The organism is Ruegeria sp. YTSA075, from assembly GCF_059610245.1.
In genome coordinates, this window is the sequence record NZ_JBXWNG010000012.1 from 1 (window position 1) to 53,979 (window position 53,979).

Annotated in this window: 57 protein-coding genes and 2 pseudogenes (1 of these 59 only partly in view); 29 read left to right on the plus strand and 30 right to left on the minus strand. The window is 57.8% G+C overall.

Annotation, left to right across the window (positions count from 1 at the left end):
* Positions 1-359: 359 nt before the first annotated feature.
* Positions 360-749 carry a winged helix-turn-helix transcriptional regulator gene (locus AC2FGE_RS17350; RefSeq protein WP_496820509.1) on the minus strand — a complete coding sequence of 130 codons (390 nt, stop codon included), beginning with the start codon at positions 747-749 and terminating at the stop codon, positions 360-362.
* 101 nt (positions 750-850) lie between these two features.
* Between AC2FGE_RS17350 and AC2FGE_RS17355 the strand changes: the two genes are divergently transcribed.
* Positions 851-1,696, plus strand: a complete 846-nt coding sequence (locus AC2FGE_RS17355) for an SDR family oxidoreductase (RefSeq protein ID WP_496820510.1) — start codon at positions 851-853, stop codon at positions 1,694-1,696.
* 289 nt (positions 1,697-1,985) lie between these two features.
* Positions 1,986-2,618, plus strand: a complete 633-nt coding sequence (locus AC2FGE_RS17360) for a tyrosine-type recombinase/integrase (RefSeq protein ID WP_496820512.1) — start codon at positions 1,986-1,988, stop codon at positions 2,616-2,618.
* 458 nt (positions 2,619-3,076) lie between these two features.
* Here the strand turns inward: AC2FGE_RS17360 and AC2FGE_RS17365 are convergent, their stop codons facing one another.
* The 4 genes from AC2FGE_RS17365 to AC2FGE_RS17380 all read right to left on the minus strand — a co-directional run bounded on the left by AC2FGE_RS17365 (position 3,077) and on the right by AC2FGE_RS17380 (position 6,204).
* Positions 3,077-3,580 (minus strand): anthrone oxygenase family protein, encoded by a 504-nt coding sequence (locus AC2FGE_RS17365; RefSeq protein WP_496820513.1) that lies wholly within the window; start codon positions 3,578-3,580, stop codon positions 3,077-3,079.
* Positions 3,581-3,645: 65 nt separating this feature from the next.
* Positions 3,646-4,473, minus strand: a complete 828-nt coding sequence (locus tag AC2FGE_RS17370) for a Rossmann-fold NAD(P)-binding domain-containing protein (protein WP_496820514.1) — start codon at positions 4,471-4,473, stop codon at positions 3,646-3,648.
* Positions 4,474-4,683: 210 nt separating this feature from the next.
* Positions 4,684-5,298: an isochorismatase family protein gene (locus AC2FGE_RS17375; protein WP_496820515.1), complete on the minus strand. Its 615-nt coding sequence runs from the start codon at positions 5,296-5,298 to the stop codon at positions 4,684-4,686.
* Positions 5,299-5,337: 39 nt separating this feature from the next.
* Positions 5,338-6,204, minus strand: a complete 867-nt coding sequence (locus AC2FGE_RS17380) for a pirin family protein (protein WP_496820516.1) — start codon at positions 6,202-6,204, stop codon at positions 5,338-5,340.
* A gap of 107 nt (positions 6,205-6,311) precedes the next feature.
* Between AC2FGE_RS17380 and AC2FGE_RS17385 the strand changes: the two genes are divergently transcribed.
* The 5 genes from AC2FGE_RS17385 to nadC all read left to right on the plus strand — a co-directional run bounded on the left by AC2FGE_RS17385 (position 6,312) and on the right by nadC (position 12,421).
* On the plus strand, positions 6,312-7,232 hold the full coding sequence (locus AC2FGE_RS17385) for a LysR substrate-binding domain-containing protein (protein WP_496820517.1): 921 nt from the start codon (positions 6,312-6,314) through the stop codon (positions 7,230-7,232).
* Between the two features lie 808 nt (positions 7,233-8,040).
* Positions 8,041-8,955, plus strand: a complete 915-nt coding sequence (locus AC2FGE_RS17390) for an NUDIX hydrolase (RefSeq protein ID WP_496820518.1) — start codon at positions 8,041-8,043, stop codon at positions 8,953-8,955.
* A gap of 77 nt (positions 8,956-9,032) precedes the next feature.
* The gene (gene nadA, locus AC2FGE_RS17395) at positions 9,033-10,004 is read left to right on the plus strand and encodes a quinolinate synthase NadA (RefSeq protein WP_496820520.1); all 972 of its coding nucleotides are present in this window, start codon (positions 9,033-9,035) and stop codon (positions 10,002-10,004) included.
* Positions 10,001-11,539: an L-aspartate oxidase gene (locus AC2FGE_RS17400; protein ID WP_496820522.1), complete on the plus strand. Its 1,539-nt coding sequence runs from the start codon at positions 10,001-10,003 to the stop codon at positions 11,537-11,539. The genes nadA and AC2FGE_RS17400 overlap by 4 nt, the downstream gene beginning before the upstream one ends.
* 3 nt (positions 11,540-11,542) lie before the next feature.
* Complete coding sequence (nadC, locus tag AC2FGE_RS17405; protein ID WP_496820523.1) at positions 11,543-12,421, plus strand: carboxylating nicotinate-nucleotide diphosphorylase; 879 nt, start codon at positions 11,543-11,545, stop codon at positions 12,419-12,421.
* A gap of 691 nt (positions 12,422-13,112) precedes the next feature.
* Here the strand turns inward: nadC and AC2FGE_RS17410 are convergent.
* From AC2FGE_RS17410 to AC2FGE_RS17430, 5 genes are read right to left on the minus strand one after another with little or no spacing between them, the layout of a single operon-like run.
* The gene (locus AC2FGE_RS17410) at positions 13,113-13,487 is read right to left on the minus strand and encodes a nuclear transport factor 2 family protein (protein WP_496820524.1); all 375 of its coding nucleotides are present in this window, start codon (positions 13,485-13,487) and stop codon (positions 13,113-13,115) included.
* Positions 13,484-14,380 (minus strand): alpha/beta hydrolase, encoded by an 897-nt coding sequence (locus tag AC2FGE_RS17415; RefSeq protein ID WP_496820525.1) that lies wholly within the window; start codon positions 14,378-14,380, stop codon positions 13,484-13,486. The genes AC2FGE_RS17410 and AC2FGE_RS17415 overlap by 4 nt, the downstream gene beginning before the upstream one ends.
* Positions 14,377-14,859 (minus strand): flavin reductase family protein, encoded by a 483-nt coding sequence (locus AC2FGE_RS17420; RefSeq protein WP_496820526.1) that lies wholly within the window; start codon positions 14,857-14,859, stop codon positions 14,377-14,379. The genes AC2FGE_RS17415 and AC2FGE_RS17420 overlap by 4 nt, the downstream gene beginning before the upstream one ends.
* Positions 14,859-15,536 (minus strand): glutathione S-transferase family protein, encoded by a 678-nt coding sequence (locus AC2FGE_RS17425; RefSeq protein WP_496820527.1) that lies wholly within the window; start codon positions 15,534-15,536, stop codon positions 14,859-14,861. Before AC2FGE_RS17425 ends, AC2FGE_RS17420 begins: the two co-directional genes overlap by 1 nt.
* Entirely contained in the window at positions 15,529-16,719 is a 1,191-nt protein-coding gene (locus tag AC2FGE_RS17430) for an LLM class flavin-dependent oxidoreductase (RefSeq protein WP_496820529.1), read from the minus strand. The genes AC2FGE_RS17425 and AC2FGE_RS17430 overlap by 8 nt, the downstream gene beginning before the upstream one ends.
* Positions 16,720-16,821: 102 nt before the next feature.
* Between AC2FGE_RS17430 and AC2FGE_RS17435 the strand changes: the two genes are divergently transcribed.
* Positions 16,822-17,439, plus strand: a complete 618-nt coding sequence (locus AC2FGE_RS17435) for a helix-turn-helix domain-containing protein (protein WP_496820530.1) — start codon at positions 16,822-16,824, stop codon at positions 17,437-17,439.
* Between the two features lie 70 nt (positions 17,440-17,509).
* On the opposite strand, the pseudogene AC2FGE_RS17440 reads toward AC2FGE_RS17435, so the two are convergent.
* Together AC2FGE_RS17440 and AC2FGE_RS17445 are read right to left on the minus strand one after the other, a co-directional pair.
* Positions 17,510-17,937, minus strand: a pseudogene (locus AC2FGE_RS17440) (transposase); the annotation flags it as partial.
* A 1-nt stretch (position 17,938) separates the two neighbouring features.
* A pseudogene (locus AC2FGE_RS17445) lies at positions 17,939-18,568 on the minus strand (IS6 family transposase); the annotation flags it as partial.
* Positions 18,569-18,792: 224 nt separating this feature from the next.
* Here AC2FGE_RS17445 and AC2FGE_RS17450 point away from each other — a divergent pair.
* Complete coding sequence (locus AC2FGE_RS17450; protein WP_496820531.1) at positions 18,793-19,206, plus strand: hypothetical protein; 414 nt, start codon at positions 18,793-18,795, stop codon at positions 19,204-19,206.
* A gap of 229 nt (positions 19,207-19,435) precedes the next feature.
* Here the strand turns inward: AC2FGE_RS17450 and AC2FGE_RS17455 are convergent, their stop codons facing one another.
* The 4 genes from AC2FGE_RS17455 to panB all read right to left on the minus strand — a co-directional run bounded on the left by AC2FGE_RS17455 (position 19,436) and on the right by panB (position 23,133).
* Positions 19,436-19,852 (minus strand): VOC family protein, encoded by a 417-nt coding sequence (locus AC2FGE_RS17455; RefSeq protein WP_496820532.1) that lies wholly within the window; start codon positions 19,850-19,852, stop codon positions 19,436-19,438.
* Between the two features lie 39 nt (positions 19,853-19,891).
* Positions 19,892-21,370 carry a glycerol kinase GlpK gene (gene glpK / locus AC2FGE_RS17460; RefSeq protein ID WP_496820533.1) on the minus strand — a complete coding sequence of 493 codons (1,479 nt, stop codon included), beginning with the start codon at positions 21,368-21,370 and terminating at the stop codon, positions 19,892-19,894.
* A gap of 72 nt (positions 21,371-21,442) precedes the next feature.
* Positions 21,443-22,297, minus strand: coding sequence for a pantoate--beta-alanine ligase (panC, locus tag AC2FGE_RS17465; protein WP_496820534.1), 855 nt, complete (start codon positions 22,295-22,297; stop codon positions 21,443-21,445).
* Complete coding sequence (gene panB / locus AC2FGE_RS17470; protein WP_496820535.1) at positions 22,294-23,133, minus strand: 3-methyl-2-oxobutanoate hydroxymethyltransferase; 840 nt, start codon at positions 23,131-23,133, stop codon at positions 22,294-22,296. The genes panC and panB overlap by 4 nt, the downstream gene beginning before the upstream one ends.
* 170 nt (positions 23,134-23,303) lie before the next feature.
* On the opposite strand from panB, the gene AC2FGE_RS17475 reads away from it, so the two are divergent.
* Genes AC2FGE_RS17475 through AC2FGE_RS17500 form a run of 6 tightly spaced genes read left to right on the plus strand, consistent with a single transcriptional unit; the run spans position 23,304 to position 30,715 of the window.
* A complete protein-coding gene (locus tag AC2FGE_RS17475) occupies positions 23,304-24,791 on the plus strand; it encodes an ABC transporter substrate-binding protein (protein ID WP_496820536.1) in 1,488 nt (495 codons plus the stop codon).
* Between the two features lie 22 nt (positions 24,792-24,813).
* Positions 24,814-25,833, plus strand: coding sequence for a hypothetical protein (locus AC2FGE_RS17480; protein WP_496820538.1), 1,020 nt, complete (start codon positions 24,814-24,816; stop codon positions 25,831-25,833).
* Positions 25,834-25,873: 40 nt separating this feature from the next.
* Positions 25,874-26,821 (plus strand): ABC transporter permease, encoded by a 948-nt coding sequence (locus AC2FGE_RS17485; protein WP_496820539.1) that lies wholly within the window; start codon positions 25,874-25,876, stop codon positions 26,819-26,821.
* Entirely contained in the window at positions 26,818-27,633 is an 816-nt protein-coding gene (locus AC2FGE_RS17490) for an ABC transporter permease (protein ID WP_496820540.1), read from the plus strand. Before AC2FGE_RS17485 ends, AC2FGE_RS17490 begins: the two co-directional genes overlap by 4 nt.
* Entirely contained in the window at positions 27,630-29,228 is a 1,599-nt protein-coding gene (locus AC2FGE_RS17495) for an ABC transporter ATP-binding protein (protein ID WP_496820541.1), read from the plus strand. Before AC2FGE_RS17490 ends, AC2FGE_RS17495 begins: the two co-directional genes overlap by 4 nt.
* 35 nt (positions 29,229-29,263) lie before the next feature.
* Positions 29,264-30,715: an aldehyde dehydrogenase family protein gene (locus AC2FGE_RS17500; protein WP_496820542.1), complete on the plus strand. Its 1,452-nt coding sequence runs from the start codon at positions 29,264-29,266 to the stop codon at positions 30,713-30,715.
* Here AC2FGE_RS17500 and pncB read toward each other — a convergent pair.
* Positions 30,712-32,004 carry a nicotinate phosphoribosyltransferase gene (pncB, locus tag AC2FGE_RS17505; RefSeq protein ID WP_496820543.1) on the minus strand — a complete coding sequence of 431 codons (1,293 nt, stop codon included), beginning with the start codon at positions 32,002-32,004 and terminating at the stop codon, positions 30,712-30,714. The two genes, AC2FGE_RS17500 and pncB, sit on opposite strands and share 4 nt — an antisense overlap.
* A 166-nt stretch (positions 32,005-32,170) precedes the next feature.
* On the opposite strand from pncB, the gene AC2FGE_RS17510 reads away from it, so the two are divergent.
* Positions 32,171-32,704, plus strand: coding sequence for a hypothetical protein (locus tag AC2FGE_RS17510; RefSeq protein ID WP_496820544.1), 534 nt, complete (start codon positions 32,171-32,173; stop codon positions 32,702-32,704).
* Here AC2FGE_RS17510 and pncA read toward each other — a convergent pair.
* On the minus strand, positions 32,701-33,294 hold the full coding sequence (pncA, locus tag AC2FGE_RS17515; RefSeq protein WP_496820545.1) for a bifunctional nicotinamidase/pyrazinamidase: 594 nt from the start codon (positions 33,292-33,294) through the stop codon (positions 32,701-32,703). The two genes, AC2FGE_RS17510 and pncA, sit on opposite strands and share 4 nt — an antisense overlap.
* Positions 33,295-33,390: 96 nt before the next feature.
* On the opposite strand from pncA, the gene trhO reads away from it, so the two are divergent.
* Both trhO and AC2FGE_RS17525 read left to right on the plus strand, forming a co-directional pair.
* Entirely contained in the window at positions 33,391-34,296 is a 906-nt protein-coding gene (trhO, locus tag AC2FGE_RS17520) for an oxygen-dependent tRNA uridine(34) hydroxylase TrhO (protein WP_496820546.1), read from the plus strand.
* A gap of 65 nt (positions 34,297-34,361) precedes the next feature.
* A complete protein-coding gene (locus AC2FGE_RS17525) occupies positions 34,362-34,874 on the plus strand; it encodes a potassium channel family protein (protein ID WP_496820547.1) in 513 nt (170 codons plus the stop codon).
* A 3-nt stretch (positions 34,875-34,877) separates the two neighbouring features.
* On the opposite strand, the gene AC2FGE_RS17530 is transcribed toward AC2FGE_RS17525, so the two are convergent.
* Positions 34,878-35,207, minus strand: a complete 330-nt coding sequence (locus AC2FGE_RS17530) for a hypothetical protein (RefSeq protein WP_496820548.1) — start codon at positions 35,205-35,207, stop codon at positions 34,878-34,880.
* Positions 35,208-35,538: 331 nt separating this feature from the next.
* On the opposite strand from AC2FGE_RS17530, the gene AC2FGE_RS17535 reads away from it, so the two are divergent.
* Together AC2FGE_RS17535 and AC2FGE_RS17540 are read left to right on the plus strand one after the other, a co-directional pair.
* Complete coding sequence (locus tag AC2FGE_RS17535) at positions 35,539-37,980, plus strand: GcvT family protein (RefSeq protein ID WP_496820549.1); 2,442 nt, start codon at positions 35,539-35,541, stop codon at positions 37,978-37,980.
* Positions 37,977-39,329: an MmgE/PrpD family protein gene (locus tag AC2FGE_RS17540; RefSeq protein WP_496820550.1), complete on the plus strand. Its 1,353-nt coding sequence runs from the start codon at positions 37,977-37,979 to the stop codon at positions 39,327-39,329. Before AC2FGE_RS17535 ends, AC2FGE_RS17540 begins: the two co-directional genes overlap by 4 nt.
* 52 nt (positions 39,330-39,381) lie before the next feature.
* Here the strand turns inward: AC2FGE_RS17540 and AC2FGE_RS17545 are convergent, their stop codons facing one another.
* Genes AC2FGE_RS17545 through AC2FGE_RS17565 form a run of 5 tightly spaced genes read right to left on the minus strand, consistent with a single transcriptional unit; the run spans position 39,382 to position 44,012 of the window.
* Positions 39,382-41,517, minus strand: coding sequence for a hypothetical protein (locus tag AC2FGE_RS17545; RefSeq protein ID WP_496820551.1), 2,136 nt, complete (start codon positions 41,515-41,517; stop codon positions 39,382-39,384).
* The gene (gene motA / locus AC2FGE_RS17550) at positions 41,514-42,383 is read right to left on the minus strand and encodes a flagellar motor stator protein MotA (RefSeq protein ID WP_496820552.1); all 870 of its coding nucleotides are present in this window, start codon (positions 42,381-42,383) and stop codon (positions 41,514-41,516) included. The genes AC2FGE_RS17545 and motA overlap by 4 nt, the downstream gene beginning before the upstream one ends.
* 46 nt (positions 42,384-42,429) lie before the next feature.
* Positions 42,430-43,014 carry a MotE family protein gene (locus AC2FGE_RS17555; RefSeq protein WP_496820553.1) on the minus strand — a complete coding sequence of 195 codons (585 nt, stop codon included), beginning with the start codon at positions 43,012-43,014 and terminating at the stop codon, positions 42,430-42,432.
* Entirely contained in the window at positions 43,014-43,505 is a 492-nt protein-coding gene (locus tag AC2FGE_RS17560) for a hypothetical protein (RefSeq protein ID WP_496820555.1), read from the minus strand. Before AC2FGE_RS17560 ends, AC2FGE_RS17555 begins: the two co-directional genes overlap by 1 nt.
* Positions 43,506-43,514: 9 nt before the next feature.
* Positions 43,515-44,012 carry a flagellar basal body-associated FliL family protein gene (locus tag AC2FGE_RS17565; protein ID WP_496820556.1) on the minus strand — a complete coding sequence of 166 codons (498 nt, stop codon included), beginning with the start codon at positions 44,010-44,012 and terminating at the stop codon, positions 43,515-43,517.
* Positions 44,013-44,131: 119 nt separating this feature from the next.
* Between AC2FGE_RS17565 and fliF the strand changes: the two genes are divergently transcribed.
* From fliF to fliP, 4 genes are read left to right on the plus strand one after another with little or no spacing between them, the layout of a single operon-like run.
* On the plus strand, positions 44,132-45,718 hold the full coding sequence (gene fliF / locus AC2FGE_RS17570; RefSeq protein ID WP_496820557.1) for a flagellar basal-body MS-ring/collar protein FliF: 1,587 nt from the start codon (positions 44,132-44,134) through the stop codon (positions 45,716-45,718).
* Positions 45,718-46,314 (plus strand): FliH/SctL family protein, encoded by a 597-nt coding sequence (locus tag AC2FGE_RS17575; RefSeq protein ID WP_496820559.1) that lies wholly within the window; start codon positions 45,718-45,720, stop codon positions 46,312-46,314. Before fliF ends, AC2FGE_RS17575 begins: the two co-directional genes overlap by 1 nt.
* Positions 46,307-46,594 (plus strand): FliM/FliN family flagellar motor switch protein, encoded by a 288-nt coding sequence (locus AC2FGE_RS17580; protein ID WP_496820560.1) that lies wholly within the window; start codon positions 46,307-46,309, stop codon positions 46,592-46,594. The genes AC2FGE_RS17575 and AC2FGE_RS17580 overlap by 8 nt, the downstream gene beginning before the upstream one ends.
* Positions 46,594-47,325, plus strand: coding sequence for a flagellar type III secretion system pore protein FliP (gene fliP / locus AC2FGE_RS17585; protein WP_496820561.1), 732 nt, complete (start codon positions 46,594-46,596; stop codon positions 47,323-47,325). The genes AC2FGE_RS17580 and fliP overlap by 1 nt, the downstream gene beginning before the upstream one ends.
* 92 nt (positions 47,326-47,417) lie before the next feature.
* On the opposite strand, the gene AC2FGE_RS17590 is transcribed toward fliP, so the two are convergent.
* Both AC2FGE_RS17590 and AC2FGE_RS17595 read right to left on the minus strand, forming a co-directional pair.
* Positions 47,418-48,026, minus strand: coding sequence for an MlaC/ttg2D family ABC transporter substrate-binding protein (locus AC2FGE_RS17590; protein WP_496820562.1), 609 nt, complete (start codon positions 48,024-48,026; stop codon positions 47,418-47,420).
* Positions 48,016-48,831, minus strand: coding sequence for an MlaA family lipoprotein (locus tag AC2FGE_RS17595; protein ID WP_480551044.1), 816 nt, complete (start codon positions 48,829-48,831; stop codon positions 48,016-48,018). Before AC2FGE_RS17595 ends, AC2FGE_RS17590 begins: the two co-directional genes overlap by 11 nt.
* Positions 48,832-49,121: 290 nt before the next feature.
* Between AC2FGE_RS17595 and AC2FGE_RS17600 the strand changes: the two genes are divergently transcribed.
* The 4 genes from AC2FGE_RS17600 to AC2FGE_RS17615 are packed head-to-tail and all read left to right on the plus strand — an operon-like array spanning position 49,122 to position 51,864.
* Positions 49,122-49,577 (plus strand): RidA family protein, encoded by a 456-nt coding sequence (locus AC2FGE_RS17600; protein ID WP_170533863.1) that lies wholly within the window; start codon positions 49,122-49,124, stop codon positions 49,575-49,577.
* Positions 49,574-50,341, plus strand: a complete 768-nt coding sequence (locus AC2FGE_RS17605) for a glycerophosphodiester phosphodiesterase family protein (RefSeq protein ID WP_496820564.1) — start codon at positions 49,574-49,576, stop codon at positions 50,339-50,341. Before AC2FGE_RS17600 ends, AC2FGE_RS17605 begins: the two co-directional genes overlap by 4 nt.
* A 45-nt stretch (positions 50,342-50,386) precedes the next feature.
* Positions 50,387-51,574: a GNAT family N-acetyltransferase gene (locus AC2FGE_RS17610; RefSeq protein ID WP_496820565.1), complete on the plus strand. Its 1,188-nt coding sequence runs from the start codon at positions 50,387-50,389 to the stop codon at positions 51,572-51,574.
* Positions 51,571-51,864, plus strand: a complete 294-nt coding sequence (locus AC2FGE_RS17615) for a 4a-hydroxytetrahydrobiopterin dehydratase (RefSeq protein WP_496820566.1) — start codon at positions 51,571-51,573, stop codon at positions 51,862-51,864. Before AC2FGE_RS17610 ends, AC2FGE_RS17615 begins: the two co-directional genes overlap by 4 nt.
* Here the strand turns inward: AC2FGE_RS17615 and AC2FGE_RS17620 are convergent.
* The 4 genes from AC2FGE_RS17620 to AC2FGE_RS17635 all read right to left on the minus strand — a co-directional run bounded on the left by AC2FGE_RS17620 (position 51,861) and on the right by AC2FGE_RS17635 (position 53,387).
* Positions 51,861-52,172, minus strand: a complete 312-nt coding sequence (locus AC2FGE_RS17620) for a hypothetical protein (RefSeq protein ID WP_496820568.1) — start codon at positions 52,170-52,172, stop codon at positions 51,861-51,863. The two genes, AC2FGE_RS17615 and AC2FGE_RS17620, sit on opposite strands and share 4 nt — an antisense overlap.
* 24 nt (positions 52,173-52,196) lie before the next feature.
* A complete protein-coding gene (locus AC2FGE_RS17625) occupies positions 52,197-52,541 on the minus strand; it encodes an EF-hand domain-containing protein (protein WP_496820570.1) in 345 nt (114 codons plus the stop codon).
* Between the two features lie 11 nt (positions 52,542-52,552).
* Complete coding sequence (locus tag AC2FGE_RS17630) at positions 52,553-52,798, minus strand: glycine zipper 2TM domain-containing protein (RefSeq protein WP_496820571.1); 246 nt, start codon at positions 52,796-52,798, stop codon at positions 52,553-52,555.
* Positions 52,799-52,901: 103 nt separating this feature from the next.
* Positions 52,902-53,387, minus strand: a complete 486-nt coding sequence (locus AC2FGE_RS17635; RefSeq protein WP_496820572.1) for a peroxiredoxin — start codon at positions 53,385-53,387, stop codon at positions 52,902-52,904.
* A 99-nt stretch (positions 53,388-53,486) separates the two neighbouring features.
* Here AC2FGE_RS17635 and AC2FGE_RS17640 point away from each other — a divergent pair, with 99 nt between their 5' ends.
* Positions 53,487-53,979 carry the beginning of an NAD(P)/FAD-dependent oxidoreductase gene (locus AC2FGE_RS17640; protein ID WP_496820573.1) on the plus strand. The gene runs 719 nt beyond the window's last position, so the window shows 493 of its 1,212 coding nt (coding positions 1-493); the start codon lies at positions 53,487-53,489; the stop codon falls past the right edge of the window.

Here is a 53,979-nt window from a genome sequence, read left to right on the forward strand (position 1 = left end):
GGCGGAAATATGTCAAAGTTGGCTATGGGCTCTTTCCACCAGTCGGCGCCAACCGCAGAGAAAGAGGCGAAGAGCCCGACTCGGCCATTGTGATTTTGTGCTGCATGCGCTCGCAGCACGAAAGTCGCTGCAAGTGCTTAGTTCGGGACGCTGCCATGCAGCGGCGAAACGAGCCATTCATGCCAACCGCAGCATGTACGCGGCGGGCAAGGATCAAGTCGCGGGACTTTGCTGCCATTGCCATTTCTGATCTAAAAGGCCGCTTTTTGCGGGTCGCGACAGCCGCGAAAATCAGCATAGGCGGCGCTATCATTTACGGCGCATATGATTGCCGCCTGTTTGATCTCCATAGCGTCCGACTATTCTGCCGCGATCTCTTCCCGCGTCGACAGGATGTTGCTGGTGTTGTCTTCGATCCAGTCTGCGAGCACGCGCACATGTTGCGCGACCTCTTCTCCCATCGGGGTCAGGCTGTATTCAACATGGGGCGGCACGACCTTGAAGTCCTGCCGATGCACGAAGCCATCCGCTTCCAATGTCTGAAGCGTCTGTGTCAGCATCCGGTCGCTGACCCCGCCGATCGTCCGCCTGAGCGCAGCAAAGCGGATCGTCCTTCCCTGAAGCGCAATCAGCGTCAGAACAGCCCAGCGGCCTGTGACATGCTTGAGGATACTGCGCGACGGGCATTGCTGCGCTTGCAGGTTCCCGATCAATTTGCCCGAACGAACGGCGTCACTGAGTTTCGGCATGGCGACCTCAAAATTTTATACTAACAAAAATGTATGTACTTACCTTTTGTAAGTAAAGGGCCTAGCTGTGCCGCATGGAAAGAAAAATGGAGAGATCTGTCATGACAATCGCAGTGACCGGCGCCACCGGCCAGCTTGGCCGCCTTGTTGCCGAGACCCTGAAAACCAAAACCGCGCCCGAGGGCCTCGTTGCTTTGGCTCGCAATCCCGATAAGGCTGCCGATCTGGGCGTGCCTGTCCGTGCTTTCGATTACGACGCCCCTGAAACGCTCGCCGCGTCTTTGGAAGGCGTTGAGACGCTGCTGCTGATCTCGGGCAGCGATATCGGTCGCCGCGTTCCTCAACATGCAGCGGTGATAGAAGCCGCCAAAGCTGCGGGTGTGAAGCACATTGTCTATACGAGCATGCTGAACGCACCGAACAGCACGCTGGGCCTTGCGCTGGAACACGTGGAGACAGAAAAACTTCTGGCCGCTTCTGGCATCGGCCATACCGTGCTGCGCAACGGTTGGTACACGGAAAACTACACCATGGGGCTGCCCGCGGCACTGGAACACAACGCATTAATCGGTGCGGCCGGGGATGGCCGGATATCTTCAGCCACGAGGCAGGACTACGCCGCCGCTGCTGCGGCTGTCCTGCTGGACACGAGCCTTCAAGGCAAGACCTACGAGCTCTCCGGTGACGACAGCTATACCCTGACCGATCTGGCCGCGACGCTGTCTGCCCAGGCGGGCAGGGACATCCCTTATGTCGATATGCCTGAGCCCGACTATGCGGCAGCGCTCACCGGCGCGGGCCTACCTGCCGAACTGGCTGGGTTCCTTGCCCATTGTGACGTCGAGGCGTCTAAGGGCGCGTTGTTTGATGAAGGAACGCAGCTTTCCACCCTGATCGGGCGCCCGACAACGCCACTCGCCTCGGCGGTAGCCACAGCCATCGGATAAAGCCTTTGTGCGGGGCGTCTATTCGCGCCCCGCCTCGAATTCTTGCGTTGCTTTCTGCGCGGCACTTAAGGGCTCCCTCCCTTGCTTCAACCAATGTCGGCTTTCGACGACCACCGGTCACCTGCGGACAGTGCAGTATCAGTCAAGAAGGGCTCAGAGCCGCCTAATGCTTCCGCGGCAACGATCACCATTGTGGGTCTCTAACACCGGCCCTTAGATCAGACGGTAGGATCGTCCTGTCAGCGCGGTGCTGATGATTGGGTGCGGAGGGAGGATCGGAGGGCATATCATGCCAAGAGTCCAACTTCCCGCAACCACCCCGAAACGCAGAGCCTGGAACAAGGGGCGGATCATCGGTCAGAAACGGCCCTTGCTGCCAAAACAGGTCTGGGCGATCCGTGCTCGGCTCGAATTGGCAGGTTATCTACGCGATCTGTCGCTGTTCAATGTCGCCATCGACAGCAAGCTTCGCGGCTGTGATCTCGTAAAATTGGCCGTGACTGACCTGGTAAAGGATGACCGTGTGCGAGAACGCGTGTCAGTCATCCAGAGCAAGACTAAGCGACCGGTGCAGTTTGAACTGACGGAAAACACACGTGAAACTGTCTTGGCGTGGGTCAAGTCACCCGAGATGTTTGCCTGCCGGTTTATGTTTCCCAGCCGCTTCCATGACCGGCCCCACATTTTAACTCGCCAGTATGGACGGTTGGTGCGTGATTGGGTCACAGCGATCGGGCTAGAGCCAAGCGGATACGGCACCCATTCACTACGCCGGACAAAGGCAGCGGAGATTTATCGAAAGACCGGCAACCTCCGTGCGGTCCAGTTGCTGCTGGGTCATACGAAGGTCGACAGTACAGTACGTTACCTTGGCGTTGAGCTCGAAGATGCGCTGAGCATCGCTGAGCGTATCGATATCTGAGCCACCTTGGCGAACGGTCCCCCCGTTCGCCATTTAAAAGCAGGTGTTTGTGCTCCATGCGGCGTTGGTCTGTGCTGAGCCCGACTCTGTCATTGCTTTTTCTCGCTGCGCGCGCTCGCAACATGGAGTTCGCTGCACCTGGCCATTATATGGCGCTGCACTACGGCGGCAATACCTGCCATTCGCTCGTCGCCTGCCGAAGATCAAGACGGCAAGGACCAAGCCGCCAGGCGAGGCGAGCGTTTGAAATCACAACTCCGAGAACCGCTTTTGGCTCTCCTCAGGCACAGCGGGAGACACCGCTGGTGATGCCAGTTGTTCGCTGCTGAGCAGCTGAACATAGGTTTAGACATGATAAGCTAATTTACTTGGCTGCGCGCTCCGGCTCTTGCTACTTTGAGCAAAGCGTTGCGGCAACAATAGGGCGACTCGTTTTGAGACCGCTTTCCTTGATCTCGTCAAGCCAGTTGAAGTTGGCTGGCCCACAGCAAGGCAAACAGCAACAGCGCAGCAGATACCGCACAGGCCACTGTACGCACCGAATTCCAGAAGGTCCAACGTGGCAGATAGATTTCTTCCCAGTAGGCCCGTGTTGCGTCAATCTGGGCATCCATCCCGGCCAATGCTTCATTCATCGGGACATTGAAAAGAACGGTCACGCCGAAACATCCTATAAAATAGATGACCCCAGCGAGCAGCATCAGCGTGCCAGGCTGACCGCCCAAAACCCAACCGCCGTAGCCCGCCATGAAGAGGGAAACAGGTGCGAGGCCGATGAACAGAGCCATGAAGATCCAGCGGAATACCTCTCGGTTGATGGATTGCATGGCTTCGACACCACCGGCACCGCTGGTGAGGGCGAGCGACCGCATCACAAAGTCGGAAAAGGCCAGAAAGGCGCCGCCGACGAGGGCATAGGCGAGAATGGCGAATTGGATCAGGAAAAAAGTCGTGGTGGACATGTCATTGGTTCCTTTTTCTCAGAGGAGGCAGGTGGCCCGCGCCACCCACCTCCAGGTGTGTGTGGTTAGGCGGCGCTTGGCCAAGCGCCAGCAGTTTTTGCGGTTTGGGCGAATTCCGTGAAGTCTCGTGGCTTGCGGCCCAGGGCCCGCTCAACCCCGTCCGCTGTATAGGCGTTGCGCCCGTCCAGCGTTTCGCGGGCGATTGCGGTGAAGACGTCGGCGACAAATGTGTCGCCAGAGGCTGCGACATTGGCGTGAAAGTCCTCAAACGTGATGGGCAGATGCTGGATGCGGCGTCCCAAGGTTGCGTTCAGGACCTCGGCCATCTCAGCGAAGGTCATCAGGCGTGGACCCGTGACTTCGTACCGTTTGCCTAGATGCCCGTCTTCGGTCAGCGCCGCGACAACCACGTCTGCGATATCGTCAATGTCGATGATCGGCTCTGCGATATCGCCGCCGGGCATGGGAAGGACACCACCCAGGATTGGGTCGCGTAAGTAGCCTTCTGAAAAGTTCTGCGCAAACCAGGCGGACCGCACGATCGTAAAGCCAAGACCCGAGTTGCGGATCACCTCTTCACCCATGCTAGCGAAGTGCTCGCCCCGACCGGACAACAGCACGATGTGCTGCAGGCCGGTGTCGCGGGCGACCTTTGCGAAAGCTTCCAGCTTTTCGATGGCGCCGGGGAAGGCTAGGTCGGGGAAGTAGGTGACATAGGCCTTTGAGACACCGGTCAGGATTTGGACCCACGTGTTTCGATCTTCCCAATCAAATAGGGTTTCGGATCGCCGTGCGCCGCGCCGGACAGAGACGCCTTTAGCTTCCAGTTTTGCTGCAACGCGAGAGCCGGTTTTGCCAGTGGCACCGATGACGAGGATAGGTTCGTTAGACATAGCTTTCTCCTGTGGTGAGCCGTGGGCCCACCCTGATTTCGTGGTTGCTGAAGTGCTGGTATGGTGGCTGCGGCCTTTAAAAGAACAGGGCCGCCGCCCATCCCATCGCGATCAAACAGAACAGCGACGTGACGTAGATGCGATAAAATTGGGTTTGCATGCCCCTGTGCGAGTACCTGCTACGGGGCGCATAGGGAGAGCGATGCATGGCTACGCACTCTCACGGACTTGGCCGACGAGGATCGACCAATCCATGCCCAAAGCGCCATAAACCTCGCCTGCCTGATTGCTGGCGTTGTCTGCCAGGATCTCAATCATCAGGCTCGCGCCATCGGCCACAACAACCCCGGCCTGGGTCAGCCGAACCAAAGCGGTTTCACGTTTGGTCATGTTGAAGGTGCCGCTGGCGTCAACGGCGACGTACGCCTCGAACCCTTCGCGCACGGCCTGCATAGCCGGGAAGGCAGCGCACACTTCAAGGGACAGACCCGCAAAGATCAGCTTGCTGCGTCCGGTCGCGCGAATGGCCTCTTCCACACTCGGATCGTCCCATGCATTGACGGTTGTCCGGTCGATAAAGGTCTGATCGGGCAAGGCCTCTTGCAGTTCGGGAATGGCAGGTCCCCAAAGCGTCTGGGACGAGGTGGTGGTCGTCACAATCGGCAAGTCAAGCGCCTTTGCAGCCTTTGCAAGGCCTACGATGTTGTGCTTGAGATCGGCGACGGAATAGTCTCGGATACCGGTCATCAGGCCGACCTGGTTGTCGACGAACACGACGGCGGCGTTGTCACGAGTCAGCGGTTCGGGGTTGAATACTGCGGTCATAAGTCTTCCTTTCTGGATAGGTCTTCAGTGGCGTTGATTTCAGTCAAGTGATCCGAGGCGACCGGAACGATAAGCCGCCTCGACTGCGTCAAGCTCTGCTGCGGTGCCCATTGCGTAGGGGCCGCGTTGGACAAAGGCCTGGCGAAGGGGGTGGCCCCGGAACAGAACGACATGAGCGCCCTCTTCCGAAGAAAATGAGATGTCGGAGGCATCAGCGAAGGCAATGGCCTTGCCGGGCTGCAAATCGGCCGAGCCTGTGTCCCACATCACGCGGGACGCGCCGTGAATGGCGAGGATCCATGCATGGTGGCCCTTGTCACCTTTATGAGTGAACCGGCCGCCAGCCTTTATGTCGATGTCAAGCAGCGTCAACGGGTTATCCGGTGCTATCGCCCCCTGAACGCCAGCCGCTTCACCAAGGACCAGCCGTGCTTTGGCCCGGTCACCCGCAAGCCTCGGGACATCTGCGGCAGAAACGTGAAAGGCGGAAGGTGCGTCATGCCGATGTGCAGCCGAAAGGTTTACGAAAACCTGCAATGCGTGGGTCCTGGCACCGGGGCGTGTTGCCTCATTGTGAAGGGCGCCGCGCGCCGCCTTGAACCAATAAAGATCGCCGGGCGCCAGATCGAGGTCATTACCAAGGGAATCCCGGTTTTGAAATGCCCCCTCACTGTCCTCGAACATAACCGTCACCGCAGACAACCCGGCATGGGCATGTGTCCCGAAGGTGGGCTGTGTCATGGTGAAGTGATCGACCATGATCAGCGGGTCCATAAGGCCCCAGAACTCTGAATGCTGATAGCTTTGTGCTTCAAAACCGTCGCCAATTCTAAGCGGACGGCCTACGCTTTGGGCATGGGTTTCGCAGGGGACGCCTGCGAGCGTGTCGATATGTTGCTTGGTCATGTCAGTCTCTCGCTCTTGTTGCATTGAGAATATGAGCGAGACGATGGCTCGAAAATCGGGTAAAATCAGAACCTACCGTTCTACTGGTGGAACGAAGGGGGCTCGCGATGGACTTAAATGATGCGTTCTACTTTGTTCAGGTCGTTGAAAAGGGGGGCTTTTCTGCCGCCGCGCGATCCATGAACATTCCCAAGTCCAGACTCAGCCGCCGGGTCAGGCAACTGGAGGATGACCTTGGCGTGCGCCTGTTGCAGCGTACATCGCGCGTTGTCATCGCGACCGACGTTGGCAAGGACTACTTCCGCCACGCTCAAGAAGCCCTGGCGCGGCTTGAGATGGCCGAAACGGCCGTTCGCCGCAAAAGCAACACAATAGAAGGGACCGTCACCGTGTCCTGTTCCGTGGGCATGGCGCAGTTCGGCCTCGATCAAGTCCTGCCCCATTTCTTGCAAGACAATCCCGGGGTCACCGTTGTCCAACGGACCTCCAACCAGATCGACGACCTTATCAAGGGTGGGATCGACGTTGCGATCCGGGGGCATATGGACACATTGCCAGATTCAAGCTTGATCCAGATAAAGCTCGCGCGGGTCGAATGGCACCTGTTCGGGTCACATGACTATCTCGACGCGTTGGGAGCGGTGCATGACCCCGCTGCACTGGCGAACCACCCTGCCTTGGTTCTCGGCCGCCCCCGAGACACACATCAGTGGCTGCTGACGGACGAAACAGGACAAACGGCTTCGGTGCCCTGTACTGTTCGGTTCGCGAGTGACGATATGTCGACGCTCAAGAATGCAGCAGCAGCGTCTTTGGGACTTGCTGCCCTGCCATCTTATGTCTGCAGAAAAGAGGTCGAGGCGGGAACACTGGTGCGCGCCTTGCGGTACTGGACCGCCGGCACCCCGCAGATCAGCCTCCTCATGCCGTCAAAGCGTGGAATGCTACCGGCGGTGGAGGCGTTTCTGGACTTCCTCAAACAACACCTGCCCGCCGTGCTGACAAATATTGACGCAAAACCCGAGTGACCGAAACTACGATTTGTGCCGCTCAGCAGCAACAGACGTGCTGCAGAAATAAAGTGATGCTGCGTCAGCGAAGGCCGAAAACCCAAGGTCGGCTACGTCCGCTCAACAGAAGTTTGGTAGTATTTTGTGTATGTCGGTTTCATTGCCTATACCTGACATTTCAATTGCGTTCGGCAACGGTGGTTGCGCCCTCCCGCAACCAGTGTCGGAAAAACATCATAACACCCCGTTCAGACCTCAATTGATCCCCCCGATCAATTGCCCAAAGGCACACAAACGGTAAAGCCCGCTTTTCCTTTTGCAAGGAGCCTGCTCTTTAAACCACCCACTTCCTGTGACAGATGACGGAGCGAATTGGTTCGGTTGATTGGACAACCGTCGGACATTTTTTCAGCCGACCGAGTGCACTGGAACCAGAGATATGCGACGATATTTATGCCGTGGCGGCCGCGTTCGACCGTGTGGGCGAAGCGCAATCTCTGTGGCTGCTCTGCTGCCAATTGCTAAGGCATTGAGAACGCGTCAGTAGATCGCTTCTTCCGGTTGGAGGTCATGAAATACGTCATCACTTGATGTCGATGACAGCGCCCTAGGCTGGCGCCTGATCAACCGGATTACCAGCGCAACCTGAAACGAAATCGCGTATGAAACGCTGGTTCGAAACCATGGTAACGATAGTTGGTACTTGCTTTTTGCTGGGCGAGGCGGGGAATTGGGCCGGAGCCGAATTCTCTGAAATTGCACGCCTCACAAAACATTTTCCCCAAGCAAAGGTATCGAGTTTCAGTTAGAACCCCCATTGAAGCCAATGTCTCGCGACATTCAATATACAGGACTTTCATTGCCAAGTGGACTAGCCCCTGCCGAACTGATCGCCATTCTGACTGCCGTGACTGATGATCAGCCGCGCGTCATGACCCTGCGTGGAGGCGATGCCTTGCCTTCCGGGCCGTTCGAGTCTTCTCATCGCAGCCTACAGAGTGGGTTGCGCGCTTGGATTGAGGCGCAGACAGGCCATCCGGTGGGCTATCTCGAGCAGCTCTATACCTTTGCAGATAAGGATCGTGATCCACGATCTGACAAGGTCACCACCTCGCAGCGTATTTCGATCAGCTATCTCGGGCTGGTGCGGGAACAAGATGCAGCCGGGGCCAGACGTCCGACGTGGCGCAGCTGGTATCGATACTTCCCGTGGGAGGATCACCGTGACCATAGCCCCAAGGAACTGCGAGGCATCACCAACCGTCTCCAAGCCTGGTCCCAGAGGGATCCGCTAAAGACCCAGCGTGTCGACTACCTGTTCGGTCTGAATGGAAAGACGTGGAATGAAGAGCTTGTTTTACAACGCTATGAATTGATGTACGAGGCCGGGTTGGTCGATGCAGCAGAATTCGGTGTGCCCATGGCAGGCGACAACCGTCGCATCCTCGCGACCGGGATTTCGCGCCTGCGGGCCAAGATCAAATACTCTCCGGTGGTGTTCGAACTTTTGCCCGAAAGCTTCACGCTGCTACAATTGCAGCGCACGGTTGAGGCGCTGTCTGGTCTGCGCCTGCATAAACCCAATTTCCGCCGCCAAATCGACCAGCAGGAACTGATTGAGGAAACCGGCGAGATATCCAGTGGCACCAGCGGCCGTCCGGCGCGTCTGTTCCGATATCGCCCAGCCATTCTTGAGGCCCGCATGCTGTCGGGCGCAAGATTACCTCTCTCCCGGCCCTGAATCTTCATTGACATAATCTCGAAGTGAGAATAATTGTCACTCCGATGTACTCGAATTGAGTATAAATGGAGAAACCAATGAGAGATTTTCGCCTTACGGATATCTATGACCGGGTTAAGCAGGTCATCCCGCGACCCGAATGGATGCTGTTCGAAGAGGATTTAGAAGCTATTCTCGAACTGAAGCGCGAGAAGAACGCGGTCATTCTGGCACATAACTATCAGACGCCGGAAATTTTCCACGGCGTGGCCGACATTGTGGGTGACAGCCTGGCCCTGGCCCGCGAGGCCATTGCAGTCGATGCTGATGTTGTTGTTATGGCAGGCGTGCATTTCATGGCCGAGACCGCCAAATTGCTGAACCCCGAGAAAACAGTGCTGATCCCCGATATGGGCGCGGGGTGTTCGCTGGCTGACTCCATCACGCCTGAGGATATCGCATTGCTGCGCCAAGCCCACCCTGGCGTACCGGTGATCACCTACGTCAACACATCGGCAGCGGTGAAGGCGGCATCGGATATCTGCTGCACCTCGGGCAACGCGGTGAAAGTGGTGGAGTCCCTCGGGGTGCCGCGAGTGCTGATGATACCTGATGAGTATTTGGCAAAGAACGTTGCCAAAGAAACGGATGTCGAACTGATCGCATGGCATGGGCATTGTGAGGTGCATGAGTTGTTCACACCCGATGACGTGCGCGCCATGCGTGAGGCATGGCCCGGAGTAACGGTGCTAGCCCACCCGGAGTGCCCACCTGACGTGGTCGCTGAGGCGGATTTCTCCGGCTCTACCGCTGTGATGTCGGATTTCGTGAGCGCCAAGAAACCGGCACGGGTTTGCCTGCTTACGGAATGCTCCATGAGCGACAATGTGGCGCTTAACCACCCGAACGTGGAATTCGTACGTCCTTGCAACCTGTGCCCTCACATGAAGCGTATCAGTCTGCGCAATATCCGCGAGGCGCTGGAATTTGGCCGCCACGAAGTCATGGTCGACCCGACCATCGCCGAAGATGCGCGCCGCTCGGTGGAACGGATGTTGGCAGTAAAATGATCCGGCTTGACGGGCTTCACGGCCATATTGCCATTGTTGGCGGTGGCCTTGCAGGTTTGATCGCTGCCCTGGAACTGGCACCGCAACCGGTCGTGTTGATCACCCGTTCAGGACTGGGGCAGGAATGTTCCAGTGTCTGGGCACAAGGAGGTATTGCCGCAGCGCTGAACGCGGATGATGATCCCGCGCAGCATTTGGTCGATACGTTGCAAGCTGGCGACGGGTTGTGCGACGAGGCTATCGCATCAGGCATTCTGTCCGAGGCACAAGAGGCGATCACAATGCTGGAAGGCTATGGTGTTCGTTTCGACAGGGCTGCTGATGGTGCATATGCCTTTGGGCGCGAGGCCGCGCATTTCCACCGCCGCATACTACATGTGGGTGGTGACCGCACCGGCGCCGAAATAATATCGGCTCTGACACGTGCAGCCCTGCAATGCCCGTCGATCACCTGTCTGACAGATGTCGAGGCGCGGCGGCTGTTGTCGGCTGACGGGCACGTCACCGGCATTCACGTTCAAAAAGGCCGTCAGGCTGAGGTTCTGCGCACGTCTCAGGTCATCATGGCGACAGGTGGTTGCGGCGGTTTGTTCGACGCCAGCACCAACCCATCGGGCAACTATGGGCAGGGTGTCATGATTGCTGCGCGCGCCGGGGCGGCTTTGCGCGACATGGAATTCGTGCAGTTTCATCCCACCGCGCTGGATACCCCGCAGAGGCCATTGCATTTGATCAGTGAAGCCGTGCGGGGTGAAGGCGCCATCCTTGTTGACCAAACCGGCAAGCGCTTTATGGCGCATGTTCCGGGGGCCGAACTGGCCCCACGTGATGTGGTCGCCCGTGCTGTGCATCGGGTCATCGCCGAAGGCGGGCGCGTGTTTCTGGATGCCCGTACAGCTCTTGGGGCCGATTTTGCTCGTCGTTTTCCCGGCATTCATGCAATATGTGCCGCGAACGGCATTGACGCGGGACGCGAACCGATCCCAGTACGCCCGGCGGCGCATTACCACATGGGCGGGGTCGCCGTTGACAAGAACGCCCGCAGCACCCTGACCGGCCTTTGGGCCATTGGTGAATGCGCGGGCACAGGTCTGCATGGCGCAAACCGCCTTGCAAGTAACTCGTTGCTCGAAGCCGTGGTGATGGGACGTCGCGCTGCACTGGACATCACTGGGTGTGAGGGACCCACCCTGAAGACGACCAATCTGTCTGATTGGCTACCCGATCCCGACCTTAGTTTAGTTCGGCCATTGGTTTCAAAACATCTGGGCGTAATCCGCAACGAAGCGGGACTACGCCGCGCTATCTCAGAATTGTTGCCCTTGGTTGAATCGGCGCAGCGCGATTCTGATCCAGCCCTTGTGGCGGTTTCTATCGCGATCTTTGCAGAACTTCGCCGTGAACCGCGCGGTGGACATTTTCGCAGCGATTTCCCCGACCGAAAGCCCACGGCGCAAGCTCAACATATGACCCTGGCGGAAATTCTTGCCCATGCAGGTTTGACCTGCCGAGAACCCCTTTTGAGGACTGCTTGAATCATGACCGACCTACCCCTAGCCTCGCTGCCCCGGACGATGCTGGAGCCCATAATCCGTCACGCACTTGATGAAGATCTGGGTCTCGCTGGCGATGTAACCTCAACGGCTGTTATTCCGGAGGATCACACCTCTGAAGTTGTGGCTCGTGCACGTCAAGCCGGATGCATTGCTGGTTTGGATTGTGCGGAACTGGCCTGTGCGTTGGTTGACCCAGCGATCAAGGTGACACGCCATGTCAACGATGGCGATTCCGTCACGTCCGGCGCGGTAATCGCAACTTTCCAAGGCCCGTCTCGCAGCCTTTTGATTGCAGAGCGTACCGCGCTCAACTTCATGGGGCATCTTTCTGGCATCGCCAGCGTAACGGCGGATCTGGTGCGCCGCGTTGAAGGTACAGCAGCAGCGATCAGCTGCACCCGCAAGACAACGCCGGGTCTACGCATACTCGAGAAATATGCCGTGCGAGCAGGCGGCGGCATGAACCATCGCTATTCGCTAAGTGACGCTGTGCTGATTAAGGATAACCATATTGCGATAGCGGGCGGTGTTGGCGCGGCTCTGACCCGGGCAAAACAGACCGTTGGCCATATGGTCAAGATCGAGATTGAGGTCGATACACTGAAACAGCTGGCACAGGTTCTCGAGATCGGTACTGATGCAGTACTGCTCGACAATATGGATCCGCCGACCCTGCACAAAGCAGTCGCCATGATTGATGGTCAGGCCATCGCCGAAGCCTCGGGCGGAATCACACCGGATAGCGTACGTGCGGTTGCGGAAACCGGGGTCGATCTGATTTCGATGGGCTGGATCACTCACAGTGCACCCTGTCTCGATATCGGCTTGGATTTCGTTGCAACGGTCAGTTCATCACCTTGATCCGGCTCAAAAAACTGATCTTGCAAACGCGCGAGTACTATCGTGAAGTCGATGTGGTGGAAAGTTCGATAACCAATCTGTCGAGGCGAGATTTCCGTTGCAGCGTCCAACACGGGTAATCCGACTCCCACAACCGAGGTGAAGGGTGCGAATGGCTGATTGTGCGCGATTTGATGTACGATCAGCAAAGCAGACTGGCGGTTAAGGGCCTAGAGTGCCGAATGCTGCACTTTCAAGAATACTCGCTATTCGCTCTCGGTCGTAAGCCGTTTAGTGAGGACGCCGATCAGGAAAAACGGCTATAACAAGAAACACGGCGCTCAACATCCAGGCTGTGGGTGTTGAGTAGAGCTCTGCGATGGCTCCGGCCAGGATCAGGCCCAAAGCTGCCCCGAGTTGCTGTATCAGCGATTTCAGTGACAGTATTGCAGATCGCTGACGGTCCTCTACGCAGCTATGCAGAATGCTGCTGGCGGGCGTCTCAGACACACCAAGCAGAACCGTATTCTGGAGAAGTGCACTTCGCTGCGAGAGGGCCGAACGATCTGGGCCGTGACTGACAGTAATCTAGGGCGCTGGATGCAGTGGTATTGCACGCCCGCCGAAGCCCGTCCGTCATTGGGCCTACCAAAGCGACGACGCGGCCCTCAAACAAGACTGCCGACTGTCTGCTGCATCAGGGGGTAACCGATCAACTTGTCCGTTGCTTGTAATAGGTGTCCTTGTGGACGATCAGGCCATCACGGTAGGTCAGGATGTCGACGCTCAAGAACTCTTCTTTTGTGCCATCCTTGTGCGTCGCGGTGCGGCGGTATTCGCAGTAGGCTTTGTTGCCGGAGATCGCGCAGTCCAGGGTTTCCCAATGCACGTTTTCGACTTTTTCGAAAAGTGCAGAAAATGCACCGCGGATCGTTTCGGCCCCTACCAGACGCACGCCATGTTCGTCCGGGCCGACGGCGTGGTCAAATGTGGCGTCGTCTGCGAAATGCTTCATCACAGTATCGATCTCATTGGCGTTGAAGGCGTCACCAACAGAGTCAACAATATCTCGGGTCAAAGCGGTCATGCGTTTGGTCCTTTTCCTTGAAGCATATTACATGTGTGTTTGAAGAAGGCGCTTGCCGGATCAACAAGCGCATTCAACTCGTCAAAATGATCGACGTCGGGCACGAAATAGAGGCCCATTTGGCGGTCTTGGGTCTCGTATTTTTCGACATACATGCGCGCCTGACGGTGGAATTCGTCCGTTTCTGCGCCGCCGACCACAACCAGTTGCGGTGCGTTTGTAACCGGGGGATGGTTGGTCATCGGGCTTTCCGCCTCGGCCTCTTCCGGGGTCATCCGGATACCGGAGTTGAGCGCCTGGGTCAGACGCACCGGTTCAAGGTAGCTGAGCGGTGAAACCGGGATGCCGGATTTGATCAGGTCCGCAGGAAGATCGTCACCGAAAGCGGGCCAGTTAGTCGCCATCATCATCTGTGTAATATGGCCGCCGGCCGAGTGGCCCATCACGGTGATACGGTCGGGGTTCAGGCCGAAGTCAGGCGCGTTGCGCCAGATAAATGCCATGGCTTCCCGGATTTCTTCGGAAATACGGGTGATGGTCACCGATGGACAAAGATCATAGCCGATGACCACAACATTGATCCCCGCAGCGACAAAGGGCGGAGCGATGAAGCTGTAGATCGACTTGTCGCCGCGTTGCCAATAGCCGCCATGCACATAAACCAGCGTCGGCGCGGTCGCGTCCGGGCAACGGAAGACATCCAGCTTTTGTTTCTCGCCGTCTCCATATCGGATATCGAGACTGCAATCAGTTGTGGCACGCGCAACCTCGCTGCTGCTGGTCCACGCGGGAATAACGGTGGCTTCATAGTCCGGTCGCCCGGCCCGAAGATTGTATTGCGCGTCGAACTCATCGGGGCTGAAACGGGTGTGATAGGTCAGATGATCGGTCATGACGTAGCCTCGGGTTGGGGCGCGGGGAAGAACGCGCCGCGGCAAAAGACAAGTGGGGGTACGGGCATGTGGGTATAATTAATGACGCGACCCAAGAGGATCTCATGATCGTCTGCGTCGACCCTGCCGTGAACCGTACACTCCAATTGCGCCGAAGCACCTGAGATCAGGGGTGTCGCTGTTCCGGGGGTCCATTCGGTGTCGGTAAACCGGTTTTCGACATCACTGGCGAAATGCATCGCAAGGTCCTTCTGGTTGGCCGACAGGATATTGACCGCAAAATGATCCGATTGCGACAACGTCGGGAAGACTCGGCCTGACTTTGCGACACAGACCGAGACCACCGGCGGCTGCAATGAGACAGAAGTGAAGGAATTGGCGGTCAGGCCCCATGGCTCTCCGTCCGCGTCATAGGTTGCTACGATGGTAACACCCGTCGGAAAGGCACCAAGCGCGCGACGGTAATCTCGGGTATCCATCACAACACCCCTTCGCTGGCAGAAGCTCTTTCCAGCACAGCCCATTCGTCGGGGTTTGTCCCGAATGGACGCATGACGTGATCCTGATAGGCAGGACGGTCCGTCAGCCTCTGATACCAGGCCTCGACATTGGGCAAGGGTGGGCGGTCGACGTCAACGTTGAAGTAACGATAGGCTACACATCCCAGCGGAATATCCGCCATAGTGAAACTGTCGCCGCAGACATAGGCTTTGTCCGCAAGGTGTTGATCCAGAATGGTCAGGGTTTCATGCGCTTCATCGCGCAGCTTGGCGATCTTTTCCGGGTCAAGCTGGTCGGGTTGCGTCCGCACCGTGGCGAAGAACAGATAGATCACAGGCCCAAATGCGCGGCTGGCCGACCACTCCATCCACTGATCTGCAATCGCGCGGGTCTGGATGTCGGCGGGGCTAAGCGTGCCTGCCCCGTAGCGATCGCAAAGATAGCGCACAATGGCCAGGCTTTCCCACAGTGCAAAATCCCCATCGCGGATCGCCGGGATCATCTTGTTGGGATTGATCTGCGCATACATGTCGGTGTCGAGCTTGCCAAAGCTGCCTCCGGCAAGTTGCAGGGTATAGTCCAATCCCAATTCATTCGCCGCCCAGATCACCGGAATGACATTCGATGAATAGGGGCGCCCCCAGATCTCAAGCATGTTCCAGCATCCTTTTCTGCGCGATGGATTGCGTGCCGAATCTCGGAACAACATGTTCGAACAGACGATGCCAGCTGGCGAGGATCTTTTCGTAAGGCACGCCGGTGTATTGCTGCATCAGCATGAGATGATCGAGGCCGATGGTTTCCTGCCGCTCGGCAAAGCGATCCGCGACATATTCGGCGTCGCCTACCACGATGATCCCGCGTTTGTTGAGAAAGTCGAACCAGTCCATCTCCTCATCTTCTGGGGTCATGTCTTCGCCGACATCCAGATAGCCATGCTTGGTCCATTCCCCCTTGGGGCGCGACCCGCCCAGGAATTCGTAATAGGCATTGATCGGGCCACGGATCGTGTTCACCGCTTCTTCCATGCTTTCACCAACATAAAAAGCCGTGCAGACACCGACACCTTCGCCAAGCTTTACATCGCGTCCCTCGCGTATTGACAGGGCCTGACGGTAGGGTTCCCAACAGGCCATCGTCGCCTTGGGGCCGGCAGCCATCGAGATCACACCCCAGCCTCGCTCTCCGGCCAGTTCGAACGTGGGCGGGGCATTCGACATCAGCCAGACGGGCGGATGTGGGTTGGAATAAGGGCGCGGATGCACATACATCGCTTTGTATTCGCCATCCTCGTCATGATAACGCGGGTCCAGAGGGTTAAAAAACCGGTTGGTTTCTTTCCAGCCGGGAACCGGGAATTGGTAGAACTCACCGTGATGGGTGAAGGCCTCATTGGTCCAGGCTTTCAGGATGATCTCCAGACTCTCCTGATATAAACGCATGACCTTGGCATTGTCGCGCCGGTCCGCATCCTTATTGAATTGCAAGGTCGAACGTTCGTTGATGCCTTTGGCAACCCCGAAATCGAACCGGCCCCGCGTCATGTTATCAAGCATGGCCGCATCCTCGGCCACCCGCAGCGGATGCCAGTCCGGCAGGATGATAGGGGCGGTTCCTACACGTAGCTTTTTGCAATGCGCCGCCACATGGGTTCCCATTTGGATCGGATTGGGCGGAGCATTCATATATCCGTTATGAGCAAAGTGATGCTCGGTGAACCATGCTGTCGTGAACCCTGACTGCTCTGCCAGCGAGCACTGTTCGAGGATCATCTCCAAAGTCCGGGTCCAGGGAATCGTCTCTCCTGGGCTGAAATTCGCAATCAAATCAAAGCGCATAGCATTCTCCCGGCTGATAGAAAATCAGTTGATTTTTTGCACTATTTTCAACTAGCTTGATTTTACCTCGAAAAGTCAACTAAAAACACTTATCATGAAGTCATGGAAAATGACGTATCCCAGACCGACGCCCAAAGCCTTGGCAGTGAAATTCGTGAAGTGCGCAAAGCGCGTGGTCTGACCCTTCAACGCCTGTCCGAGGTGGTGTCGTGCTCAAAGGCTTATCTCAGCCGGATTGAGCTTGGGGCGGCAAAGGTGTCGGACGAACTGCTTGCGGAAATCAGTGTGGCGCTTGCGGTCGATCCCAACTGGTTCTTCCCCAAACAGGCGGGCGATGGTCCTCTTGAGCGCAAGCATGTCGTGCGACGCGAGAACCGCCGGGCGCTGTCTGCGATGTATACGCGGTCAACAGATGAATTGGGCTTTGAAGACGAATTGCTTTCCAGCACGTTATCCGGCCAGTGCTATTTGATCCTGTCGCGATTCCGCCCCGGCGCAGGAGAGCCGCCCGAGCCACTGGAAGGGTATTCCTTTGAAGGTGAGCAACATGCCATCGTCCTGAGCGGTGAAGTTGAGCTACGTCTCGGGAGCGAGGTCATTGCATTGCGTGAAGGAGACAGTTTTTCCTATCCGTCCATGATCGCCCATCGCTTTCGCAACAAGACCGAAAAAGAGGCAACAATGATCTGGGCGATGTCGCCGATCCGGATCACGTGGTGACTGTTGGCCTGCTATTGGCCTTGTTGCACAAATCGGGTGAAGGCCGAGGTCCCCCTTTCCACGGACGGATTTATCCTGCGGCCTCTGTGACAGGCGCCCAGAGCGGGATAGCCGTTCAGCACGGCGATGCGGGCCTGCGACGCCGTAACCTGGCGATTGAAGTCCCATGCCATCAACGATTGAACGAGCAGCTTGATGTAGTTCATCTCGCTCTCGACGCAGCGCCTAAGGTGATATCCGCTCCGGCGTCGCCAGATGGCGTGGCGGCGTTTCGAGCGGCAATCTCTTCGTGGCATCTGCGCGTGTCGTAAGCGTCATTAGCAGTCACCGAACCAACCTTGTCGTGTGCCGGGATCTGGTCGAGCAGTTCCTGCAGCATTGGCGCATCGTCGATATAGCTTCCGGTGATCTCGATGGTTAGACTTCTTGCGTTCGCTCGTCGATTCCAAGGTTGATCTTGCGCGATATGCGCCGCTTCGGGCTGCCATGCTTGCGCGCGTCGACCCTTGCGGATCATGTTCGCAACTACGATACCGTCTGGCGTCGCCGCTACTGAAGCGAAGGCTTTGGACCCACACATGTGCCGAGTGCGTCACTTGATGAAACGGTGGTCCTGTTCCACAATATTGTTCAGGTATTTACGCCTTACTACCTCACTTGGGATTGGGCAGCCAAAACCTTTGAGCATCTTGTTGATGGCCTTGATGCCAGCCACGTTGGCGCCACTTTTGCCAATCACAATCTTGCTCGGCAATTCATTTGTCTCCGACATCCGGGCGAAGAACCTTGCTGCTGCTGGATGGTTCCTGCGCTCAGACAGCTTGAAATCAAGGGTCTTGCCGTGTTTGTCGATGGCCCGACAGAGGTAAACCCATGCACCATTCACTTTGATGTAAGTCTCATCCATTCTCCAGGAACGATCGCATGGCCCTTTGCGACGACGCGCTGCTTCAGAGATTGCACCGAAATACCGGGTTACCCATCGGTTCGGCGTGGTGCGGCCCACTGAAACACCGCGCTCGGCTATGATTTCTTGCTGGTTTCGATAAGAGACACCGTAGCGAACACAAAAGAACACTGCGAACAGGATCACGTCTTTCGGATTCTGTGCACCTTTGAAAGAAATCATAGACTAACCTTCAACTGGGTAACGCCGTTCGCTACCCCGGGGGCAGCACCACAAAGGTCGATGGTCAAAAATTGCAATAGATCCCATGGTCACTGCACATCGCATAGGCGACGTTCTGAGTTGAAGGCCCAAAAGCTGCCGCATTTCCCAGATACGGAAGCTAAGAATTGGATATTCAAGCTGACGGGATTCCATGCCTGCCAGTAGAAGTTTTGGAGAACCCAATGTGTAACTTTTGTGCACGAGAATTGAACCCCGAGCTTATCGCCAGATTGAAAGGCGAACTGCCGGTACAGGTCGCCTCAGTTGACGATACCAAGACCCCCGGGATCGTTGCTTTGGTTAACGCCGATGCGACTGATGCGGGTGGCGGTGCGCAATTGAATGTTGAGGTTATTCCTTTCCGCCCCGTCGAAGACGCGCCTGCGAGCACTACACTGGTCAGCGGTGACGCGTTTGTTTTCAATACCTCGGACGCACAGGCTGGAAATGGCGGGATTCCCAGCGGGATGGAACGTGCCCTGTCCAATTTGACAGAGCAAGAATACCCATCGCTGTCACTGCAAACGTCCGATACGCCTGAAACTATTTTCTGGACCTATTCCGCAGTCGCGTCATTCGACGATTGGCATTTCTAGGGCAGATGTGATCGAAGGCAAATTTGCCGACGATTGATGGGCGATTGCTCGCGTATCGGTTCCTTTTTTGATTCTAGGTCGTTGCGTTCGGCTTGGAGATGAACAGGTGATGCAACTGACCGATGGGCTCGGCTTCATGCAGATAGGAGCGCGCGTCGGAGCAGTTGTATCCAGCAAAGAACGTAACGCGAGTGCCACATCCTTGAAAGGCTACAACTGCCGCCTGGCCTTAATCATCCCGTCCTGGTTCGTTTGGATTGCTGGAGAACAGCGCGATCTTGTTGCCCTGCGGGTCGCGCAGGTAGCCGACATAGAAATTGGGTCCGTAAGCGGCGCGAAAGCCTGGCGCGCCTTCGTCTGATCCGCCAGCAGCCAGCGCGGCGGCATGCAGATCACGCACCTGCTGCTGGTTTTGCGCCTCGAATGCAGTCATTGAACCGTTGCCCGCCGAGGCCGGAGCCCCGTCGAATGTGGGTTTGACATAGAACTCGGGCAGTACCGGGGATTGGTTTGGTTCCACTGGCAAGGCATAGCTTAGACCTTCGGGCCCTTCTTCAAGCTCATATCCTAACGCGGGCATCAAGGCTGAATAGAACCGTTTGGCCCGTGCGACGTCATCGGTGCCAACAGTGACATAGGCGATCATAGTATCCCTCCTCGTCTCGGCTGGCCGAGGCAACAGACTTTAGAATGACATGGCCGCCTGTACAGCACGTTGCCAGCGGGCGTAGGCCGTATCGCGCGCATCCTGTGCCATCTGGGGTTCAAAACGTTTGTCCAGCTGCCAGGTCTCGGCGAACCCGTCCTGATCAGGATAGACACCCGCTTTCATACCGGCCAGCCAGCCCGCGCCCAATGCGGTTGTTTCCTGCATCACCGGGCGATCCACCGGGGCACCCAGACAGTTCGACAGGCCCTGCATGGTCCAGTCTGACGCGCTCATCCCGCCATCGACGCGTAGGATCACATCAGCCTCGGCGCCCCAATCGCCTTGCATTGCATGCCACAGGTCGCGGGTCTGGTAGGCGATGCTGTCCAGCGTGGCGCGGGCAATCTCGGCCCGGCCCGAATTGCGGGTCAGCCCGAACATCGCGCCCCGGCAATCAGGCTTCCAATAGGGTGCGCCGAGGCCGGTGAAAGCGGGGACCAGAACCACATGCTGGGCCGGGTCCGCCTGCGCGGCCAGATCGCCGCTTTGCGGGGCGGCATCGATGATTTTCAGCGCATCCCGCAGCCATTGCACTGCCGCGCCGGCTATGAAGATCGAGCCTTCCAGCGCATAGGTCTTTTGCCCGTCTAACTGATAGCCAATGGTGGTCAGCAAACGGTTTTTTGAGGCGACGGGCTGCGCGCCGGTGTTCAGCAGCGCAAAGCACCCGGTGCCATAGGTCGATTTCATCATACCGGGTTGGAAGCAGGCCTGACCGATCGTGGCGGCCTGCTGATCCCCGGCGACACCCAGAATTGGGATGTTACCACCCAGCAGGGACGTGCTGCCAAAATCAGCCGCGCAATCCAGCACCTCTGGCAGCATTGTTAGAGGCACGTCCAGCAGATCACAAATCTCGGGGCTCCACTTACCCTTGTGAATGTCGAACAGAAGGGTACGCGCGGCGTTGGTCGCATCGGTGACATGGCTGCGTCCTTCGGTCAGACGCCAGATCAGGAAGCTGTCGATGGTGCCGAACAGCAACTCCCCGGCCCCGGCCCGTGCGCGGGCTCCGTCGACGGTATCCAGAAGCCACTTGACCTTGGTGCCCGAGAAATACGGGTCCAGCAGCAGCCCGGTTTGGGCCGTCACATCATCCTCGCACCCGGCCTGTTTGTAGCGGGCGCAGATCTCGGCGGTGCGACGGTCCTGCCAGACGATGGCGTTGTGGATCGCCTTGCCGGTGGTCTTGTCCCAGACCACGGTGGTTTCGCGCTGGTTGGTGATGCCGATCCCGGCGATCTGGTCGGCCGAGACGCTGGTGGTCTCCATCACCTCACGGCAGACCGTTAGAACGCTGTCCCAGATATCCTCGACATCGTGCTCAACCCAGCCTTCCTGCGGGAAATGCTGAGGAAATTCGCGCTGGGCGGTGCCGACGGCCTGCATTTGTGCATCAAATAATATCGCGCGCGAGGACGTGGTGCCCTGATCGATTGCCAGAATATAGGTCATTGCCTGCGATCCTCCCCCGCATGGTTTTGCGGGACTTTAGCGCAAACACTCGCGCAGGGGCCAGAGCAGAAATCAGGCCGCAGGTGGAACAGCGATATTGTCAATCAGGCGCACACCATCGGCCCAGGCGGTGATGAACAGTCGGGCCGGGCGTGATGCGTTGGGTAGGGTCTCAAGCGTTTCTGCGCAGCGCAGGTCGATATATTCCACCTCGGTGAACCCGGCGGCCAGCAGGTCATCCCTGGCTTGCTGTGCAAGTGGCTCGAACGATGCACCGGCAGCGAGTTCTTTGGCCATCGCTTGCATAAGCGTGTTCTTTCGCGCTGCGATCTCAAGCCCTTTGGGCGTCAGCCGCAGGTTGCGAGAGGACATGGCCAAACCCGAGGGCTCGCGGACCGTGGGGCAGCCTACAACCTCAATGGGAATGTTCAGATCGCGGGCCATACGGCGGACGACCAGCAGTTGCTGATAATCTTTTTCGCCGAAATAGGCTTTATCCGCCTGCGTTTGCAGGAAAAGTTTGGCAACCACCGTGGCCACGCCGTCGAAATGGCCGGGGCGGAAGGGCCCTTCCATCATATCCGTTAAGCAAGCGACCGTAACAGTGGTGGAAAAGCCCGCTGGGTAGATTTCTTCGGGATCGGGTACATAGATCGCGTCGACATCGTAAGGGGCCAGCTTCTGCGCATCCTCATGCTCGGTGCGCGGGTAATTGGCCAGATCTTCGGGGTTGTTGAACTGTTTGGGATTCACAAAGATCGTGACGATCACGCGGTCTGTACCTGCCTTGGCGGCCTGAACCAGTGACAGATGCCCCTGGTGCAGCGCGCCCATGGTGGGCACAACGCCGATGGTTTCGCTCTTGCGGTGCCATTCGGTCGTCAGCGCGCGCAGATCGGCCAGACGGCGCAGGATTGGTGCGGTCATCCCTTTGGCCCTTTGGCAGGGGCCTGATCGGCAAAGACATGTTCATCCGCCGGGAAACTGCGCGCGCGCACCTCGGCGGCGTATTCGGCGATGGCGGCTTCGGCCAGCGGGCCCAGTTCGGCATAGCGTTTCACGAATTTCGGTTTGAAGGCCGTGAAAAAGCCCACCATGTCGTCAACCACAAGGATTTGCCCATCGCACCCGGCAGAGGCTCCGATACCGATTGTCGGGATCGTAACTTCGTTGGTGATCTGGTCGGCCAGACTTTGCGGAACCTTCTCTAACACGACAGAAAAGGCGCCTGCTTCGGTGACAGCGTGGGCATCGGCCAAAACGGCCTCGGCTTGTTCGTCGCGCCCCTGCACCTTGTAGCCGCCCAGGGTGTTGATCGATTGCGGTGTCAGGCCGATATGCGCCATCACCGGAATGCCGCGCTTGACCAGAAAGCGGATGGTTTCGGCCATCTCGACCCCACCTTCCAGTTTGACAGCCCCAGCCCCGGTTTCTGCCATGAGACGGGCAGCGTTGCGGAACGCCTTTGCCGGGCTTTCCTCGTAGCTGCCGAATGGCATGTCGATGACCATCATTGCACTGTCCAACCCACGGGCAACGGCCTGCCCGTGCAGGATCATCATCTCCATCGTCACGCCAAGGGTCGATTCCAGCCCGTGCAGCACCATGCCAACGCTGTCGCCCACCAGCACAAAGTCGCAATGGGTGTCCATCAAACGCGCCATCGGGGTAGTATAGGCGGTCAGACTGACCAGCGGCTCGCCTCCCTTCCGGGCGCGAATATCCTCTGCATTTGGGGCTTTTTTGCGGGCGGTGGCGCTCATGTTCGCTCCTTGCGGGGTTCATGTTGCAGTGCGGCATAGCAGATCGAACAGGGCCCACGAAACCCCGGTTGCGCGAACATTTTCTTGAATGACCTTAGGTTTAGGGGAACACTAGGCCCAGAAAAGCCCGCAAACACGCGGCTGCGTTGACTTCAACGGGGAGAGTTTCCATGACTAAGCAGGTGTTTCGAACCTTTGGCTCGGTGCTGGCGCTGAGCGCCGGAGTGCTGGCAACACAAGCGATGGCCCAATCGGACATTACAATCGCCATGCAGCTAGAACCGCCTCATCTGGACCCGACCAGCGCGGCTGCTCAGGCCATCGATTCGGTGGTCTACACCAATATCTTCGAAGGCCTGACCCGGTTCATGGGCGATGGTTCGGTCGTGCCGGGGCTGGCGGAAAGCTGGGAGATTTCGGATGACGGCACCGTTTATACCTTCAAGCTGCGCGATGGAGTGACCTTCCATGACGGCAGTGCGATGGATGCTGAGGATGTCAAATTCAGCCTTGATCGCGCAATGGCCGAAGACAGTGCTAACGCGCAGAAGGCCCTGTTTGCCGGAATTGAAAGCGTCGAGGCCGTCGACCCGCTGACCGTCAAGGTCTCCCTCTCCGAACCAAACGGTAACTTCCTGTTCAACATGGCCTGGGGCGACGCGGTGATCGTTGCCTCTGAGAGCATCGATGACATCAAGACCAACCCGGTCGGTACCGGGGCTTTCACCTTTGGCGAATGGGTGCAGGGCGATAGCATCACATTGAACCGCAATCCTGACTATTGGGGTGATCAGCCTGCACTAGAGAGTGCGACGTTCAAATTCATCTCAGACCCGACCGCCGCTTTTGCTGCCATGATGGCTGAAGATGTGGATGTGTTCGACAATTTCCCAGCGCCAGAAAACCTGCCTCAGTTCGAGGCTGATCCGCGCTTTCAGGTCCTTGTTGGCTCGACCGAAGGCGAAACGATCCTGTCGACCAACAACAAGCAAGCGCCGTTCGACGATATCCGCGTCCGGCAGGCTCTGGCCCATGCGATTGATCGTCAGGCCATCATTGACGGAGCCATGTTCGGCTATGGCACCCCAATCGGAACCCATTTCGCGCCGCATAACCCGGCCTATGTCGATCTGACTGGGCAGTCTGCCTATGACCCGGAAAAGGCCAAGGCTATGCTGGCTGAGGCCGGGTTTGCCGAAGGCTTTGAGACTACGCTGCACCTGCCGCCCCCGTCCTATGCGCGCCGGGGTGGAGAGATCATCGCAGCACAACTGGCCGAGGTTGGGATCACCGCCGAGATCATCAATGTAGAATGGGCACAATGGCTGGAATCCGTGTTCAAGGGCAAGGATTTCGGACTGACCATCGTCAGCCACACCGAACCGATGGATATCGGCATCTATGCACGGCCCGATTATTATTTCCAATACGACAGCACCGATTTTCAGGCCTTGATGGAGTTGCTGAACACCACCACCGACCCTGAAGAGCGTGCCCGGTTGATGGGTGAAGCGCAGCGCCTGATTTCCAACGACTATGTCAACGGATACCTGTTCCAGCTGGCCAAACTGGGTGTGGCTAAGGCGGGCGTGCAGGGGTTGTGGCAGAACGCGCCGACAGCGGCGATTGATCTGACGGCAATCAGCTGGGCGGAGTAGCGTTCAGTCTAAGGAAAGGCCAATGATCAAACGCTCTTTCCTCACCTTGATGGTCCTGGCGCAGCTATGTGTTGCGCCATCCGCATCGGCAGAGACCACATTGGATGCGGCAGTAGCCTTGTGGCTGGACGGCGACGATGCCAAGGCGTTGCCAATGTTGGCGGCGCTGGCGGCGTCTGGCAATTCGGATGCGCGTTTGTTGCTGGGCCGGATCGAAACCACAGATCTTGGGCCATCCCCGTTTCGGCAGAGCCTTGAGCCTGCCGAATCCCGCGCCCTGTTCCGACGTCGCGACAACAGCAATTTCGGCACGTCCTGGCTTACCATTGAGGCCGCCAGGGGGAATGCACTGGCGCAGGCCTTGCTGCGATCCAGGCAGCCTCAGCCTGATCCCGATCAGGTGAAACGTCTCAACGATCTTGGTGAACATCAAGCCACAGATTACTCAACGCGGATCGTTGCATTGTATGGCAGTCAGGCGATGCGGGATGAGTTGCGCGCCTATGACGGGACCATGGACGATCTGCAGCCTTATCTGGCCTATCTTTCGGACAGTCCTGAACCCCGCGGGGATGGTTTGGCGGCGCTGCGCCATATTCAGCCCGACCCGGTTTCGGCGAACTCGGAGCAGGCGCTTGGAATGGCTGGTGTTTTGGCGTTGGGGTTGGGCTATGGCGATCTGTCACCGGGTAACCCGTGGCGGTCTGCCGTCGAAGACTGGCTGATGACAGCCGAGGCGACGCGACCCATCGCGCAACTTTGCAACACGCATTGTACGGTAGAGGCTCCGGCCTGTTCCTTTGCCTTCCTCGCGCTGCTGGGCGGGTACTTCGAGGTCATCCGTATCGACAGCCCCTTTGAGACCGTCATCCCGCAATCGCAGTTTCTGGACAGCCCACGTGCCCGGTTGATGGTGTTACGCCGAGCGGCTTTGGCACGTACCGAAACCAATCTGGAAACGCTGGCAGAATCAGCCCCTGCGCAAGAGCTTTCGGCCTGCGCCCTCGATCTGGTTCGGCAAGAGCAGCGTAAGTATAACTAGCCGCTGGACCCGGGCAGGGCGCGCACTTAACCTGCCCCCAATGCTACGCTATGCCCTCAAACGACTGCTTTCACTTGTGATCAGCCTTGCCATTGCTTCGGTCGTCATCTTTGCGGTGATCGAGGTGGCGCCGGGCGATCCAGCCTCGTTCATGTTGGGCGTTAACGCGCAGCCCGACACATTGGCCGCGCTGCGTGCCGAGCTGGGGTTGGACATGTCTAAGACCCAGCGGTACTTCAACTGGGTAGGCGGGATGCTGGTGGGTGATTTCGGGACCTCGTACACTTATCGCACCCCTGTTTCGCAGATGATCGCGGATCGGCTGTGGGTGTCTTTGCCACTGGCGCTGTATGCACTGACCTTGTCGACCCTGATCGCCTTTCCTGCAGGCATCTACGCTGCCGCGCGCCGCGGCAAACCGGGTGATCTGACAGTGATGGGAGCAACACAGCTGGGCATTGCGGTGCCGAATTTCTGGTTTGCGATGATGCTGGTCCTGATCTTTGCCATCAACCTGCGCTGGTTCAATGCCGGAGGGTTCGCCGGTTGGGACAAAGGGTTCTGGACCGGGCTACATTCTCTGACCCTGCCCGCCATCGCCCTGGCGTTGCCGCAAGCGGCCATTTTGGCGCGGGTGATGCGATCCTCGCTTCTGGACATACTGGGCGAAGATTTCATGCGCACCGCCCGTGCCAAGGGGCTGTCCCGCCGTCAGGCGCTGTGGCGGCATGGGGTGCGAAACGCGCTGATCCCGGTGTTGACCATCATCGGATTGCAATTTTCCTTTCTGCTGGCCGGATCGATAATCATCGAGCAAGTGTTCTACCTGCCCGGCCTCGGTCGGCTGGTTTTTCAGGCGATCTCTGCCCGTGATCTGATCGTGGTTGAATCGGTGGTCATGCTGCTGGTCTTCGCAGTCATCACTGTGAACTTCCTGGTGGATCTGGCCTATGCCGCCGTCGATCCAAGGTTGAGGAGCCGGACATGAGCCGCAACCTGATCCTTGGAGCTGTGTTGTCGTCGCTGGTTCTGCTGGCAGCCTTGGTGTCCTTTGTCTGGACGCCCTACGACCACACTGCGCTGGACATCCCACAGAAGCTACAACCGCCAAACGTGCAGCATTGGTTCGGGACTGACCACTTCGGGCGCGACATGTTCTCGATGATCATGGTCGGCGCGCGGACGTCGATTGCGGTGGCTCTGGTTGCTGTCGGAATCGGTATGGCACTAGGTGTGCCGCTGGGCTTGGCCGCGGCGGCACGCAAGGGGTCATGGCTGGATGAAGTGATCATGCGGGGCAACGATCTGGTTTTTGCCTTCCCCTCTCTGGTCATCGCCATCCTGATCACTGCTGTGTTCGGCGCGGGCGCCATCAACGCGATCATCGCCATTGGTATCTTCAACATCCCCGTCTTCGCTCGCATCACCCGCGGGGCCGCCCTGTCGTTGTGGGAGAGGGAATTCATCCTCGCCGCCCGTGTCTCGGGCAAGGGCGCGGCGCGGATTTCAGCGGAACATATCCTTCCCAATGTAGCCAATCTGCTGATCGTGCAGGGTACCATTCAGTTCAGCCTGGGCATTCTGGCCGAGGCCGGCCTGTCTTATGTCGGTCTGGGGGCACAACCACCGACACCCAGCTGGGGCCGTATGCTGGCTGACGCGCAGACCATGGTCAGTTTTGCCCCGCATTTGGCTCTGATCCCAGGGCTGGCGATCATTGTGACGGTGTTAGGGTTGAACCTGTTAGGGGATGGTCTGCGCGATTGGTTGGATCCCCGAATCCGGGTGGCGCGGACATGAGTTTGCTGCGGATCGAAAGCCTGTCCCTTGGCATACACGGGATCGAGATTTTGAAACAGGTCAGCTTGTCGATTGCACCGGGGCAGATCGTTGCTGTAACCGGGGAAAGCGGCTCGGGTAAATCGATGACTGCACTGGCCGTGATGCAGTTGTTGCCCGATGGGGCGGAAAGTGATGGCTCGATCCTGCTGGACGGGCAGGAAATCCTGAACCGGCCCGAGGCAGAGATGTGCGCATTACGCGGTGCTTCGATCGGGATGGTGTTTCAAGAGCCGATGACCGCACTGAACCCGGTCAAAACCATCGGCGATCAGGTGATGGAGACCATCCTGATCCACAAGGCGATGCCTCCTGTGCAGGCGCGGGAGCGGGCGCAAGAGGTATTGGCCCGAGTTGGGCTGCCTTCAGATCGCTTCCCCCTGTCCCGCTATCCGCACGAGCTATCGGGTGGTCAGCGTCAGCGCGTAGTCATTGCAATGGCGATTGCACTACGGCCGAAACTTCTGATCGCGGATGAACCGACAACGGCGCTGGATGTGACCACACAGGCGCAGATTCTGGACCTTCTCAAAGGGTTGGTGACTGAATACGGGATGGGTCTGCTGATGATCACCCATGATCTGGCTGTTGTCGCCGATATGGCGGATCAGATCGTCGTCATGCGCCATGGCGAGGTGGTCGAAAGCGGTGTGACCGACCTTCTGCTACAAAATATGCAGCACCCCTATACCCGGATGCTGTTCGAGGCGTCGAACCATCAGGTGGCTTTGCCTGATGTAAAACAACCGCAGCCGCTGCTTGAGGTCACGCAAGTGGTCCGCGACTATCGCCTGCCCCGCAAGGGCCTGTTCGATGCGCCCGGCTATACCCGTGCCGTGGATCAGGTCAGCTTCACCCTCAACCGGGGTGAGCGGCTGGGTCTGGTCGGGGAGTCTGGATGCGGAAAATCGACCCTAACACGGGCTATTCTGGGGCTGGAAGAGGTTCAATCCGGTGATATCCGGTTGGACAGTCAGCCGGTGTTCTCGGGCCATAAACCCAACCCCGCCGTGCGGCATAAAATGCAGGTGGTGTTTCAGGACCCCTATGGCAGTTTCAACCCGCGCCACCGGGTTGCGCGCCTGATTACCGAACCATTTCATTTGCTCGAAACACCTCCGGCTGGGGGTGAGCGGCGGGATCGCATTGCCGAAATGCTGATCGCTGTGGGGCTGCGCCCGGAAGATGCGGACAAGTACATCCACGAATTCTCGGGCGGTCAAAGGCAACGCATCGCCATTGCCCGCGCGCTGATCATCCGGCCGGAACTGATCCTGTTTGACGAGGCTGTCTCGGCCCTTGACGTCTCGGTCCGGGCGCAGATTCTGGATTTGCTGGCTGAACTGTGTGCGGCCTATGATCTGACCTATCTGTTTATTAGTCACGATCTGAGCGTCGTGCGCACGATTACGGACAGGGTGATGGTCATGCAGGCCGGAAAGATCGTTGAACAGGGCGAGACCGAGCAGGTCTTCACCAACCCGCGCCACTCATACACACAAAAGCTGATTTCGGCCGCGCCGCAGCTGCCGGAGATCGGGGTGGGTGCAGCGTGATTTCATCAGTATTAGAGCCGAAGTAGGAGTTTCCGATGACCAATATGATATGGTTTGATCCCAGCCTCTGTTTGATCGGGGGCGCGTGGCAATCGCCGGTCAATGGTCAATCTCTGCCCTTGGTCAACCCGTCCGATGGATCGGAAATCTGCCGGATCGCGCGGGGGAATGCATCGGATGTCGATGCCGCCGTCGCAGCGGCCCGCGCTGCCCTAGATGGCGAATGGGGCCGGATGCCTGCCTTCGAGCGGGGGCGTATCCTAAGCCGCTTAGGGCGGTTGGTTCTGGAGCGTGTTGATGATTTGGCCAAGTTGGAGGCGATGGATGTCGGCAAACCGCTGACACAGGCAAGGGCGGATGCCGTAGCCCTGGCGCGGTATTGTGAGTTTTATGGTGGTGCGGCGGACAAGGTGATGGGCGAGACCATTCCTTATTTGGACGGCTACACCGTCTACACGCTGCGCGAACCACATGGCGTGACAGGTCATATCGTGCCGTGGAACTACCCGATGCAGATCATTGGTCGCTCGGTCGGCGCAGCGCTGGCCATGGGCAATGCCTGTGTTCTGAAACCAGCGGAAGAGGCCTGCCTGACCGCGTTGGCCTTTGCCCATCTGGCGACTGAGGCCGGGTTACCGGCTGGCGCGCTGAATGTTGTGCCCGGATTGGGGGCCGAGGCTGGGGCCGCGCTATCCGGACATCCTGGGGTCGATCATATCTCGTTCACTGGGTCCGTCGCGACTGGGGCTTTGGTGCAGCAAGCAGCGGGGCGCAACGTAGTCCCTGTGACGTTGGAACTCGGCGGAAAATCCCCGCAATTGGTGTTTGATGACGCTGATTTGGACGCGGCTTTACCGTTTCTAGTTAATGCGGGCATTCAGAATGCGGGGCAAACCTGCTCGGCCTCATCACGCATTCTGGTGCAGCGCGGGGTCTATGATCAGGTCAAGGCACGAATGTCTGAGGCTTATGGCCAGTTGACTGTTGGGCCCGCAATGGAGGACCTGCGGGTGGGCCCCTTGATCTCAGACAGGCAAAAAACCATCGTTTCCGGTTTTCTGGCGAAGGGAGAGGATTTGACCATAGCCGCGCGGGGGCAGATCACTCCGGGTGCGCCAGAGGATGGTGCCTATGTCCAACCGACTTTATTCGCTGACGTGCCAGCTGATCACGTTCTGGCGCAGGATGAAGTTTTCGGACCGGTTCAGGTTCTGATCCCGTTTGAGATCGAAGAACAGGCTCTAACTATAGCAAACAGCACCGATTATGGCCTTGTCGCCAGTATCTGGACCCGCGATGGTGCCCGGCAGATGCGGCTGGCGAAACGCTTGCGCTCTGGGCAGGTGTTCATCAATAACTATGGCGCTGGCGGTGGCGTCGAATTGCCATTCGGAGGGGTTGGAAAATCCGGCCATGGCCGTGAGAAGGGGTTCGAGGCGCTTTATGGCTTTTCACAACTCAAAACGGTTGCGGCGTTTCACGGCTAGACGATCACTTCGATGGCCTTCTGAGCACCAACGCCAAACACTCGCTTGTAGCGGTCGATCTGATCGTCGGGACCCATCGCCTTTTCCGGGTTGTCCGACAGTTTGACCGTTGGCCGCCCATTGGCTGACACCGCCTTGCAGACCAGAGAGAACGGCGCTAGCGCCTCATTCGGTACAAGCCCGCGGAAATCATTGGTCAACAAGGTGCCCCACCCAAATGAGATGTTGGTGCGCCCGACAAACTGCGCGTGCAGTTCCTTGATTTTGTCGACGTCCAGCCCGTCGGAGAATATGACTCGCTTCCGTTTCGGGTCCTCACCACGAGACTTCCACCAATTGATGGCCACTTCGGCCCCTTCAGCAGGGTCGCCGCTGTCGATGCGGATGCCGGTCCAACCCGCCAGCCAATCGGGCGCGCGGTCCAGAAAGCCCTTGGTGCCATAGGTGTCGGGCAGGATGATGCGCAGATTGCCGTCATGTTCATCATGCCAATCGCTCAGGACGTCATACGGGGCCTGCGCCAATGCCTCATCCGTGTCGGCCAGAGCGGAATAGATCATGGGCAATTCATGAGCGTTGGTACCAATGGCCTCGACCTCGCGCCGCATCGCGATCAGGCAGTTCGAGGTGCCAGTGAAGGCTTGGCCCAATCCTTCGATCATCGCCTGAACACACCAGTCTTGCCAGAGGAAAGAGTGCCGCCGACGTGTTCCGAAATCCGCGATCCCAAGGCCCTGAATGGTGCTGAGCTGTTCAATCTTCTCCCATACCCGCGTCATTGCGCGGGCATAAAGAACCTGCAACTCGAACCGGCGCATGTGGTTCAATACCGCGCGGGATCGCAGTTCCATCAGCACGGCCAAAGCAGGGATTTCCCACAGCATGACCTCATGCCATTTACCCTCAAAAGTCAGTTCATATTGGTCGCCCTTACGCTCCAGGTGGTAGGGCGGCAGGCGCATGTTTTCGAACCACTCCATGAAATCCGAGCGGAACATCTGCCGTTTGCCATAAAACATGTTGCCGCGCAGCCAGGTGCTTTCCCCCCGGCTGAGGCTGAGCGAGCGGATATGATCCAGCTGTTCGCGCAGCTCGCCTTCGTCAATCAGGCGCGCCAATGGCACGTGATTCGAGCGGTTTATCAGCGAAAACTCGACATTTGTTTGGGGCTTGTTTCGAAACACTGACTGGCACATCAGCAGTTTGTAGAAATCCGTGTCGATCAAAGACCGCACAATCGGATCAATCTTCCATTTGTGATTGTAAACACGGGTCGCAATATCGACCATGGGGAACTCCTGCGATTTCCGTTGTTAGATCAATCGGCACGGCGAATGGCAAGAGTCGCTGATTTGGTGACAATGCCCGCTTGACGCCACAAAGCGGGCATATTGTTTGATCTGATCACCGATTAGTGAGGGTGCGGGATGGAAAGAAAAGGTTGTTGGTTCGTGAATGAGTCTTCGATACGATTTTGATATTTTAAGAAAAACATCAGGCGATCAAGCATTTGAAACACTATCAGGCGAGACCAAGGATGGGATTCGCCCTGTGGCGCTGTTTCGGGATGTGAAAACGTCGGATGCCTTGCGCGGGGCATCGCCCAAGATTCGCAAGATATTTCAGGATGCGGGGTTCGAGCTGGCCGCGCATGACAGCGGTATCGCGCCCGATGTTTATCCGCCCTCAGATCAGGCCGACCGTGACCAGATTTTGCAGGTGCTGTTTGCCAATATCAAAAGCCAGGGCGTTCAGGGTGAATACAGCGGCGAATTCGACCTTTTGCAGTTCCTAGCGCATGTGAAACGCGCGCGGCCGGTGCAAGGGATCGTGCAGCCTGTTCTGACTGCGCCTACGCCAGAACCGATCCCGGCGAGCCGAACCCGGCGGCGGGCCATTCCGGGTCGCATCGGCTTTGCCCTGGGCTTGGCGGTCATACTTTTTGTGATGTTCAAGTTTCTGGAGGCGAGCGGCACCCCGACGCCTTAAGCCAGAATCACACCGGCGGCGCGCATCGCCTGCTCAGCCGTTGCCATTGACCCGTCCATATCGATCCCACGACAGGCATCCAGTCGGACGGTCACGTCCAGCCCCAGCTGTGCGGCATCTACGGCGGAGTAGTGAACACAGAAATCCGTTGCCAACCCGACCAGGGTGACCTTCGACAGGCCACGTGTGTCAAGATAGCCTTTAAGTCCTGTCGGTGTTTTTCGATCATTCTCAAAAAAGGCGGAATAGCTGTCGATTGCGCTGCGAAATCCTTTGCGGATGATCAGGTCGGCGTCGGTGCGCAAACCGGGGTGAAACGCCGCGCCATTCGTGCCCTGAACGCAGTGATCGGGCCACAGGACCTGCAGGCCATAGGGCATATCGATCATCTCAAACGGCGTTTTACCCGGGTGCGAACTAGCAAAGCTGGAATGGCCTGCCGGATGCCAATCCTGCGTCAAGATCACCGCGTCGAAATCATTCATCATTGCGTTGATGGGCGCCACGACCTCATCCCCGCCCGCTACCGCCAGCGCACCCCCGGGGCAGAAATCATTCTGGACGTCGATTATGATCAGGGCATGGGTCATCTGGGGCCTCCTTTGATGCTTTATCGGTAGGCGGGCGGGGGCTGGTCGTCAATGCGGTCTCTTGCGACTCTGTGCCTGCGGGTTTAGACCGCGCGCATGTATACGATCGCTGCTCTCTATCACTTCACCCGCTTTCCGGATCACGCCGCCCTGCGGGATCCGTTGCTGGACCTGTGCCGCGCCCAATCGGTCAAGGGCACGCTGCTGCTGGCGCAGGAAGGGATCAACGGCACCATCGCGGGTCCTCGTGCTGGGATTGATGCGGTGCTGGCGCATATCAAGGCGCTGCCTGGATGTGCTGATCTTGAGTGGAAAGAGGCAACCGCAGACCATCCGCCATTCGGCAAGATGAAGGTGCGGTTGAAGAAAGAGATTGTGACCATGGGCCAGCCGGATGTCGATCCGCGTGCCCGTGTCGGCAACTATGTTGAGCCGGAGGACTGGAACGAGCTGATCCGCTCGGACGATGTGGTGGTGATCGACACACGCAACGATTATGAGGTGGCAATCGGTACGTTTGAGGGCGCAATAGACCCTGAAACCGCAAGTTTCCGTGACTTCCCAACCTGGTGGGAGGAAAACAAGGACCGCTTTCACAACAAGCGTGTCGCGATGTTCTGCACAGGCGGCATTCGGTGCGAGAAATCCACCAACTATCTGCTGGGGCAGGGGGTTGAGGATGTCTATCACCTGAAAGGCGGGATCCTGCGCTATCTCGAAGAGATGCCTGCAGAGGACAGCACCTGGCAGGGTGAGTGCTTTGTGTTCGACAACCGTGTTTCGGTCGGTCATGGGCTGGTCGAGGGGCCGCACAGTCTGTGTCATGCCTGCCGCCGCCCGATCCTGCCCGAAGATATGAAACGCCATGAATATGAGCACGGCGTGGCTTGTCATCGCTGTGTCGATGAGACCTCCGAGGCGGACAAGGCCCGGTTTCGTGAACGGCAAAAGCAAATCCTGCTGGCGCGCAAACGTGGGTTTGAGCATCTGGGTTCGAGCTAAATTCAGCTTGCGGGCCTGCTCCTTAAGCCGGATGATCAGGGGCACACCAGCGGGATGGAGCCCCAATGCATCGTGAACCGAAAACTCTGGAAGAGTGGAAATCGACCCTGCTGGCCGCATTGGGTTTGGTGATTGCCAGTTTTCTGGCGTGGTATGGCCTGTCGCGCCTGAATGATGCGACCGCTGGCGATACAATCGGCTCTTTCGCCTCAGTGGGTTTGTTGATCTGGATTGCCTCGCAATCGTGGTACTATGTGACCCAGGTGAAATCCCCCCGGCGGCTGTTGCTGCTGATGGGCGTGTCCTTCATTCAGGTCGTGCCATTCCTGTTTGCCGCCGTCTACGGAGCCTTTGGCTACAACGACAACTGCGTGATCGGCGCACAGGGGCCTGGGGACATTTTGTATTTCTCGTATGTCACCTTCACCACCGTCGGCTACGGGGACATGTCCCCGGTCGGACTGTGCCGCGCACTTGCTGCGGCCGAAGCGGTCACAGGTTACATTCTGCTGGGTATGTTTGTGGCAGCCGCGGTTGCGATCTATGCACGCAACCACACCCCAAATGGCCAAGGTTAGTGCCTATTTGTTCTGGTCAATCCAGCGCGACATCATCCGTTTATCATGGAAGCATTCGGATGGGATAGGTCGGCGTTTGCTGCGCGAAATCCGCTCGGCAAAGGCGACCTGCTTGCCAGTTGGGTAATTGTCGAATTGCGAGGTTGCGCGGGGCTTATGCGCTGAAATCCAGTCAGACAGCATCCTGCGGTCTCGTTGCACATCAACAGGGATTTCCAGCGCAGATTGCTCTGCAATCGCACGGGCATACCGCATCTGCCGGTCTGTCACTGGCAGCAGGTGATAATCGTTGCTCGGCTCACCCAGAGCCGAATTTCGGATGTGCTGGGCCATCGGTTTGTCCTCTGACTTTGTAGAACATAAATAGAACATTAACCGAATATTTCAAGTATCCTGTGGGTTTTGGCCTGTCGTTCGGCGTTTTTCCTCCAAAGCAGCCCTGATGACAGGCCCGTATTCAAAAAGATTACAGGGTTACTCCACTTAACCCAGAAGCTTTCCAAACATCATAAAGGTTTTAATTGGGTTGAGTTAGACTCATGTTAAGAAAGACCTGTTCCCGACATTTGGCGTCGGGAACAGAACATATGCCTATTCCAACCTATGGCTGACTCTTGTTGAAACCTGCCATGCAGGCAGCGCCCGATTTTTTAGGAGAGATCTCATGAAAACCCACGCACAGGCCGTCGTTATCGGAGGGGGCCTAGTCGGTTGTTCAATCCTTTATCACCTGGCCAAGCTCGGCTGGACAGACGTTGTTTTGTTGGAGCGGGATGAATTGACATCCGGCTCGACCTGGCATGCGGCGGCGAATATCCATGGGCTGCATGACAATAACAACGTCACGCGCATCCAGCATTATACGATGAACCTATATAAAGAGCTGGAGAAAGAGACAGGGCAAGGCTGCGGCGTATTTCAACCAGGTTCGCTATACCTGGCCCAAACCGAAGACCGGGAACATCAGCTGCGCCTGCAAGAGGCCAAAGCGCGGTTCTACGGCCTGAACTTTTATGAGATCAGCCGTGAACAGGCGAAAGAACTGCATCCGCTTGCGCAGTTCGATGATATCCGCTGCATCATGTACGAACCCGATGGCGGCAATGTAGATCCGTCCGGTGTGACCATGGCCTATGCCGCAGGCGCACGCGCTATGGGAGCCACGATTGAGCGGTTCTGCCCCGTAATAGGGACGGAACAGCAGCCCGACGGCTCTTGGATCGTGCAGACCGAAAAGGGTGACATCAACGCGCAATGGGTCGTCAATGCGGGTGGTCTTTGGGGGCGCGAGGTTGCGTCGCTGGCGGGGATCGAACTGCCGTTGCAACCGACCGAACACCAGTATTTCGTCACCGAAGCAATCGACGAAGTGGCCAATATGGGCCGCCGTCTGCCGTCGATCGCCGACCGGGACGGGGAGTACTACTTTCGACAGGAAGGCAATGGCCTGCTAATCGGGGCTTATGAGAAAGACATGCGGTTCTGGGCCGAAAACGGCACGCCACTGGATTTCGCCCACGATCTGTTCCCCGACGATCTGGACCGGATCATGGAAAACGTGATCCGCGCCACCGAACGCGTGCCGGTCGCCGCCACCGCGGGCGTCAAACGCGTCATCAACGGCCCGATGATCTGGTCGCCGGATTCCAACGCGATCTGGGGGCCGGTGCCCGAGCTACAGAACTATTTCTGCTGCACCGGCATCATCCCCGGCTTCTCGCAATCCGGCGGGCTGGGCCTGCTGGCGGCGCAATGGATGATCGAGGGTGAGCCGCAATACGACATGTTCGCCTGGGATCTGGCTCGCTTTGGCGAATGGGCCGACAAGAAGTTCACCAAGGCGCGGGTCGAGGATCAGTATTCGCACCGTTTCGCCATCCACTTCCCCAACGAAGAACGCAGCGCCGGCCGCCCCGCCCGCGTGCGCCCGGCCTATGAGATGCAAAAGGCGATGGGGTGTGTCTTTGGCCTGAACTGCGGCTGGGAACATCCGCTTTGGTTTGCCGATCAGCCAGGAACCGTCGAAACCAATGGCTTTACCCGCCAGAACTGGTGGGAGCCGGTGGGGCGCGAAGTGAAGATGCTGCGCGATGCGGTTGGCGTGATCGATATCTCGAACTTCGCCAACTACGTGATCAAGGGGCCCGGCGCCTATGACTGGCTTGATCAGCTGGTGGCCAACCGCGTCCCGACTGAGGTTGGGCGGTCCTGCCTGACCCCGCTGATCTCGGTGCGCGGCGGCGTGGCAGGCGATTTCACGATCACCAAAGTGGCAGACGATGAATACATGATGATCGGCTCGGGTATGGCCGAGCGCTATCATCAGCGCTTCTTCAACATGGTTAACCTGCCCGCAGGAACCACGCTTGAGGTCGCCACGGACCGCATCGCTGGCTTCAACGTGGCGGGCCCAAAATCGCGCGACACCCTGCAACGCTTGACGAATTCGGACCTGTCGAACGAGGTGTTCCGCTTCATGCGCTCGCAAACCATCGAGGTCGCGGGTGTCACCTGTCTGGCTATCCGCGTCAGCTTTACGGGCGATTTGGGGTGGGAGTTGCATTGCGCAGAATCCGACCAGATCAGGCTCTATACAGCGCTATTGGACGCGGCGAAAGAACATGGTGGTGGCCCGGTTGGCGGTCGCGCACTCGGGTCGCTGCGTATCGAAAAGGGCTATGGCTCTTGGGGGCGCGAGTATTCTCAGGAGTACTGGCCACAAGAGGTTGGCCTTGCGGGCCTGATCAAGCTGGACAAGGACTTCCTGCACAAAGAGGCCTATCTGTCCATCAAGGGCAACTCCGCGCGTGAGGTCCTGTCGATCTTCGAGGTTGACGCCGCAGATGCCGATGCCAGCGGTGGCGAGCCGATCTTTGCACTGGATGGCACGCCGGTGGGCCGCGTGACCTCGGGCGCGTATGGTTATTCGGTGGGGAAATCGCTGGCGATCGGCTATGCGGACCCGAAGGTGGCCAAGCCCGGCGATACGGTTGAGGTTTTCATCCTCGGCAAACCGCACAAAGCCCGGATTCTGTCAGAGCCCCCGTTTGACCCGGCAGGCCACCGGCTGCGCGATGTACAACCGGTGATGGAGGGCGTGGCGTGACCAATAGTTTCGCCCGAGTTGCAGAATTTGCGTTGACGCGGGCGGCTTCCGATATGCCCTCCAGCGCGCACGAGGCAGCGGCGCTGATGATGCTGGATACGATGGGTATCCTGATCGCCGCAGGTCCGATGGAGGCGGGCGTGATCGCGCGCGACACCGCAGCGCTGCTGTATGCCAGCTCTGATCCAGCGTTCAGCGCCCGCATGATGTTCGATGGCCGCGCGGTCAGTCTGGCAGGTGCGGCTTATGCGGTCGCGGCCCAGACCGATAATCTGGACGGCCATGATGGCTATAACCCGACCAAGGGTCATATCGGCGTCGTTGTTCTGCCCACTCTGGCAGCTTTGGCCGAACATCGACCCGAACTGTCAGGGCCCGAGGCGTTGGCAGCGGTGATCACAGGCTATGAAATTGCCGGTCGGGCCGGGATATCGCTGCATGACAGCGTCAGTGACTATCACACATCGGGCGCGTGGAATGCATTGGGCGTCGCGGCCATGGCAGCGCGCCTGCGGGCGCAAAGTGCCGAACAACTGCGGCAGGCCATGGGCATCGCCGAATACCATGGGCCCCGCAGCCAGATGATGCGCGAGATTGCAAACCCCACCATGCTGCATGACGGGTCAGGCTGGGGCGCATTGGTTGGTCTGTCCGCCGCCGTGTTGGCTGAGCGTGGGTTCACCGGGGCCCCGGCTATCACCATCGAAGCTGATGAAGCGGCATCGCATTGGTTGGATCTGGGGAGCTTCTGGCAGGTCGAGCATCAATATGTGAAACCCTATCCCATCTGCCGATGGGCGCACGCGGCCATCGATGCCACGCGGGCGGTGATGATCGAGCACAATTTGAACCCTAGCCAAATTGCGACCCTGAAGGTGAACAGCTTTCATCAGGCGGCCTGTCTGTATTCGGGTATCCCTCAGTCGACATCTCAAGCGCAGTATTCTTTGCCTTTTGCGGTGGCAGTTTATGCACTTCATGGTCGGATTGGTGTTGAGCATATCTCGGGGAGCGGCCTTTCCGATCCCGAGGTTGCCGCGTTCATGTCCCGTATTCAGGTTGCGGAAGTTGAGCGGCACACTGCGCGGTTCCCTAAGGGGCGCTGGGCCGATGTTGAGATCACCACCACGGATGGGCATGTGCTTTATTCTGGCGATACTCATGCCCGAGGCGGCCCCGAAGCGCCGTTTTCGCGATCAGACGTAATTGCGAAATACATGGAGTTTGCTGAGCCTGTCGTCGGCGTGGATCGGGCCGAGGCCATCCGCGACGCGATTTTGGGTTGGACCGATCCGCATTCGCGTTATGCTGATTTGGCTGCGCTTCTGTATGAACCACCGGCCCTATAGTCTTTTCCCAGAACTCATAGTTTAAGACCGCAACCGGTGTCGATTGACTAGTCTAATCGATCTCCACGATTTCAAGCAAAGCAGCGATTCTTGCGCGTGCTTGAACACTTTCATCCAGCAGGTTTACAGCATCTGCCAACGGTTTGTCCTCCATGCGTTCAGGCAGGTTTGCCAGCGCCTGTGTCGTCGCACTTAATTCAGCGAACTTTTCGTTCATATCCGAATTGGCCCGGCCTGGTAAATTTGCCAACCAGTAATATCTGTTTGCGGCCTGCACATCGCCGACCTCCTGCAACAAAGCTGCAGCGTTGGCAAAGTCGCGGCTGGCAATCATCGCCTCGATCCGCAAAGCATCGGCCGCCTCTGACGGGTCATCGGCCAATTCCAGAACTGCCTGATAGGGGCGACCAATCTGCAACGCGGCCTGCGCCCGTAGCAACGCCCGTTCCGCGCGCCTCGCGCGATCTTGGTGGCGGTTCGCAAGTTCCGCCGCGTGAGCGCCGAACCCCAGCTTCGTCAATCGCATGGACAGTGCAATAGCTGTATCGGTTGAAACAGCATCCTTCTGAGACTGTGAGAGAGACAGGCTTTGTCTCAAAAAAGCTAAGTCATCCGCACGTTCTGCAAGCAATTGCAGATGCCGGTCCAGCAGGGCAGGAACTTCTGCATTAACTGGCATTGTGTCGATCAGTGCAAAGGCCTGTTCGAATTCCTGTATCAGACCTAGTGCCACCACATGTGTTCGGGCCATCATAGGCCCCATATCGGTTTGGCGATATTCGATCGCATAGGCGGCGGCGAGATCCAGTTCCTGCGGCGAAACAGCCCCGCGATCGTTCCAGCGTTTTTCAATCAGACGCGCCAGGGCCAGCGGCGCCTCGGTCGAGGCTTCAGGCGCTTTGATCACTTCGGATAAGTGGCCTTCTTCTGATTGGCCATCCCCTTCGGCAGAGGCCACTTCGGCCTTGGCGTTGGAGAGTGAGGGTGATGTTTCCGATTCAACACGCTCTACCGACCGCAAAACACGCCGCGCCGCTTCAAGTTGCTCGGCGTCAACCAGAATTGAGGATAGCCGCGGGCCCAGACTGCGGCGCAGATGGTCGGGCAATCGAAAAAAGCTTTGTTCGATTGCCTCAACGCGCGCATCGGTTGTCAGTTTCCGTTCAGCCATCACAGCCCAAAGCGCGGCATCGCTGTCGCATCGCTGAAGGCCGTGAAATGGGCTGCGCTGGGAAAACGGCTGATCGTCAACGATACTTGCAATTGCCGCAACCCGTTGAGCCTCATCACTTTGCAAGCTCGAAAGGCTCAGCATTTGGAGGGCTTCCACGCCAAAACCGTAATAGGCATAAAGCTTGGACAAAGCCAAAGCGCGGTCTACGTCCAGCCTGTCGAACTCTTGAAACAGCTTTGCGCGCAGCCGTGCGACTTGGTCCAGGAAAGGCCGATCGTCTGCCCAGGTTTCAAATCCAAGCTCGACGCTTGTGAAACAGGTAGGTTTGGCTTCGATCTGCGGGAATTCAGAACCCAGCAGGGCATTGAGTTCATCAAATGCGGTCGAAAGCTCTACGTTTGAATTCAAAGCACCCGTCAAGGGTAGTGCCTGCAGCTCGGGCAGCCGTCTTGGTCCGATAGTAGCCAGATTCAGATCCAATACATCCCGATCCGCCCCTTGTAGAAGACGCGTCGATAGCTGCTCCTTGAAACTCTGCCCGCCAAGGGGCAACAAAGGCAATTCAATGGCTTCTGATGGGTTAGGGCGTGACGAAAGGTCGGGCTTGGGTGATGATCGGGGCGGGGGAATATTGGCTAGCAACGGCGGCAATATCGCGCCGGGCGCAATATCCAGAACGATCATCGAGTCGCGATAAAGAAATGCAGAAGCAACGCAGTCGCAGCCAAAATCCAGGTCCAGCCCATCCCCCGGCTGTTTCTGCGACAACGAGGCGAGGCGGTTTGTTGTCAGTCGACTGAACACGCCTCCGGTCTTGTAGGTCACATTGTCCAGATCGACGATCAAACGTGCCCCGCCTTTGCGGTGCTTAACGACCCAACCCGTGTTTGGCGGCACGTTAAACACAAGGCGTGTGTATCCGTCATGCTCACCCGAGCGGATTGTTACCTCTTGTGACGACGCCAGCGTTGCTGAGGCCATCAACGCGAATGCCAATACGACAAACCGGATCATGCGGCCGCCTGCTTAAGCTCTTTCAGGGCATCTTCCAACTCGGTGAAATCGGGGCGATTATGTGTGGGTGTGTTCTGTCGACCGACTTCAATACACATTGCAGCGTTGTGGTTGTGGAGATTGGCGACAAGCACCTCTTTTATCAGTTGGTAGAAATGGTTGTCCTCTTCCACCACGTTTTTCAACTTGCCTGCAAAAGGGCCAACCAGGCCATAGGCGAGGAAGACGCCCAGAAAAGTCCCAACCAGCGCCCCCCCGATCAGTTTACCCAACACCTCGGGCGGTTGATCAATCGAGCCCATGGTCTTAATCACTCCTAAAACCGCAGCAACGATGCCCAAGGCCGGTAGGCCGTCCGCTACGGTTTGCAATGCGTGACTTGAATGCATGGCGTGATGAAAATTCGCCTCCATCCGTTTATCCAGCACTTCTTCCACCTGATGCGGATCGTCATAGTTCATGGCGGCAGCGCGCATCGTGTCGCAGATCAGATCCACCGCCTCTTTGTCGGATTGAATCTTGGGATAAGCAGAAAACAGGCTCGAACTTTCGGGTTCTTCGATGTGTTGTTCCAACTCAACCGGGTTCGCGCGCGCAATACGGATCAATGAGAACAAAAGGCAGAGCAGGTCACGGTAATCTTCGGGCTTCCATTTTGGCCCTTTGAAAACCTTACCCATGTCCTTGATTGTGTGCTTGATGCCACCTGCATCATTGCTGATCAAAAAGGCCCCGACGGCAGCCCCGCCGATCATCATCATCTCGTATGGCAGCGATTTCAGGATGATTGTCATCTTACCGCCGGCTGCAAGGTAGCCGCCGAACACCATTACGAAAATGACGATAATTCCAACAATTCCAATCATTTGCGATCTCCAGGCATGTTCGAGGCAGGTGTGCGGTCCATGGGGTCTACTCTTGCGGTGCGGTCGCGTTGCGACCTGCCATCACAACGCTGATGGTATAGGCTGCATCCGGACTGAGACTGGCCAGTATGCTCGCCGCAGCCTCTGGCGGCATGCGTGACAGAAAGCCGGACGCAAAGGTTGGGTCCATCGTCTCAAACAACGCGGCCGCGTCTTTCGGCTTCATGTTCTGATAGACATCTGTCAGCTGGGTCAGGTCCGTTTCGGCGGCTTTGTCTGCCACGGCCAGGGTCGCACGCAGTGACTCTTCGGCCTCTTGCAAAGTGGCGAGGCGCATGTCGATGGCCTCATTGGCAATTTCCAAAGCCTTTTCCTTTTCCATCACCCTATCTTCGCGCTGTTTCACGCGTTCTTCACGGCGCAACAACTCGGCCAGAAGGCCCTCAACATCGCGCGCTTGCGTTGTTGCGTGTTTTTCTTTCGACTGCTCGACATCCGCGGATTTCGCCAGCGCTGGCCCGGCTTCCAGCCCGACACGAATAATCGCTGATCCGATCATCAACAGAGAGATGACCGTCAACACCCCCGCGCGCGGACGATTTTGCCCTTTATCCGCAGTTTTGGAACGCATCAGGTGGCCTCGTTCATGTTTCGGCCATGCCGGAAAAACATCAGCCCTTCGGGGGCTTTGGCAGGGGCCTCACTCAGTGTGTCCTCAGGCTGCGCTTCGGGCGGTTCCACGTCAGTTTCAGCAACTTCGTTCGCTACCTCAGACTTTGGTGCAGGCTCGACCAGAGGGTCCTTGATGTCGACCGTTTCGGGATCGGTCTCCTCTGCTGGAATCACGTCGTGCATCGAGGCCATCATCAGTTCCAGACGTTGCGCCACGCTTTCGGCGCGCTGAGTCAGATCCTTCAAAGACTCGCCTGACTGATCCGAAGCCGCGCGCGCATTGTCGAGGGATCTCTTCAACTCATCTGCCTGCGAGGACAGCACCGCAACAGCGCCGCCTACGCCCTTTTCAAGATCGGTAAACCGTCTGAGTCTGCGCGACAGAACAAAGCAATACAGCCCTGCACCCAGCGCGCCCGCGACCAGCAAAATATCCGCGATAAGCTCCAATTTCGCCTCCTAATTCAGTACAAATTCCATGACCAGAACATCGCGCACCCGACCTTCTCCAGTAACAATTTCAATGCGCCGCAGCAGGTGTCCTCTGATCCGGGTCAAAGCCATCGGATCTTCCAGATCCGAAACCCTGACCGCGCGCAGATAGCCGTTCAGCACATCCATGATTCGTGGTTGTATTTTTTCCACATCAGCGATGTACGGAGCGTTAACTTCGAGCTGCGCGTGAAATTTCAAGTGACGCGCCTGGCTTTCGGTCAAAGAGATGACCACGGGCGGAAGATTCACGAAACCGACATCCGCAAGCGGTTCAGCCTTGGCGTCTTTCTTATCACTTTCGGCATATGTCTCCTCGGATTTTGCGCCGAAAGGCAGCAGGCCCGATGTGGTCAAAAAATATCCACCCGCGGCGCCAGCGACGGCCAGAATCAGCCCGATCAACAGACCCTTTTTCCCCTTTTTCTCAGGCGCTTCTGCCTCTTCTGCCGTTGCGTCTGTCATGACGTCCTCATCCATTCATTGTGAATCCGTCATAACCCGTCAGGGACTAACCGATTGTTAAGGGCAATGGTCCAAACAGAGAACGCGTCGGGCAGAATGTCGGCGAGTCGGAGGTGAGCGTGCAGCAGATCGGAACTGTCTGGGCAAGTTTGGACAGGCGAAAACAAATCATCGTTGCCGGCGCAGTTGTGCTGGTGTTTCTGGGAATTTTGGGCATGTCGCGGTTGGCGTCTGCGCCGTCGATGACGCTGCTTTATGCGGGGCTGGAAAGCGGCGCAGCGGGTGATATCGTCCGTTCGCTCGATCAACGCGGCGTGCCATATGAGATTCGCGGTGGGTCTATCTATGTGCCGGGCGGGCAACGGGATGAACTGCGGATGACCCTTGCCAGCGAAGGGTTGCCAGCAAACGGCAATCGCGGGTACGAGCTGCTCGATTCGCTAAGCGGGTTTGGCACCACCTCTCAGATGTTTGATGCCGCCTATTGGCGCGCCAAAGAGGGCGAGCTTGCGCGCACGATTGTTGGCAGCCCTCATGTCAGTCAGGCGCGCGTGCATATTGCCAACGGGTCTGCAAACCCGTTTCAACCCAGCGTGGCGCCGACTGCTTCGGTTTATCTGGTGTCTAGGGGAGCTGAAATCACCGGTGATCAGGCCAAGGCGATCCGGTTTCTTGTGTCTTCGGCGGTTAGCGGTTTGGCTCCGGAAAACGTGGCGGTGATCGATTCGAAAGGTGCGGTGATCGGAGGGCAGGAAACTGCTGCGGCTGCCGAAACGGCCGATGATAAATCACGCCAGCTGCGTGAGCGTGTTTTGCGTCTGGTTGAGGCGCGTGTCGGTGCGGGCAACGCGGTTGTCGAGGTCAGCGTTGATACAGTGACCAAAACCGAATCGATCCGCGAACGGCGTTTCGACCCCAAAGGCCGCGTTGCTATCAGCACCGATGTTGAGGAACGTTCGGACAGTGCCCGCAATCAATCATCGGATGTGACGGTGGCCTCGAACTTGCCCGATGGCGATGGGGCTGGCGGCGACGAATCGAACTCGAATGCGACCCAGACACGCGAGCGGGTGAATTACGAGGTCTCAGAAACCGAGCTTGAAGTGCATACTGCTCCCGGCGCCGTCAAACGCCTGACAGTCGCTGTGTTGGTCAATGGCACACGTGTGGTCGATGCTGCTGGGGCTGAAAGCTTTGCGCCACTTCCGCAGGACGAATTGGACGCGTTGCAAGAACTTGTTGCTTCGGCAGTGGGCTTCGATGCCGAGCGCGGGGATGTGATAACCCTGAAATCGCTGGATTTACCGGTGGTTGAGCCGCAAGGCACACTGGTATCCGCATCAATGTGGCAGAACGTTCATCTGGATGCGATGTCTCTGGTTCAGATGGCGGTTCTGGCGGCGGTTTCACTGGTTTTGGCACTGTTTGTCATTCGCCCGATCCTGATGAAACCTCCGGTGATGCCTGCCTTGCTGCCGGCGAGTGGGGATCCTGAGACTGAGAACGCGCAGGTGCTGACGGGTGAGATCGCCCCTGATGGTGCGTCTGAGTTTGCGCCTTTGGCCGCGCAAGCCGACGTGCCCGCTATTGGCGTCGATCAATCGCAGGATCCGGTGGATCGTTTGCGAGCGATGATCGGCGACAAGCAAGAGGAAACGGTCGAGATTCTGCGCAGCTGGCTGGAAGAAGGTGAGGAGCGTGTCTGATGTCGATCACCCATCTTCTTGAAGATTTCACCATACTTGCCGGAGGCGGCCGGGTTCATCTGCTGAACGAAGACGCCCTGGAAGAACAGCGCCTTGCGGCCTTTGAACAAGGTTACGGCGCGGGGTGGGAGGACGCAACGCAGGCGCAGGAACAAAGTCGTGGGCAGATTTCGTCTGAACTGGGGAAATCGCTTGAGGATATGTCGTTCACCTACACCGAGGCGGTTACCCGAATGTCCTTGTCGCTGGAACCGATGTTCGACAGCCTGACCCGGCTGGTTTTGCCCGACATGATCGATCGTGGCTTTGCCGCGCAAGTGGTCGAGCAATTGACCGAGATGGCTCGCGATCAGATTGGTCAGCCCATGCACATCATGGTTCCCGAAGGCCGTGCAGCCGAGGTCGAAGCGATGTTGTCGGCACCTCTTAGTTCATCCCCAAAAGTCATTGAAGACCCCGCGTTAGAGCCGGGACAAGCCCGCCTGCAGGTGGGTATCGCTCGCAGCGAAGTGGATTGCCGTGCCATTTTGGCCTCGGTCGGTCGGGCCTTTGATGCATATCTATTTGAAGCCAGAGAGGCATTAAAAAATGAGTGACCCCCAGATCCAGAAACCCGAAAAAGCCAACCCGTTCGATGCGGTCCCGATTGAGGTCACGGTCTCGGTGGGCCGTGCCCGCCCGTTGATCCGGGATTTGCTGAACATGGGCAAAAACGCTGTTTTGACGTTGGACAAACGGATCGAAGACCCGGTGGACTTATACGTTGGCGATCAATTGGTCGCGCGCGGCCTTCTGGAAGAGATGGAAGGTGATCAGGCCGGACAACTGGCCGTGCGCCTGACGGAAATCGCAGATTTGCAGAACGGGATCGGCTGATGCGCCTTCTGATCGGGCTGGTGCTTGCCGCAGCGGTGCTGACGCCGTCGCTAGCCGTGGCGCAAGACCTGAGCCTGTCGCTGGGTGACGGAGAATCGATCTCGGCGCGCACCATCCAGTTGATCCTTTTGATCACTGTCCTAAGTCTCGCGCCTGGGCTGGCGATCATGATCACCTGTTTCCCCTTCCTGATCACGGTTTTGTCGATCCTCCGTCAAGGGATCGGATTGCAGCAATCACCACCGAATATGCTGATTGTCAGCCTGGCCCTGTTCCTCACCTATTTCATCATGGACCCAGTCTTTACCGAGGCGTGGACAGCAGGAATACGCCCCATGATCGACGAAACGATGGAGGTGGAACCTGCACTTGAGCGCGCCTTGCAACCGTTTCGCGCCTTCATGGCTGCGCGTCTGGATGTAGATACGTTTCAAGCCATGGCGGCGCTGCGGCCGGGGGGTGACGCGATGGAATTGTCGCCCGAGGCACCACTGTCTGTCCTGATGCCGTCTTTCATGCTGTCAGAAATTGCGCGGGCCTTTCAGATCGGCTTCCTGATTTTCTTGCCGTTTCTGATTATCGATTTGGTTGTCGCGGCCGTGCTGATGTCGATGGGTATGATGATGGTCCCTCCGGCCATCGTCTCGTTGCCCTTCAAGCTGGCGTTCTTTGTGATTGCCGATGGTTGGGCCCTGATCGCCAGTGCGCTTGTGCGCAGCTACATGCCCTAGACGTGTCTGGGAAATGAAGGGCCGGGCGTCAAAGATAACAAAAGGGCCGCGCTGCCCGTGGCAAAGCGGCCCCTTGGATACGAAACCGAGACTTACGCGGTCCGGTTCAGATCTTTGATCAGCTGGTTGAGGTCTCCACTTCGGGCATCCAGCATAGCGCCGATCTCGGTCCGTTCGGTCAGCAGCAGGTTCACGCCTTCGATGAACATATTGTAGAACTTGTCGCGCCCGGATTTGTTCGACACCAGAAAGGTAACCTCGAACGGGGAGGAGCCCTGCAACTTTACCCGTGTTCTGACTTCGTAACCGGCGCGGATTTTGCGAGCGTTGCGCACCTGTACTTCGCCACCGATGAACTCTCGGAACCGGCGTCCATACTTGCGCGAAATATAGCTCTGAAAGGCTTTGGTGAATTGTTTCAGCTGCGCCGGGCTGGCGGTACGCGCATCGGCGCCAAGCGCATAGCGCGCCATGATCGGAACATCGGCATATTGCACGAAAATTTTCTCGAAATCGCGCAGCATGGCGTTTTCGGATTTGCCTGACGCGATCACACGGTTGATCTCGGCCACAACACTGTTCACCAGCGCTTTGGCGCTTGCTTCGGTCTGGGCAAAGGCGGATACAGGTAGCGCAGTCAGCGCCAATCCGGTCAGGCCGGAGAAAACAAAACGACGTCGGTTCAAAGATTTACTCGGCATAGGGGTCCTCGTAAGGGTCTAGATAGGGGTCCCTGACAGGGTCGGTTCCGATTTCAGCATAGGGATCGGAGTACAAATCCAGATAGGCATCCTCATCATCGCGTGCCAGTTCAAAGCGGCGATTTTGCAAATAGATCAGTCGTGCCTGCGCATAGCTGTCGGCGCTTTCATACAGGATCGAGTCAACTGTATCCGAAAACCGCCCCCGGTCGCCCATACGGCGCACGATCTCGGCATAAACGCCAAGGTTGTCGGCGGGGCGCGTGGGGGTAAAGTTGATCGGGTTCGAGAACAGGTTGACCACAACGCCCACCGCATCGCGGGTTGTTGAGGGGCCGTAGAACGGCAGCTCGACATAGGCGCCCTCTCCAAATCCCCAGACATGTAGCGTTTCGCCGAAATCCGTATCCACGGGCGGCAGGTTCAGCTCATCAGCGGGTGCAGACAGGCCAAACCCGCCCACTGTCATGTTCACAACAAAACGCAGCAGCGCGTTGCCCATCTGTTTTGGATTGCCTTGCAGCAGATAATCGACGGCCTGACCAGGCAGCGAGATGTTTTCAGCAAAGGTGCTGAAACTGGTCACCATCGGATCGGGGACGATTTTGACATAGCCTTTTGAGGCCGGGCGGAACAAAAACCGGTCAACACCCAGGTTGAACTTGTGGATGCCGCGGTTCGTTTTTTCGTAAGGGTCGAACACTTCGCCCCGGGCCGCCTGCTCCGATGGCTGCGTGGCGCAGGCGGACAGGATCGGCAACAGGGACAGCACAACAAGGTGTTTCAGACGCAATCTGCTCAACACGGTCTTTGCTACTCCAAAGTAATCCGGCCCATGATTGCCAGATGTTAAATCGATAATAGTGCCGCGTTGGCACAAGTCTTGGTCACATAAATGTTTCAGGTCCAAATTGAAACATCCAGCATTTAGCGCGTCTGCCTGCGCGTGGTAAAGTGACATCGCTTCAACACTGCGGAATAAGAGAAGTTATGCCCAGATAAACGCCACGTTCAAAAATGCCAGTTTCCTGCTTTCCCTGTCGCGCCCAAGGGGGTAGCGTCCGCCCGAGTCAAATCAGGGATGAGGATCATCGCATGAGTATCACCGCAAAACTGGAAAGCCTGGGCGTCAGCCTGCCCGACGCCCCTGCACCTGCCGCGAACTATGTACCTTTCGTGCGCGTGGGCAATATTGTCTATATTTCGGGCCAGATTTCCAAGGCGGATGATCTGATTACCGGCAAGCTGGGCGATGACATGGATGTCGAAGCGGGCGCTGCGGCGGCAAAGGTCTGCGCCATCAACCTTCTGGCACAGGTCAAAGCGGCCTGCGGTGGTGACATTGAGAAACTGGTGCGCGTGATCAAGCTGACCGGCTTTGTGAATTCGACCGCTGATTTCACCGCGCAGCCGCAGGTGATCAATGGCGCGTCCGATTTCCTGGTCGAGGCGCTGGGCGACGCTGGGCGTCATTCCCGCTCGGCCGTCAGCGCGGCCTCTCTGCCCTTGGGCGTTGCGGTTGAAATCGAAGGCATTTTCGAGGTCCAATGACCCCGAAACTGCCAGCCGAATTTCTGCAGGCTCCGATTGCGCATCGAGCCCTGCATGACATCTCGGATCGTCGCCCGGAAAACAGCCGGGCGGCTATTCGTGCAGCGGTGGACGCCGGGTACGGGATTGAGATTGATCTGCAACTGACGTCGGACAACCGCGCCATGGTCTTTCATGACTATGATATGGCGCGTCTGACCGGACAGGCAGGTCCGATCCGGCGGATCACCTCGGCGCAAGCGGCGGATGTCCCCTTGCTGCATGGCGATGATGGTATCCCCGCTTTGGATGAGGTGCTGGCGATGGTCGCCGGAAAGGTGCCTTTGCTGATCGAACTAAAAGATCAGGATGGCGCGATGGGTACCGATATTGGCCCGCTTGAGGCGGATGCCGTGCGGGCCCTGCAGGGCTACAAGGGCCCGGTGGCGTTGATGTCCTTCAACCCCAACAGCGTGGCTGAATTGGCGCGCTTGGCGCCGCATCTGCCGCGCGGGATCGTGACCAGCTCTTATGATCCGCAGGATTGGCCTCTGTCAGACAGCATTTGTGATCATCTGCGCGGCATCCCGGATTTTGACCGGGTGGGGGCCAGCTTCATCAGCCATGAGGTTCACGACCTGCACCGCCCCCGTGTTGCCGAGCTAAAGGCACAGGGCGTTCCGATTCTGTGCTGGACAGTGCGTTCGCCCGAACAAGAGGCAAAAGCCCGCGACATTGCCGACAATGTGACCTTCGAGGGGTATTTGGCCGCCCATCCGGGTTGAACCTGCCCCGCACTGTCACAGATAAAGAACAGACGCGGAGGGTACATGGATCAGGCGCAGATCGAAGTTCAGGTGCTGAGCTCTCTGTCGCAGATTTCTGCGGCAGAGTGGGATGCCTGCGCTTGCCCCGAGGCCGAAGATGGCGGGCGCCCTCTGGATCCGTTCACCACCCATCGGTTTCTGTTGGCGCTGGAAAACAGCGGATCGGTCGGGTCAGGAACTGGCTGGCACCCGCAATACCTGACCAGCTATCTGGACGGAATGCTGATCGCCGCCGCGCCGATGTATGCCAAGTCGCACAGTCAGGGCGAATACATTTTCGACCATAGTTGGGCCCATGCTTATGAAAATGCGGGCGGGCGCTACTATCCTAAACTGCAAATTGCCGTTCCCTTCACGCCCGCAACCGGGCGGCGGTTTCTGGTGCGACCAGGTTATGAAGCGATTGGCATGTCCGCGCTGGTGCAGGGCGCGGTTCAACTGGCGGCCGACAACCAGGTCTCATCCCTGCACGCAACCTTCTGCACCGAGGATGAGGCGCTTGCGGGTGAGCAGATGGGCCTGATGCTGCGAAGCTCGCAGCAATTTCACTGGTTGAACGACGAATATGCTGATTTCGATGGGTTTCTTACGGCCTTGTCCTCGCGCAAACGCAAAAATATCCGCAAAGAACGGGCGCAGGCAAACGGGTTCGGTGGTGAGATCATCACTTTGACCGGGTCAGAGCTGCGCCCCGAACACTGGGATGCGTTCTGGCAGTTTTATCAGGATACTGGTGCACGCAAGTGGGGCTCACCCTATCTGACGCGGCAGTTCTTTGACATCGCGCAGGACACGATGGCGGATGACATGGCGCTGGTTCTGGCCGTGCGCGACGGTTATCCGGTTGCAGGGGCGCTGAACTTTATCGGGCGCGAAACGCTTTTTGGTCGGTATTGGGGCTGTGTCGAACACCACGCCTGCCTGCATTTCGAACTGTGTTACTATCGCGCGATTGATTTTGCGATTGCCCAGGGTTTGCTTCGGGTCGAGGCAGGTGCGCAGGGCGAGCACAAATTGGCGCGCGGCTATCTGCCGACGCGCACGCATAGCTTGCATTGGGTCGGTGATCCGGGTTTTGCTGATGCTGTCAAAAGATATCTGGACGCCGAAGGCCGCGCCGTAGGAGAAGAGATTGAAATCTTGACTGATTACGGACCCTTCAGAAAATCGAACCCGGAGGAACAGCAATGACCGAGCTTTTGTCGACCGAGACCCGAGGCCCCCTACTGGATCCGCTGTTTAGCAACGGTTGGACAATGGTTGAAGGCCGGGATGCTATCACCAAAACCTTTATTTTCGAAAATTTTGTTGCCGCCTTTGGTTGGATGACACAGGTGGCGATCTGGGCTGAGAAATGGAACCATCACCCGGAATGGTTCAACGTCTACCGCACGGTCGAAGTTGTGCTGTCCACTCACGATGTGGGCGGTTTGTCGTCTCTGGATGCCAAACTGGCACGCAAGATGGACAGCCTGATCTAGCCGCGATCCCCGCGCGATCCCATTCCACCAGCCAATGAGGCGGCGACGCCCATCTGTTCGAACTCGGCCGGTGTCACGGTTCCGTCACTGACATTGATGTTGCCCGGAATTCCAGTTGTGCGGTTGCCCACCTGACGCACGCTGCGCTTGGCTGGATCAATATCCAGACACTTTGTATTGTAGCAGGTCAAACCACTGGTATTGATCTGAATGCGGGCTTGGCCATCCGGCCCCGTTATGACTGGGGCTTGGGGCACATCGCATGCGCAAAGGGCGGCAAGCGCCCCAAAGGCGATCCATTTGTTCATACCACGCTCCTGTTCAGAGTTGGCCTAGTCCAGCTGGCCGTTTCCGTCCTGATCCGCAGTGGTGAAATCATTGCCCATCTGCGCGTCGTATTCTGCCCTTGAGATAAAGCTATCGTCGTTCCGGTCAACGTTTTGAAACTGTTTGATGTCCAGAAACGGCTTGGCCTCATCCAATCCCAACGTGCCGTTCTTATCCTCGTCCATCGCCTGAAACGCGTAGTCGGAAAAGGCGTTGAACTCGTCCTTGGACAGGAACCCGTCATTGTTGGCGTCAATGGCGCGCAGCTCGTTTTCGTGTAGCTCGGCCACGGTTTCCGCTTGGGCCGCACCGGTCAGTGCCACTGAAGCGATCAGAAAAAACGGTTTCATCTTCAATGTTTTCAACATGCGAACCTCTGCCCTTCGATGCCACCCGCAGCAGCGCCTGCCGCAGTCAGGATGGTTTTGCCGGAACCGCCTCCGAACTGATTGCCAATTGCACCGCCGATCAAAGCGCCGCCTAATGTGCCGCCAAGGCAGGCGATTTCGTGCTGGCGCGCGGCTTGTTGTTGCGGGGTCGGGGCCGGGCCGCAAGCGGCCAAAGCACCAGTACAAACCGCGCAGAGGGTTAAGAATCTGAGTTTCATCAATCAACTCCCGTGTTTATGCGCCAAGTATTCGCACAACGGGGCGTTGTCGCAAGTTAAATAGGGTTCATCTGGCCCCGACACAGGTCGGGGCCAGATCGGTTCAGATTGCGTCCAACAGCGCCTCGCCAGCCGAGACTTCGCAAACCCCGGGGTTTTCTTCCAGGTTCAGCGCGACCACCTTGCCGTCCTCGACCAGCATCGCATAGCGTTTGGACCGCGCGATCAAGCCTACGGGTGGTGCATCGAAATCCATGCCGAGGGCTTTGGTGAATTCCGATGTGGCATCGCCCAGCATGGTCAGCCCCGCCGCAGCCGCGCCGGTGGATTCGCCCCATGCATGCATAACAAACGGGTCGTTGACAGAAACGCAGATCACCTCGTCAACACCTTTTGCGTCGAACTGATCCTTGGTCCGGATAAAGCTGGGGACATGGGCGGTGGTGCAGGTGCCGGTATAGGCACCCGGCACCGCGAAGATCACCACTTTCCGACCTTTGGTTTTGTCGGAAATCCGCACCTCTTCCGGGCCTTCGGCACCCATTTGGGTCAACGTGGCATCGGGCAGCGTGTCACCTGTTGAAATCATTTATTACCTCCTGTCGTTTGGATTTGCAGAGTCGGGCTTTGCCGCAATATAGGTGGTCGCGTGGATGAGACCACGGTAATTCGACAGGGTGGGAGGAACATGAGCCATATTGTCGTGATCGGTGCCGGACAAGCGGGCGCTTCGCTTGTCGCGCGGCTGCGCAAAGACGGGTTCGAAGGGGACATCACCCTGATCGGGGCTGAACCGCATCTGCCCTACCAGCGCCCGCCCTTGTCCAAGGCTTATCTGCTGGGTGAAATGGAATTGGAGCGCCTTTTCCTGCGACCCGTGAGCTTCTATGCCGAAAACAACATCACTCTGCGCCTGGGGCAGCGTGTCACCGCAATTGATCCGCAGGCCAAGACGGTGACGGTTGGCGATGATGCCATTTCCTACGACGAACTGGCGCTGACTACTGGATCGGACCCGCGCTATCTTCCCGCCGCGATCGGAGGTGATCTGCAGGGCGTACATGTGGTACGCGATCTGGCGCATATCGATGAGATGGAGCCCCGTGTCACTGAAGGCGCACGCGCGTTGATCGTGGGTGGCGGCTATATCGGGCTTGAAGCCGCGGCCGTCTGTGCCAAGC

What these genes read in the sequence shown, in the direction of transcription:
- AC2FGE_RS17350 (WP_496820509.1), bottom strand. Translation starts at nt 749, where the DNA reads ATGCCGAAACTCAGTGACGCCGTTCGTTCGGGCAAATTGATCGGGAAC.
- AC2FGE_RS17355 (WP_496820510.1), top strand. Translation starts at nt 851, where the DNA reads ATGACAATCGCAGTGACCGGCGCCACCGGCCAGCTTGGCCGCCTTGTT.
- AC2FGE_RS17360 (WP_496820512.1), top strand. Translation starts at nt 1,986, where the DNA reads ATGCCAAGAGTCCAACTTCCCGCAACCACCCCGAAACGCAGAGCCTGG.
- AC2FGE_RS17365 (WP_496820513.1), bottom strand. Translation starts at nt 3,580, where the DNA reads ATGTCCACCACGACTTTTTTCCTGATCCAATTCGCCATTCTCGCCTAT.
- AC2FGE_RS17370 (WP_496820514.1), bottom strand. Translation starts at nt 4,473, where the DNA reads ATGTCTAACGAACCTATCCTCGTCATCGGTGCCACTGGCAAAACCGGC.
- AC2FGE_RS17375 (WP_496820515.1), bottom strand. Translation starts at nt 5,298, where the DNA reads ATGACCGCAGTATTCAACCCCGAACCGCTGACTCGTGACAACGCCGCC.
- AC2FGE_RS17380 (WP_496820516.1), bottom strand. Translation starts at nt 6,204, where the DNA reads ATGACCAAGCAACATATCGACACGCTCGCAGGCGTCCCCTGCGAAACC.
- AC2FGE_RS17385 (WP_496820517.1), top strand. Translation starts at nt 6,312, where the DNA reads ATGGACTTAAATGATGCGTTCTACTTTGTTCAGGTCGTTGAAAAGGGG.
- AC2FGE_RS17390 (WP_496820518.1), top strand. Translation starts at nt 8,041, where the DNA reads ATGTCTCGCGACATTCAATATACAGGACTTTCATTGCCAAGTGGACTA.
- nadA (WP_496820520.1), top strand. Translation starts at nt 9,033, where the DNA reads ATGAGAGATTTTCGCCTTACGGATATCTATGACCGGGTTAAGCAGGTC.
- AC2FGE_RS17400 (WP_496820522.1), top strand. Translation starts at nt 10,001, where the DNA reads ATGATCCGGCTTGACGGGCTTCACGGCCATATTGCCATTGTTGGCGGT.
- nadC (WP_496820523.1), top strand. Translation starts at nt 11,543, where the DNA reads ATGACCGACCTACCCCTAGCCTCGCTGCCCCGGACGATGCTGGAGCCC.
- AC2FGE_RS17410 (WP_496820524.1), bottom strand. Translation starts at nt 13,487, where the DNA reads ATGACCGCTTTGACCCGAGATATTGTTGACTCTGTTGGTGACGCCTTC.
- AC2FGE_RS17415 (WP_496820525.1), bottom strand. Translation starts at nt 14,380, where the DNA reads ATGACCGATCATCTGACCTATCACACCCGTTTCAGCCCCGATGAGTTC.
- AC2FGE_RS17420 (WP_496820526.1), bottom strand. Translation starts at nt 14,859, where the DNA reads ATGGATACCCGAGATTACCGTCGCGCGCTTGGTGCCTTTCCGACGGGT.
- AC2FGE_RS17425 (WP_496820527.1), bottom strand. Translation starts at nt 15,536, where the DNA reads ATGCTTGAGATCTGGGGGCGCCCCTATTCATCGAATGTCATTCCGGTG.
- AC2FGE_RS17430 (WP_496820529.1), bottom strand. Translation starts at nt 16,719, where the DNA reads ATGCGCTTTGATTTGATTGCGAATTTCAGCCCAGGAGAGACGATTCCC.
- AC2FGE_RS17435 (WP_496820530.1), top strand. Translation starts at nt 16,822, where the DNA reads ATGGAAAATGACGTATCCCAGACCGACGCCCAAAGCCTTGGCAGTGAA.
- AC2FGE_RS17450 (WP_496820531.1), top strand. Translation starts at nt 18,793, where the DNA reads ATGTGTAACTTTTGTGCACGAGAATTGAACCCCGAGCTTATCGCCAGA.
- AC2FGE_RS17455 (WP_496820532.1), bottom strand. Translation starts at nt 19,852, where the DNA reads ATGATCGCCTATGTCACTGTTGGCACCGATGACGTCGCACGGGCCAAA.
- glpK (WP_496820533.1), bottom strand. Translation starts at nt 21,370, where the DNA reads ATGACCTATATTCTGGCAATCGATCAGGGCACCACGTCCTCGCGCGCG.
- panC (WP_496820534.1), bottom strand. Translation starts at nt 22,297, where the DNA reads ATGACCGCACCAATCCTGCGCCGTCTGGCCGATCTGCGCGCGCTGACG.
- panB (WP_496820535.1), bottom strand. Translation starts at nt 23,133, where the DNA reads ATGAGCGCCACCGCCCGCAAAAAAGCCCCAAATGCAGAGGATATTCGC.
- AC2FGE_RS17475 (WP_496820536.1), top strand. Translation starts at nt 23,304, where the DNA reads ATGACTAAGCAGGTGTTTCGAACCTTTGGCTCGGTGCTGGCGCTGAGC.
- AC2FGE_RS17480 (WP_496820538.1), top strand. Translation starts at nt 24,814, where the DNA reads ATGATCAAACGCTCTTTCCTCACCTTGATGGTCCTGGCGCAGCTATGT.
- AC2FGE_RS17485 (WP_496820539.1), top strand. Translation starts at nt 25,874, where the DNA reads ATGCTACGCTATGCCCTCAAACGACTGCTTTCACTTGTGATCAGCCTT.
- AC2FGE_RS17490 (WP_496820540.1), top strand. Translation starts at nt 26,818, where the DNA reads ATGAGCCGCAACCTGATCCTTGGAGCTGTGTTGTCGTCGCTGGTTCTG.
- AC2FGE_RS17495 (WP_496820541.1), top strand. Translation starts at nt 27,630, where the DNA reads ATGAGTTTGCTGCGGATCGAAAGCCTGTCCCTTGGCATACACGGGATC.
- AC2FGE_RS17500 (WP_496820542.1), top strand. Translation starts at nt 29,264, where the DNA reads ATGACCAATATGATATGGTTTGATCCCAGCCTCTGTTTGATCGGGGGC.
- pncB (WP_496820543.1), bottom strand. Translation starts at nt 32,004, where the DNA reads ATGGTCGATATTGCGACCCGTGTTTACAATCACAAATGGAAGATTGAT.
- AC2FGE_RS17510 (WP_496820544.1), top strand. Translation starts at nt 32,171, where the DNA reads ATGAGTCTTCGATACGATTTTGATATTTTAAGAAAAACATCAGGCGAT.
- pncA (WP_496820545.1), bottom strand. Translation starts at nt 33,294, where the DNA reads ATGACCCATGCCCTGATCATAATCGACGTCCAGAATGATTTCTGCCCC.
- trhO (WP_496820546.1), top strand. Translation starts at nt 33,391, where the DNA reads ATGTATACGATCGCTGCTCTCTATCACTTCACCCGCTTTCCGGATCAC.
- AC2FGE_RS17525 (WP_496820547.1), top strand. Translation starts at nt 34,362, where the DNA reads ATGCATCGTGAACCGAAAACTCTGGAAGAGTGGAAATCGACCCTGCTG.
- AC2FGE_RS17530 (WP_496820548.1), bottom strand. Translation starts at nt 35,207, where the DNA reads ATGGCCCAGCACATCCGAAATTCGGCTCTGGGTGAGCCGAGCAACGAT.
- AC2FGE_RS17535 (WP_496820549.1), top strand. Translation starts at nt 35,539, where the DNA reads ATGAAAACCCACGCACAGGCCGTCGTTATCGGAGGGGGCCTAGTCGGT.
- AC2FGE_RS17545 (WP_496820551.1), bottom strand. Translation starts at nt 41,517, where the DNA reads ATGATCCGGTTTGTCGTATTGGCATTCGCGTTGATGGCCTCAGCAACG.
- motA (WP_496820552.1), bottom strand. Translation starts at nt 42,383, where the DNA reads ATGATTGGAATTGTTGGAATTATCGTCATTTTCGTAATGGTGTTCGGC.
- AC2FGE_RS17555 (WP_496820553.1), bottom strand. Translation starts at nt 43,014, where the DNA reads ATGCGTTCCAAAACTGCGGATAAAGGGCAAAATCGTCCGCGCGCGGGG.
- AC2FGE_RS17565 (WP_496820556.1), bottom strand. Translation starts at nt 44,012, where the DNA reads ATGACAGACGCAACGGCAGAAGAGGCAGAAGCGCCTGAGAAAAAGGGG.
- AC2FGE_RS17575 (WP_496820559.1), top strand. Translation starts at nt 45,718, where the DNA reads ATGTCGATCACCCATCTTCTTGAAGATTTCACCATACTTGCCGGAGGC.
- AC2FGE_RS17580 (WP_496820560.1), top strand. Translation starts at nt 46,307, where the DNA reads ATGAGTGACCCCCAGATCCAGAAACCCGAAAAAGCCAACCCGTTCGAT.
- fliP (WP_496820561.1), top strand. Translation starts at nt 46,594, where the DNA reads ATGCGCCTTCTGATCGGGCTGGTGCTTGCCGCAGCGGTGCTGACGCCG.
- AC2FGE_RS17590 (WP_496820562.1), bottom strand. Translation starts at nt 48,026, where the DNA reads ATGCCGAGTAAATCTTTGAACCGACGTCGTTTTGTTTTCTCCGGCCTG.
- AC2FGE_RS17600 (WP_170533863.1), top strand. Translation starts at nt 49,122, where the DNA reads ATGAGTATCACCGCAAAACTGGAAAGCCTGGGCGTCAGCCTGCCCGAC.
- AC2FGE_RS17605 (WP_496820564.1), top strand. Translation starts at nt 49,574, where the DNA reads ATGACCCCGAAACTGCCAGCCGAATTTCTGCAGGCTCCGATTGCGCAT.
- AC2FGE_RS17610 (WP_496820565.1), top strand. Translation starts at nt 50,387, where the DNA reads ATGGATCAGGCGCAGATCGAAGTTCAGGTGCTGAGCTCTCTGTCGCAG.
- AC2FGE_RS17615 (WP_496820566.1), top strand. Translation starts at nt 51,571, where the DNA reads ATGACCGAGCTTTTGTCGACCGAGACCCGAGGCCCCCTACTGGATCCG.
- AC2FGE_RS17620 (WP_496820568.1), bottom strand. Translation starts at nt 52,172, where the DNA reads ATGAACAAATGGATCGCCTTTGGGGCGCTTGCCGCCCTTTGCGCATGC.
- AC2FGE_RS17625 (WP_496820570.1), bottom strand. Translation starts at nt 52,541, where the DNA reads ATGAAACCGTTTTTTCTGATCGCTTCAGTGGCACTGACCGGTGCGGCC.
- AC2FGE_RS17630 (WP_496820571.1), bottom strand. Translation starts at nt 52,798, where the DNA reads ATGAAACTCAGATTCTTAACCCTCTGCGCGGTTTGTACTGGTGCTTTG.
- AC2FGE_RS17635 (WP_496820572.1), bottom strand. Translation starts at nt 53,387, where the DNA reads ATGATTTCAACAGGTGACACGCTGCCCGATGCCACGTTGACCCAAATG.